Origin of the sequence: Peribacillus sp. NPDC097198, assembly GCF_044762055.1 — a bacterium.
GTDB lineage: Bacteria > Bacillota > Bacilli > Bacillales > DSM-1321 > Peribacillus.
Window position 1 is genome coordinate 57672 of the sequence record NZ_JBIWDO010000010.1, and the last position, 57671, is coordinate 115342.

General features: G+C 40.7%; 51 protein-coding genes and 1 riboswitch (1 of these 52 only partly in view). Of the genes, 34 read left to right on the forward strand and 17 right to left on the reverse strand.

What is annotated here, in order from left to right:
* Positions 1–391 precede the first annotated feature (391 nt).
* From ACIQXQ_RS16740 to ACIQXQ_RS16760, 5 genes are all read left to right on the forward strand, one after another.
* On the forward strand, positions 392–628 hold the full coding sequence (locus tag ACIQXQ_RS16740; protein WP_402958976.1) for a hypothetical protein: 237 nt from the start codon (positions 392–394) through the stop codon (positions 626–628).
* A gap of 38 nt (positions 629–666) precedes the next feature.
* Positions 667–1755 (forward strand): immunoglobulin-like domain-containing protein, encoded by a 1089-nt coding sequence (locus ACIQXQ_RS16745; RefSeq protein ID WP_402958978.1) that lies wholly within the window; start codon positions 667–669, stop codon positions 1753–1755.
* A gap of 406 nt (positions 1756–2161) precedes the next feature.
* Positions 2162–4102, forward strand: a complete 1941-nt coding sequence (locus ACIQXQ_RS16750) for a DNA/RNA helicase domain-containing protein (RefSeq protein ID WP_402958980.1) — start codon at positions 2162–2164, stop codon at positions 4100–4102.
* A 323-nt stretch (positions 4103–4425) separates the two neighbouring features.
* Positions 4426–5337, forward strand: a complete 912-nt coding sequence (locus tag ACIQXQ_RS16755) for a VanW family protein (RefSeq protein ID WP_402958982.1) — start codon at positions 4426–4428, stop codon at positions 5335–5337.
* 228 nt (positions 5338–5565) lie between these two features.
* A complete protein-coding gene (locus tag ACIQXQ_RS16760) occupies positions 5566–6012 on the forward strand; it encodes a hypothetical protein (RefSeq protein ID WP_402958985.1) in 447 nt (148 codons plus the stop codon).
* Positions 6013–6208: 196 nt separating this feature from the next.
* On the opposite strand, the gene ACIQXQ_RS16765 is transcribed toward ACIQXQ_RS16760, so the two are convergent.
* Complete coding sequence (locus ACIQXQ_RS16765) at positions 6209–8503, reverse strand: immunoglobulin-like domain-containing protein (protein WP_402958988.1); 2295 nt, start codon at positions 8501–8503, stop codon at positions 6209–6211.
* Between the two features lie 285 nt (positions 8504–8788).
* On the opposite strand from ACIQXQ_RS16765, the gene ACIQXQ_RS16770 reads away from it, so the two are divergent.
* The 6 genes from ACIQXQ_RS16770 to ACIQXQ_RS16795 all read left to right on the forward strand — a co-directional run bounded on the left by ACIQXQ_RS16770 (position 8789) and on the right by ACIQXQ_RS16795 (position 15935).
* Positions 8789–9997 carry a TcaA NTF2-like domain-containing protein gene (locus ACIQXQ_RS16770; RefSeq protein WP_402958990.1) on the forward strand — a complete coding sequence of 403 codons (1209 nt, stop codon included), beginning with the start codon at positions 8789–8791 and terminating at the stop codon, positions 9995–9997.
* 283 nt (positions 9998–10280) lie between these two features.
* Positions 10281–11180 (forward strand): PEP/pyruvate-binding domain-containing protein, encoded by a 900-nt coding sequence (locus ACIQXQ_RS16775; RefSeq protein WP_402958992.1) that lies wholly within the window; start codon positions 10281–10283, stop codon positions 11178–11180.
* Between the two features lie 22 nt (positions 11181–11202).
* Entirely contained in the window at positions 11203–12837 is a 1635-nt protein-coding gene (locus ACIQXQ_RS16780; protein ID WP_402958994.1) for a PEP-utilizing enzyme, read from the forward strand.
* Positions 12821–14158, forward strand: a complete 1338-nt coding sequence (locus tag ACIQXQ_RS16785) for an MFS transporter (RefSeq protein ID WP_402958996.1) — start codon at positions 12821–12823, stop codon at positions 14156–14158. Before ACIQXQ_RS16780 ends, ACIQXQ_RS16785 begins: the two co-directional genes overlap by 17 nt.
* A gap of 923 nt (positions 14159–15081) precedes the next feature.
* Complete coding sequence (locus tag ACIQXQ_RS16790; RefSeq protein ID WP_402871689.1) at positions 15082–15399, forward strand: PadR family transcriptional regulator; 318 nt, start codon at positions 15082–15084, stop codon at positions 15397–15399.
* Positions 15396–15935, forward strand: coding sequence for a DUF2812 domain-containing protein (locus ACIQXQ_RS16795; RefSeq protein WP_402958998.1), 540 nt, complete (start codon positions 15396–15398; stop codon positions 15933–15935). Before ACIQXQ_RS16790 ends, ACIQXQ_RS16795 begins: the two co-directional genes overlap by 4 nt.
* 111 nt (positions 15936–16046) lie before the next feature.
* Here the strand turns inward: ACIQXQ_RS16795 and ACIQXQ_RS16800 are convergent, their stop codons facing one another.
* Complete coding sequence (locus ACIQXQ_RS16800; protein WP_402959000.1) at positions 16047–17189, reverse strand: YhgE/Pip domain-containing protein; 1143 nt, start codon at positions 17187–17189, stop codon at positions 16047–16049.
* A 129-nt stretch (positions 17190–17318) separates the two neighbouring features.
* Here ACIQXQ_RS16800 and ACIQXQ_RS16805 point away from each other — a divergent pair, with 129 nt between their 5' ends.
* Complete coding sequence (locus ACIQXQ_RS16805; protein WP_402959002.1) at positions 17319–17906, forward strand: TetR/AcrR family transcriptional regulator; 588 nt, start codon at positions 17319–17321, stop codon at positions 17904–17906.
* Between the two features lie 213 nt (positions 17907–18119).
* Here the strand turns inward: ACIQXQ_RS16805 and ACIQXQ_RS16810 are convergent, their stop codons facing one another.
* Both ACIQXQ_RS16810 and ACIQXQ_RS16815 read right to left on the reverse strand, forming a co-directional pair.
* Positions 18120–19124: a DJ-1/PfpI family protein gene (locus tag ACIQXQ_RS16810; protein ID WP_402959004.1), complete on the reverse strand. Its 1005-nt coding sequence runs from the start codon at positions 19122–19124 to the stop codon at positions 18120–18122.
* 33 nt (positions 19125–19157) lie between these two features.
* Positions 19158–19364, reverse strand: coding sequence for a hypothetical protein (locus ACIQXQ_RS16815; protein WP_402959006.1), 207 nt, complete (start codon positions 19362–19364; stop codon positions 19158–19160).
* Positions 19365–19594: 230 nt separating this feature from the next.
* Between ACIQXQ_RS16815 and ACIQXQ_RS16820 the strand changes: the two genes are divergently transcribed.
* Positions 19595–20281 (forward strand): response regulator transcription factor, encoded by a 687-nt coding sequence (locus ACIQXQ_RS16820; RefSeq protein WP_402959008.1) that lies wholly within the window; start codon positions 19595–19597, stop codon positions 20279–20281.
* A gap of 1 nt (position 20282) precedes the next feature.
* Positions 20283–21602, forward strand: coding sequence for a sensor histidine kinase (locus ACIQXQ_RS16825; RefSeq protein ID WP_402959010.1), 1320 nt, complete (start codon positions 20283–20285; stop codon positions 21600–21602).
* A 102-nt stretch (positions 21603–21704) separates the two neighbouring features.
* On the opposite strand, the gene ACIQXQ_RS16830 is transcribed toward ACIQXQ_RS16825, so the two are convergent.
* The gene (locus ACIQXQ_RS16830; RefSeq protein WP_402959068.1) at positions 21705–22604 is read right to left on the reverse strand and encodes a 3-hydroxyacyl-CoA dehydrogenase; all 900 of its coding nucleotides are present in this window, start codon (positions 22602–22604) and stop codon (positions 21705–21707) included.
* A 315-nt stretch (positions 22605–22919) separates the two neighbouring features.
* Here ACIQXQ_RS16830 and ACIQXQ_RS16835 point away from each other — a divergent pair, with 315 nt between their 5' ends.
* From ACIQXQ_RS16835 to ACIQXQ_RS16855, 5 genes are all read left to right on the forward strand, one after another.
* Positions 22920–23705, forward strand: a complete 786-nt coding sequence (locus ACIQXQ_RS16835) for an SDR family oxidoreductase (RefSeq protein ID WP_402959012.1) — start codon at positions 22920–22922, stop codon at positions 23703–23705.
* Positions 23706–23957: 252 nt separating this feature from the next.
* A complete protein-coding gene (locus ACIQXQ_RS16840) occupies positions 23958–25190 on the forward strand; it encodes a cytochrome P450 (RefSeq protein ID WP_402959014.1) in 1233 nt (410 codons plus the stop codon).
* Positions 25191–25506: 316 nt separating this feature from the next.
* On the forward strand, positions 25507–26232 hold the full coding sequence (locus tag ACIQXQ_RS16845; protein ID WP_402871658.1) for a 3-ketoacyl-ACP reductase: 726 nt from the start codon (positions 25507–25509) through the stop codon (positions 26230–26232).
* Positions 26233–26682: 450 nt separating this feature from the next.
* A complete protein-coding gene (locus ACIQXQ_RS16850) occupies positions 26683–28344 on the forward strand; it encodes a catalase (RefSeq protein ID WP_402871656.1) in 1662 nt (553 codons plus the stop codon).
* 219 nt (positions 28345–28563) lie between these two features.
* Positions 28564–29073, forward strand: a complete 510-nt coding sequence (locus ACIQXQ_RS16855) for a YfiT family bacillithiol transferase (protein ID WP_402959016.1) — start codon at positions 28564–28566, stop codon at positions 29071–29073.
* Positions 29074–29149: 76 nt separating this feature from the next.
* On the opposite strand, the gene ACIQXQ_RS16860 is transcribed toward ACIQXQ_RS16855, so the two are convergent.
* Positions 29150–30571 carry a glycoside hydrolase family 18 protein gene (locus ACIQXQ_RS16860; RefSeq protein ID WP_402959018.1) on the reverse strand — a complete coding sequence of 474 codons (1422 nt, stop codon included), beginning with the start codon at positions 30569–30571 and terminating at the stop codon, positions 29150–29152.
* A 240-nt stretch (positions 30572–30811) separates the two neighbouring features.
* On the opposite strand from ACIQXQ_RS16860, the gene ACIQXQ_RS16865 reads away from it, so the two are divergent.
* Both ACIQXQ_RS16865 and ACIQXQ_RS16870 read left to right on the forward strand, forming a co-directional pair.
* Positions 30812–32275, forward strand: coding sequence for a protein adenylyltransferase SelO (locus ACIQXQ_RS16865; RefSeq protein ID WP_402959020.1), 1464 nt, complete (start codon positions 30812–30814; stop codon positions 32273–32275).
* A gap of 386 nt (positions 32276–32661) precedes the next feature.
* Positions 32662–34275: an Ig-like domain-containing protein gene (locus ACIQXQ_RS16870; protein WP_402959022.1), complete on the forward strand. Its 1614-nt coding sequence runs from the start codon at positions 32662–32664 to the stop codon at positions 34273–34275.
* A gap of 166 nt (positions 34276–34441) precedes the next feature.
* On the opposite strand, the gene ACIQXQ_RS16875 is transcribed toward ACIQXQ_RS16870, so the two are convergent.
* Positions 34442–34804, reverse strand: coding sequence for a DUF779 domain-containing protein (locus tag ACIQXQ_RS16875; protein WP_402871643.1), 363 nt, complete (start codon positions 34802–34804; stop codon positions 34442–34444).
* Between the two features lie 21 nt (positions 34805–34825).
* Positions 34826–36346 (reverse strand): acetaldehyde dehydrogenase ExaC, encoded by a 1521-nt coding sequence (gene exaC / locus ACIQXQ_RS16880; protein ID WP_402959024.1) that lies wholly within the window; start codon positions 36344–36346, stop codon positions 34826–34828.
* Positions 36347–37031: 685 nt separating this feature from the next.
* Between exaC and ACIQXQ_RS16885 the strand changes: the two genes are divergently transcribed.
* The 3 genes from ACIQXQ_RS16885 (at position 37032) to ACIQXQ_RS16895 (ending at position 39242) form a co-directional block, all read left to right on the forward strand.
* Positions 37032–37631 (forward strand): hypothetical protein, encoded by a 600-nt coding sequence (locus ACIQXQ_RS16885; RefSeq protein ID WP_402959026.1) that lies wholly within the window; start codon positions 37032–37034, stop codon positions 37629–37631.
* A 284-nt stretch (positions 37632–37915) separates the two neighbouring features.
* Positions 37916–38554, forward strand: coding sequence for an FMN-dependent NADH-azoreductase (locus ACIQXQ_RS16890; protein WP_402871634.1), 639 nt, complete (start codon positions 37916–37918; stop codon positions 38552–38554).
* A gap of 151 nt (positions 38555–38705) precedes the next feature.
* A complete protein-coding gene (locus ACIQXQ_RS16895; protein ID WP_402959028.1) occupies positions 38706–39242 on the forward strand; it encodes a TetR/AcrR family transcriptional regulator in 537 nt (178 codons plus the stop codon).
* A gap of 145 nt (positions 39243–39387) precedes the next feature.
* Here the strand turns inward: ACIQXQ_RS16895 and ACIQXQ_RS16900 are convergent, their stop codons facing one another.
* Positions 39388–40116, reverse strand: coding sequence for a GntR family transcriptional regulator (locus ACIQXQ_RS16900; RefSeq protein WP_402871628.1), 729 nt, complete (start codon positions 40114–40116; stop codon positions 39388–39390).
* Between the two features lie 262 nt (positions 40117–40378).
* Here ACIQXQ_RS16900 and ACIQXQ_RS16905 point away from each other — a divergent pair, with 262 nt between their 5' ends.
* The 5 genes from ACIQXQ_RS16905 to chbG are packed head-to-tail and all read left to right on the forward strand — an operon-like array spanning position 40379 to position 44454.
* Positions 40379–40687 carry a PTS sugar transporter subunit IIB gene (locus ACIQXQ_RS16905; protein WP_402871625.1) on the forward strand — a complete coding sequence of 103 codons (309 nt, stop codon included), beginning with the start codon at positions 40379–40381 and terminating at the stop codon, positions 40685–40687.
* 4 nt (positions 40688–40691) lie between these two features.
* A complete protein-coding gene (locus ACIQXQ_RS16910; RefSeq protein WP_402871622.1) occupies positions 40692–42047 on the forward strand; it encodes a PTS sugar transporter subunit IIC in 1356 nt (451 codons plus the stop codon).
* A 16-nt stretch (positions 42048–42063) separates the two neighbouring features.
* Positions 42064–42411 carry a PTS sugar transporter subunit IIA gene (locus ACIQXQ_RS16915; protein WP_402871619.1) on the forward strand — a complete coding sequence of 116 codons (348 nt, stop codon included), beginning with the start codon at positions 42064–42066 and terminating at the stop codon, positions 42409–42411.
* Positions 42408–43754 carry a 6-phospho-beta-glucosidase gene (locus tag ACIQXQ_RS16920; RefSeq protein ID WP_402959030.1) on the forward strand — a complete coding sequence of 449 codons (1347 nt, stop codon included), beginning with the start codon at positions 42408–42410 and terminating at the stop codon, positions 43752–43754. Before ACIQXQ_RS16915 ends, ACIQXQ_RS16920 begins: the two co-directional genes overlap by 4 nt.
* Positions 43747–44454, forward strand: a complete 708-nt coding sequence (chbG, locus tag ACIQXQ_RS16925; RefSeq protein ID WP_402871614.1) for a chitin disaccharide deacetylase — start codon at positions 43747–43749, stop codon at positions 44452–44454. The genes ACIQXQ_RS16920 and chbG overlap by 8 nt, the downstream gene beginning before the upstream one ends.
* A gap of 77 nt (positions 44455–44531) precedes the next feature.
* Here the strand turns inward: chbG and ACIQXQ_RS16930 are convergent, their stop codons facing one another.
* The 4 genes from ACIQXQ_RS16930 to ACIQXQ_RS16945 all read right to left on the reverse strand — a co-directional run bounded on the left by ACIQXQ_RS16930 (position 44532) and on the right by ACIQXQ_RS16945 (position 48797).
* Complete coding sequence (locus tag ACIQXQ_RS16930; RefSeq protein ID WP_402959032.1) at positions 44532–46013, reverse strand: sodium:solute symporter family protein; 1482 nt, start codon at positions 46011–46013, stop codon at positions 44532–44534.
* Entirely contained in the window at positions 46010–46210 is a 201-nt protein-coding gene (locus ACIQXQ_RS16935) for a DUF3311 domain-containing protein (protein WP_402871609.1), read from the reverse strand. Before ACIQXQ_RS16935 ends, ACIQXQ_RS16930 begins: the two co-directional genes overlap by 4 nt.
* Before the next feature lie 209 nt (positions 46211–46419).
* The gene (locus tag ACIQXQ_RS16940) at positions 46420–47757 is read right to left on the reverse strand and encodes an amino acid permease (RefSeq protein ID WP_402959034.1); all 1338 of its coding nucleotides are present in this window, start codon (positions 47755–47757) and stop codon (positions 46420–46422) included.
* A gap of 193 nt (positions 47758–47950) precedes the next feature.
* Positions 47951–48030: riboswitch (glycine riboswitch) on the reverse strand.
* A gap of 224 nt (positions 48031–48254) precedes the next feature.
* Positions 48255–48797, reverse strand: coding sequence for a GNAT family N-acetyltransferase (locus ACIQXQ_RS16945; RefSeq protein WP_402959036.1), 543 nt, complete (start codon positions 48795–48797; stop codon positions 48255–48257).
* A 297-nt stretch (positions 48798–49094) separates the two neighbouring features.
* Between ACIQXQ_RS16945 and ACIQXQ_RS16950 the strand changes: the two genes are divergently transcribed.
* The 4 genes from ACIQXQ_RS16950 to ACIQXQ_RS16965 all read left to right on the forward strand — a co-directional run bounded on the left by ACIQXQ_RS16950 (position 49095) and on the right by ACIQXQ_RS16965 (position 53336).
* Entirely contained in the window at positions 49095–50483 is a 1389-nt protein-coding gene (locus ACIQXQ_RS16950) for an amino acid permease (RefSeq protein ID WP_402959039.1), read from the forward strand.
* Positions 50484–50699: 216 nt separating this feature from the next.
* Positions 50700–51659 carry a hypothetical protein gene (locus ACIQXQ_RS16955; RefSeq protein WP_402959042.1) on the forward strand — a complete coding sequence of 320 codons (960 nt, stop codon included), beginning with the start codon at positions 50700–50702 and terminating at the stop codon, positions 51657–51659.
* A gap of 119 nt (positions 51660–51778) precedes the next feature.
* Positions 51779–52348, forward strand: coding sequence for a TetR/AcrR family transcriptional regulator (locus tag ACIQXQ_RS16960; protein WP_402959044.1), 570 nt, complete (start codon positions 51779–51781; stop codon positions 52346–52348).
* A gap of 52 nt (positions 52349–52400) precedes the next feature.
* On the forward strand, positions 52401–53336 hold the full coding sequence (locus ACIQXQ_RS16965) for an SDR family NAD(P)-dependent oxidoreductase (RefSeq protein ID WP_402959046.1): 936 nt from the start codon (positions 52401–52403) through the stop codon (positions 53334–53336).
* A gap of 42 nt (positions 53337–53378) precedes the next feature.
* Here ACIQXQ_RS16965 and ACIQXQ_RS16970 read toward each other — a convergent pair whose 3' ends face one another.
* A complete protein-coding gene (locus ACIQXQ_RS16970; RefSeq protein WP_402871574.1) occupies positions 53379–54164 on the reverse strand; it encodes a glucose-1-dehydrogenase in 786 nt (261 codons plus the stop codon).
* A gap of 19 nt (positions 54165–54183) precedes the next feature.
* The gene (locus tag ACIQXQ_RS16975) at positions 54184–55035 is read right to left on the reverse strand and encodes a GRP family sugar transporter (protein ID WP_402959048.1); all 852 of its coding nucleotides are present in this window, start codon (positions 55033–55035) and stop codon (positions 54184–54186) included.
* Between the two features lie 208 nt (positions 55036–55243).
* On the opposite strand from ACIQXQ_RS16975, the gene ACIQXQ_RS16980 reads away from it, so the two are divergent.
* Complete coding sequence (locus ACIQXQ_RS16980; RefSeq protein ID WP_402871568.1) at positions 55244–55804, forward strand: thioredoxin family protein; 561 nt, start codon at positions 55244–55246, stop codon at positions 55802–55804.
* Between the two features lie 45 nt (positions 55805–55849).
* On the opposite strand, the gene ACIQXQ_RS16985 is transcribed toward ACIQXQ_RS16980, so the two are convergent.
* Both ACIQXQ_RS16985 and ACIQXQ_RS16990 read right to left on the reverse strand, forming a co-directional pair.
* Complete coding sequence (locus ACIQXQ_RS16985) at positions 55850–57070, reverse strand: MFS transporter (RefSeq protein WP_402959050.1); 1221 nt, start codon at positions 57068–57070, stop codon at positions 55850–55852.
* A 138-nt stretch (positions 57071–57208) separates the two neighbouring features.
* Positions 57209–57671, reverse strand: the 3' portion of a protein-coding gene (locus tag ACIQXQ_RS16990) for a TetR/AcrR family transcriptional regulator (protein WP_402959052.1). 128 nt of this gene lie beyond the right edge of the window; only the last 463 of its 591 coding nucleotides appear in the window; the start codon falls outside the window, past its right edge — the gene reads right to left on this strand; it ends in the stop codon at positions 57209–57211.

A 57671-nucleotide genomic window follows, 5' to 3' on the forward strand; every position in this document is an offset into this window, starting at 1 on the left:
TCATTTAAGGATGGAATTAAACGAGTAAAAAGATTATAAAAAAGAAGAAGAACACTCAACTATAATCACATAAACGGAAAATAAAAAAGTAAAATTTTGTATTTTATGTTATAATTTATAAAATATATTAAAGGAATTGTAAAGTTTTCATTGAAGAATTGACGTCTTTAAATCAAGAGTAGGAACGAACCCACCCACCTTTCCACCAATTGTATGCAAGATACCTTAAGAACCTGACTGGTATTTAAGAAGCATCACCTATAAAAATAGGGGGGAGTATAGTAAACTTTCACATGTTTTACTTTGTCTTCGTCCTGTGCAAAAAGTCCTTTAAATAGAGTTGGAAAATTCAATATTCTATTTTATTTTTATAAAACGGAGGGATATTACTGTGAATTTAAGAAAATTTACAATCTATCTAAGTGCTGGCTTAATGACTTTTACTCTTGTATCTCAACCAGTACTTGCTAAATCTACTGATCACCAAAAACCTGTTATTACTGGTGCGAAGAACACAACAATTTATATTGGTCAAATTTTCAATCCCAAATCAAATGTAAAAGCTAAAGATAATAAAGATGGAAATATAACAAAGAAAATAAAAGAAAACCTGGTAAATATACACTGACGTATACTGTTAGTGATAAAGCGAAAAATATACGAATTGTGAAGCGTGTGCTAACTGTAAAAAAAGACAAAATTAAACCAACTATTTCTGGTGTAAGTAATAAAATTATTCAAGTCGGTACATCATTTGATGCTCTTAAAGGTATTAAAACAAATGATAATATCGATGGGAACTTAATAAAGTCAATTAAAGTATCAGGAAAAGTAAATACAAAATCTCCAGGAAAATATACGCTAACATACTCTGTTAAAGACTCATCGGGAAATAGTATAAATGTAAAAAGAATAATTACAGTCGTTGACTCAACAAAGCCAGTCATAAATGGCATTAACGATGTAGAAATTGAAGTAGGAAAAACGTTTGATAAACATACAGGTGTAATAGCTACAGACAATTTAGATGGTATTATTACGAATAATATCGAAGTTATAGGTGATGTAAATACTAATAACCTTGGAAAGTATACTCTAACGTATCGTATCGCTGATAAAGCAGGTAATATTACAATTAAGAAAAGGGTTGTAACAGTTATTGACAAGTCGGCTCCCATATTAAACGGAGTTGATGATGTATCGATTGACTATGGTACTATATTTGATCCAATGAATGGTGTTTTTGCTACTGATAATGTGGAAGGAGATGTCACAGCAATAGTTCAGATTCAAGGATCAGTAAATACATTGAAAGAGGGTACTCAATCGATAAAATATATTGTGTCTGACAAAAGCGGGAATACTACAACAAAGATAAGAAAGATCACGATAAATGAAGCTCCCCTAGTTCTTTTTAGTACTAACCAGGACTATGTCTCACCTGATAATAAATTAACAGTAAATATGGCTAGTACTAATCAAAAAGATGAAGTTGGTTATTATTTATACACCATTAACTACACAATTACAAACAATACAGAAGATGCTATAGATGAGGGATCTTTTAAACTTTACTATGAGGATGGTGGGTCTACTCCTCAATACGGTTTCTTTAACACGCTATATCCTGGAGAATCCACTACAAGATCCTATTCTTTTAAAATTTTAAAAACCCAAAAAGTGAAATGTGTTGAGTATGGCAGCGATCTTTTCTTCAGATCAAAACCTGCAGCAACTTCACTAAAGTGGAAATAATATAAAGGTAACTTACTTAGAGATATAGTATATTTTTGTTCTATATTATTTTTTAAGGTTCCTCAAAATTTCGTTATAAAGCCATTGAAGATATATCATGGTTTAAAGATAGAATGTTGGAACGAAGATTATTCATACAGTACTGAATTAAATGATTGGAAGTTGATGGGGTATATGTTGTGAATCAATTTAAGCGAGTAGGGAATCTTATTAAAAACTATTCTGCACAGACAGCATAATGTAGCCATGTTAAAACGAATAATGAAGGAATGAAGGTAGCCAGCCCGATAAATAAAGGGCTCTGCCTTTTTTTATTTCCATATAAGTTCTGCATTGGAACCTTAGTGTACAATGATATAAAGTAGATTAAAGATTGTGGAACTACAAGGGAAAAGGTGTGTCAGGGATGATTATATATGAGGCGATTAAAAGTGAATTCCTTCAAGATGTTTTTGAAGATAAATTAATAGATAATATCGTAAATAATTACGCGGATAAGGTGGGCCGGATAAATAAAAGTGAATTAAGATCTTGGGATAATTCGATGAAGTATATGCATCTTGTTCTGTTAGATAAGGAAATACCTGATGACGCTGGTGTCGCTATAGAGTTCAAGATTCCTTATACATCAAAGCGTGTCGATTTCTTGATATCTGGCAGTAATGATACGAATCAATCTATTGTAATCGTTGAGCTTAAGCAATGGCAGGATATTGAGAAAGTGGATGGAAAAGAAGCGATTGTTAAGACATTCCTTGGTGGTGGAGTGAGGGAAACCACTCACCCATCTTATCAGGCATGGTCGTACGCGGCGCTAATTGAGGACTACAATGAAAATGTCCAAGATAATCAGATGGAGTTGTATCCATGTGCTTATTTGCATAACTATATCAAAGTGGATGACGATCCTATTATTGATGAAGGCTATCAATATTATGTGGAGAAGGCTCCCGTTTTTCGAAAAGGTGATGCGGCTAAGCTTCGAGAATTCATCAAGACTCATATTAAATTCGGGGATAATAAGGAAAACCTATACAAAATCGAGAATGGCAGGATCCGTCCCTCTAAATCTTTGCAGGATTCCCTCCTTAATATGTTGAAGGGAAATCAAGAATTCGTCATGATTGATGACCAGAAGGTTGTGTACGAAGCAGCAAAGATGCTGGCCAAAGAAGCGCAGAGATCGAATAAAAAGCAAGTGTTGATTGTCAAAGGCGGACCGGGCACCGGAAAATCCGTGTTGGCCATCAACCTGTTAGTGGAGTTGACGGCTCAAAACATGGTTTGCCAGTATGTGACCAAGAATGCCGCACCACGGGCCATCTATGCTAAAAAGCTAAAGAAGGATTTCCGTAAGGGCCATATTGATAACCTCTTTAAAGGGTCTGGGAGTTATATTGATGTTCCGGAAAACACATTCGATGTCTTGATTGTGGACGAGGCGCATCGTTTAAATGAAAAGTCCGGGATGTTTAATCATCTTGGTGAGAACCAGATGAAGGAAATCATTGCTGCTTCTAATTTTTCCATCTTTTTCATTGACGAGCGCCAGCGTGTGACGTTAAAGGATGCTGGGAGCATTGAGACGATTCAACAATTTGCAGACCAATATAATGCCAGTGTATCGACTGCCTTATTGGATTCACAGTTCCGGTGCAACGGCTCGGATGGATATCTTGCATGGATTGATGATGTTCTTCAAATACGGAAAACAGCAAATGAAAGCTATATCGGCAGCAACTATGATTTTCGTGTATATAGTGATCCAGTCGAGATGAGGGATGAAATTTTCAGGCTGAATAAGGTGAATAACAAAGCCCGATTGTTAGCCGGTTATTGCTGGGATTGGAAGAAGGAAGGCAAGAACAACTCACAGATCCATGATATTGAACTGTCGGATCAATTCAGTATGAGCTGGAATCTCGGTAATTCAGACAGCTGGGCAATTGATGAAAACTCGGTTCAAGAAGTGGGCTGTATCCATACATCACAAGGGCTGGAATTCGATTATGTAGGCGTGATCATTGGAGATGACATGTACTTTAGTGAAGATAAAATACAAACGGATTTTACAAAAAGGGCCAAAACCGACAGTTCTTTAAAAGGCATCAAAAAGCTATCGAAAGAAGAACCGGAGAAAGCGATGCAGCTGGCTGATGAAATAATCCGGAATACGTATAGGACGCTTTTAACCAGAGGACAAAAAGGATGCTTTGTCTACTGCACAGATAAGGATTTGGAAAACTATTTACTAGAGCGGGTTAGAGAAATCCAAGTACAGTATCAACCTAATGAGTTTTTCGAAGGGAAGAAGAGTGTGGCTGAGGAACCGGAGTCGTATGAGTGATGGAGGTTTGGTATTTGATAAGGGGAACCGTATCATAAGTAAGTGCAGTATCTGAAAAGAATCACCTAGAACGTTAAAGTAAAGCGTTTCAGGTGGTTCTGTTATGTAATCCCCCAAATTATCCATTTTTTAAGATAAGGAAAACCCGACCATTGTGTAAAATTTGTACATAACGTGTGGATGAAGGCTTGAGTGGTAAGGAGAAATCCTTATGCTCGAGCCTTTTTGTGTATAACTTTTTACATACGTCAATAATATAAAAGGAAGAATTACATCAAAGGACAATCTCCCGTTCATACTAATGTTGGGAGGTATACCGACTTATGATACATATATGGATAACTGGTCTTTTATTATTTGCTCAACCTGTTGAGCTTTCTGACAACTTAACGGTGACCCAACAAGGGCAACCCATAGCTAGTGTTAACCGAGAAAATTTTACACTTCCCCTTCCTGGTACGCCAATGATTGATGATGAAAAATTTGGAGCATTCATCGATAAGCTTGATCAACGAATCTACAGGGCTCCTATAGATGCCAGAATCAACAGTCAAGGGAAAATCGTCCCAGGACAGGTAGGGTATAAACTATATCGACAGGCATTAAAGGAGCAGTTTTATGCCTATTTCTTTGGTAAAGGTTCTTCCAAGATAGAGGTACCAAAAATGGATGTTTATCCAAAAGTGGATAGTGAGTTACTTGCTAACATACGGATACAAAAGATTGGTCAGTACGTGACTTATTTTAATTCTAACAATAAAAGTCGTTCGCAAAATATCTCACTTGCCGCAAAAGCAATTGACAATCACGTTGTTTTTCCTAATGAGACGTTCTCCTTTAACCAAGTTGTAGGGAAGAGGTCTAAAGGCAAGGGGTACATGAGTGCTCCCATTATCGTTAGAGGTGAATTGTCTGAAGGGGTTGGTGGAGGGATTTGTCAGGTGTCATCAACCTTGTATAATGCTGTCGACCGTGCAGGGCTACGAATTGTCGAACGGTATTCCCATAGCAGGCATGTACCATATGTTCCTTCCGGTCGGGATGCTACGGTAAGCTGGTATGGACCTGACTTTCGCTTTCAAAACAAGTATAACCAACCGGTTTTAATTCGCGCTAAACGATATGGAGGAAGTATGATTGTTACACTTTACTCCTCTGACGTGATTAATAACGAACAAAAAGAAGTTCCTAAGGCTCCAGTTAAGTTACCGAAAGAAATCAAAATAAAACCATAAAAAAGTAAACAATGAGGGAGCGATTGCTGAACGAGAGCAGTCGCTTTTTTACTAGTCGGATCCGAGAGTTCTATAATGGTTTTATCAGTAAGTCCAGTGTATAAAAGAACCGCCTTAAACATTTGAAATAAAGTGTTTCAGGTGGTTTTTAATATTGTCTGAAAAGGAGTGGTATCATTAGCGACGAGTTATTAATAAGAAAAGAAAATGTATCGGAGGATAACAGAGATGAATTGGCTTGAATTGAAAGATGAATCGGATATCAAGGATTTACTAGAGCGATTCGGTTATTTTCATGATGGATGCTTGAGGGAAATGCATATGTGGACAGGAACTTGTGTAGATGAGGACCTTTCTATGTCAGTTACGGGAGAAATGGATACGAATGTTAAGATGTTATTTCAACGTCAATACAGCAATCCATCTGCAATTGAATTGCTTTTTGAAGGTGTAACGGGTATTCATATTATCCCGACGCCAGAAAATTATGATTCAATTATCAGAGATGCCATTATTTTAAAAAATAACGGTAATTTTTATTGGGCAGATGACTCTGATTTTCACCATGCAAAAGAAATGGATAATAGCGTGAATTGGATTGCAGCAAAAAAGCTTAAGTGGAGAGAAGCAAACGATTGGATGGGCAAGCAAAACCGATATGGGGATAATGAATAGAGAAAATCACATTTAAGTTAGTTACATAAGTATTTGAGGTTTAAGAACTGCCTAGGACAACATGGGTATTGTAAATAGGAAAACTCAAGGATATATGTCTACATCCTTGAGTTTAATCTAAATCTTTTAAATTAGAATAGCAAGCAAACTAGTTTCATTAGCCAAAGGGATGTAAAGAAAATATGGAACTTCAGTTTTAGATATCAATAGAGTATTGATAAGATTTATTATTTTCAGTTCTGATAGTAACTACAACTTTACTTTGATTTGACCAAATGCCTAACTTGAAACTCATATTTAGTCCCCAGTTTGATGACGGTTTAACTGTAGTGTTACCTAAGTTTTCGAGATCTTCTTTAGAAAAAGTTTTGTATAGAGATTCTTTTTCATATATTTGAACTTGCTCAATAGACACATTTTCCTTGGCTTCTAAATTAAGAAGGGTTATTGATAAACTCTTAATTACATTATTAATAGTAGAAGAGCTAGATTTATATAAATATAAATTTGGACGATCCGATATTGTTACTTCTCTTGAGGCACTAATTCCATCAATTGTTGCTGTTATTGTAATTGTACCTTCTGATAAACTATTTAATACACCATTTTTATCAATTGTAGCGACTGATTCATCAGAACTCTTCCAGACTACGTTTTGATTAGTGGCGTTCTCTGGATGTATATTAGCTGTTAGCTGTTGATTCTTTGCGGTTTTAATAGAAACAGGGGCAATAATTTCAATTTTTGAGACAGCAATTTTTTCTACAGTGACTGTTCGTCGTACTTCTATTGTGTTTCCGCTTGCGTCTACTACGTTATATGTTACTAAGTATTTTCCTTCAATGTTTGTATCTACTGAACCACTTGTTTTAATAGTTTCAGTAATGTCACCATCGTTATTATCTGAAGCAATAACTCCATTTAACAAATCAAATTGTGTATATAATCCAATAGTTATATCTTGTGCGCCAGAAATTACAGGATTGACATTATCAATAACTGTAACAGTACGTTTGACTTTTGCGATATTTCCGGATGAATCAGTGACTGAATAAGTTAATGGATAAGCACCTGTTTTGTTGACATTAACGGATCCATCAACCTGGATAGAAGAAGTTATGTCACCGTCATTATTGTCAGAAGCAGTAATACCTGTTAAGGCATTAAATTTATCGCCAAAATTAATCTGAAAATCTTGTACGCCAGAAATTACAGGATTGATGTTATCAATCACCGTCACCATACGTTTGACTTTTGTAACATTTCCGGATGAATCAGTGACTGAATAAGTTAATGAATAAGTACCTGTTTTATTGACATTCACAGATCCATCAACCTGAATAGAAGAAGTTATGTTACCGTCATTATTGTCAGAAGCACTAATACCTGCTAAGGGATTAAATTCGTCATCAAAATTGATTTGTGTGTTCTGAACACCAGAGATATTAGGCTTGATTATATCAATAACGGTAATTGTACGAGTAACTGTTACTTTATTCTTTGCTTTATCGGTAACGGAATAAGTGAGCTTATAGGTACCAGCCTTTTTGGTATTCACAATACCAGAAACTTTGATGTTTTTAGTAAGGATACCATCAGCATTATCTTTAGCCGAAACCCCGGTTATTGTGTTAAAAGAATCACCCATATTAATAGTTTTATTAGTCGCACCGGAAATAACAGGTTTTGTCGAATCCTTCTTTACGGTAATTGTACGAGTAACTGTTGCTTTATTTTTTGCCTTATCGGTAACGGAATAAGTGAGCTTATAGGTACCGGCCTTTTTGGTATTCACAATACCAGAAACTTTGATATTTTTAGTAAGGGTACCATCAGCATTATCTTTAGCCGAAACCCCGGATATTGTGTTAAAAGAAGATCCAAGATAAATGGTTTTATTAGTCGCACCGGAAATAACAGGTTTTGTCGAATCCTTCTTTACGGTAATTGTACGAGTAACTGTTGCTTTATTCTTTGCTTTATCGGTAACGGAATAAGTGAGCTTATAGGTACCAGCCTTTTTGGTATTCACAATACCAGAAACTTTGATGTTTTTAGTAAGGATACCATCAACATTATCTTTAGCCGAAACCCCGGATATTGTGTTAAAAGAAAATCCAAGATAAATGGTTTTATTAGTCGCACCGGAAATAACAGGTTTTGTCGTATCTTTTTTTACCGTAATTGTACGGGTAACTATCGCTTTATTTTTCGCTTTATCGGTAACGGAATAAGTGAGCTTATAGGTACCGGTCTTTTTGTTATTCACAATACCAGAAACTTTGATGTTTTTAGTAAGGATACCATCAGCATTATCTTTAGCTGAAACCCCGGTTATTGCATTAAAAGAAGACCCAAGATAAATCGTTTTATTACTAGCTCCCAAGATAGTAGGTTTAACAGTATCAGAGGCTGCAAAAGTTAAGCTTGGTACAGAAAAACAGATTAATAAGGATAGAGCTATAAAAATATTTTGTAGTATTGATTTCATTGTTATTTCTCCCCAAATTTATAAATTTTATAATAGTAGTATAACACCATTATTAATAGATTTATCTTAAGGGAACTGAGTAAAAAGAACTAAAAGTTAAATTATTTAGGAATATTAACCTACTGTTTATAATGAATATTTAGTTTTATTAATCTGCTTCTTTTGTATAAAGTTTCTTCCAAATAGAAAATTATTATATTACTATTTTCCTTCCCAAAAAAAATGAAATAGTATATATTAATGAAATAATTGGTAGTGGGGTAAGAGAAAGGAAGAAATCTTATAATGGAATATTGTACCCAATGCGGTCACAAACTAGAATTTGGTCAAGCTTTTTGTACAAATTGCGGAAAAAGGCCTGAAAATCAAGCAAATTCAATGCCTAATTCTTCAATAAAGCTAAAGGAAGAAAGGTCAATAGTATGGAAGAACAACATACTACTTGATAAGAAAACAAAAGTTATCACTTTTTCTATTATCGGTATGGTATTGCTTTGCGTTGTTGCATATTTTGTTGTGAATGCTTTAAAGGAGCCGGAAATGGCTGTTGAAAGTTCAAGTGAGAAGTCTAATGAGGAAGGTCCCAATCCCCATTTAGACGATGAAGAGGAAAATGGAGAAAAAATAGCGAATAATGATGAAGAGGTAATGTTAGAACGTTATACAAAGCAATTAGAAAGACTAAGAATCGTTAGTGAAGGACAGGACATCACGGTCGGTGACTGGGATATTAATCATAATAACAATACATTATACTTTGAAGCTAAAAATATCCCATCAGAAGACTTGGAAAGTATTTTTTCTCTTTATGATGATGGCGACATAGATCCTACAAACACATGGGCAAAAGAAGTAGTTAGCATAGTTGAAGAGCTTGCTGGTGAATTACATACAGATTGGAATATAGAAGTAGGGAATAATTGTGTAACTCAATACCCAAATAAGTTTTCTTCATCAGATTTAATGGATTACTCCGGATCATGTGGTTACTCTATTCCAGTATTAACAGGATCAGATAAAGCTAGCTTAGCATTAATTGTTAACGAAGAAGTATTTTCTTCTCCTGCAAGTGCTGATTCTGAATCGAATAACGAAACATCTTCAGGTACAGAAGCTGATAATGCAAGTAAGGTTGGCTCTTTTATTAAAAAATATATAGAGGCCAGTGTTACGGCAATTAATCGGAAAGATTTTTCGCTTGTAGAACCGTACATTGATCCGAGTGGAAAGACATATAAAGAACAAAAAGAGTATACAACCCATTTAAACAAAAAAAATATTACAGAAGAACTTATGAATCTTGAGGTGGAAAAGATATCAAAGGTAGATGAATCCACTTATGAAGTAGCGACATATGCAGCGTATAAAATAATAGGCAGCGATAGCTCAATACAGTATAAGAATTTTAATAGTGTTCATAAGGTAAAGTTTTTGGAGGATGGAGAGTTAGCTGTAAATGAGCTTCTTAGTTCAACCGAAGTCAAAAGAGACTAATATAGTTATGCAATACGACCTTTTTAAGTAAAACGACGGAAAAGTGAAGAGGCAGAAATGTTATTAAATCAACATTTCTGCCTCTTCACTTTTTGTATTTTTATTAAATCTACCCTCACTCTATTAATATCTTATCTGTAATAAATAGTAATTTATGAGTATTTATTCTTTTGTAGATTGCAAAGTATACTAAATTAGAGTTTAATAAATAAAGTGGTTAAATCCTACTGCGTATTTTGTACTATCATTATAGTGTTAATAAAGAAAAGGGGTTTGTTTTTCAGTGTTTACAGTATTCCTAAAAGAAGCTAACCAAGAATCACTACTAGAAGTTGGGTCTAAAGCATTGCACTTAGCAAACATCATAAACGAGGGTGTAAATATCCCCAACGGATTTGTTCTTAAAGCAAATGCTTTGAAACTTTTCATGAAAGAACATTCTTTACAAACCCAAGTACATAAAGAGGAATTTATTGACGTGTTCATGAAGGCTCCTCTTCCAAAAGAAATAGAGAAGGAAGTTCTATCTTCCTATGAAAAATTGAAGGAACTGACAGGATCCGTTGACTTATCGGTCGCCGTTAGGTCGTCGTCTTCTGCTGAAGATTTAAAAGACGCTTCCTTTGCCGGTCAATATGAGACAATCTTGAACGTTTGTGAGGAAGAACAATTGCTTTATGCAGTCAAACAATGCTGGGCATCCCTGTTCTCCGATCGTGTTCGTGAATATGCGACACAAAAAGATATTTCTTTAGATGCATTTCCGATGGGGATTTTAATTCAGCAAATGGTGTTCCCGGATGTAGCCGGAGTGATCTTTAGTTTGAATCCCATTACTCAAGATCCTAATGAAATCATCATTAATGCGAGTTACGGCTTGGGTGAATCGATAGTTTCAGGAATAGTGACCCCCGATACTTTCATAGTGAATAAAGAAACAAAGTCAATTATGAAAGACTTAGGTTTAAAAGAAGTGAAGATATTGCCTCTTAATAATCAAATCATTGAAGTGGAAACGACACCAGAAGAAAGTGACTCCTTCTGTCTTAATGAAAAAGGCATTTTAGCTTTGGAGTCTGTAACAAGTAAATTAGAGGAATTTTACGAATTTCCCGTTGATATAGAGTTTGCCATTAAAGATGACATGATTTTCGTTCTTCAATCTAGACCCATTACATCTTAGAATCAAGGAGAGTGCGAAAAATATGTTGAATATTGAAAATTTCCGAAAAGAATTAATGCTGAACGAAGAAGATAAACAAAATGGATTTTGGTTTCTAGATGAATTGCATTTACCCGGTTCTTTAACTCCCCTGTTTGCGTCTTATATGGCACCAGCCGTTACAGAAGGGACAAAAAAGGCTTATGAAACATTGAAACTTCCCATCCATCAATTCCAAATTAAAATTTCTGATTCTCACTATTATCAGAATACCGTTTCCTATCAAGGGGATATTGGAAAACGGTTGGAAGAAAATGCAACGGCTATAGAAGCATTGTTGCCAAACTTAAGTGATATATTCTGGAATTATATGAATCAAGAGTTAATCCCGTACTTTAACACACTGGACCAATATCGTAAAAATAGCTTTACTTTGGCAGAGGCAAGGGGAATCCTTATAGAATTATTTGAATTTTTTAAACGCGCCTGGGAGATTCATTTTGAGGTTGTTATGCCTAGAGGTTCTGTTGGGTTACTTTTAGAAGATGCCTATAAGAATTTAACGGGTGACACGAATACGACTTATGTGTATGACCTTCTTGAAGGTGTGATGAACAAATCATTAGAGACGGATCGAGTTTTATGGAAGCTTGCGAAGGTGGCTATGGCGTCACCTGAAGTGTCGAACTGTTTTACTTCCATTCCTAATGAAGATTTAGTGACGGAGCTTACAGCATCTCCTGCAGGCCAAACTTTCCTGGACCAAGTTCAAGATACGTTAGAAATTTATGGGTGGCGCATCGCGAATTCCCATGAGTTTTCTGATGAAACATGGGTGGAGAATCCTGAATATGCCTTAGCTGTCATTTCGGAATATATGAAGAAAGACTTCGATTTTGATGAAGAATTTGCACGTGTTGTAGCGGAACGCGAACATAAAGTATCCGCTTTGTTAGAGAAGTACCCGGAGAGTGAAGTAAAAGCAAGGTTCAAGCAGATCCATGACTGGGCGTTAGCCTATTGGGGTGTTGATGAAGATCATCACTTCTACATTGATGCCATGCTTCCGGCTAAAGCTCGAATGGTATTACTGGAAGTAGGAGCACTCTTAGTTGAAGCAAAAGCAATCGAAGAGAAACAGGATATTTTCTTTTTATACCTGGATGAGTTAGTGGAGTTAGTAAATAGCCCAATGGATATAACCACCAAAATTGTTGAGCGCAAGGCTGTACATGAACAAAATTCAAAGAAAGAGATTCCTCAGACATACGGTGTGCCCCCACAAGAGGAAGCGGCGCCTGTCATCGAAAGAATCTTTGGAACAAGAGCGGCGGAAGTGGATGAACAAGAACAAAGCTTTAAAGGATATGCAGCCTCAAAAGGAGTCCATACGGGTACGGTGAAAATCGTTCGGGATCAGAATGATTTTTCTAAAGTTCAGAAGGGGGATGTACTCGTTTGTAAAACAACACTCCCACCATGGACCGTGCTATTTTCTATATCCGGAGCTGTTGTCACGGATGCAGGTGGGATCCTGTCCCACGCCGGAACGGTTGCCCGTGAATACAAGCTTCCAGCTGTTTTAGGTACAAAAGTGGCAACGCAGATGTTACAAGATGGTGATATCGTACGTGTGGATGGAACAAATGGAGTCGTGTACATTGTTAAAGAAAAGTAACAATATTCCTTTGCTTGCGATATTAACGGGGGCTTTTCTAGTCCCGTTGAATTCTACAATGATAACGATAGGTTTATCTACGATCATGGACGCCTTTCAGACGAATGTAGCAAATGTCTCCTGGATTGTGACGGTGTATCTCATTATCATGATCGTAGCCCAACCAATAGCAGGAAAACTCGGGGATATGTATGGAACACGCAAATTGTTCTTACTCGGCTTGCTTTTATTTCTAGTGGCTTCGTTAGTATGTGTCTATGCACCTAATTTACTGGTATTGATCATTGGTAGAGGCATTCAAGCATTGGGTGGGGCCTTGATTACGCCTAATGGAACGGCGATCATTCGCTTTATCACACCTAAGTCAAAGTTAACCAAGGCATTCGGTGTGTTTGGGTTTGCGATGTCCATTGGGGCGGCACTCGGCCCACTTCTTGGTGCTTTCCTGATTGGAGCTTGGGGATGGCAGTCCACCTTTTGGATAAACATTCCCTTTACGGTTTTGTCCTTCCTTATTGCCTATAAATACCTACCGAATATCGAACCGAAAAGCCATACCCGATTAGATATTCAAGGGTCCATTCTATTAGGTACATTCTTAACGGTCCTTGTCCTGATTGTGACAAATGAATGGTACACCAATGTTTGGCTTTGGTTGATTTTCTTCCTATCTTTCGTTCTATTCGTATATAGAGAGAAGCGATATGGCCATCCAATCATTGATTTTTCACTGTTTAAAGACGCTAGTTTTACAAGTGCAAATCTATCGATCCTACTGAACAATGCCATCATGTATTGCACCATTTTAATAATGCCGATGATGCTAGAAAGAGATGTCGGATACTCTATCGGTTCGATAGGACTTCTTTTGTTTGTATTCTCGTTAGCTATCTCGATCGCATCATGGCTAGGTGGATATGTAGAAGGCAAGATTGGAAAGGGTAGGACCGTTGGAATATCTTTTGGCCTATTAATTCTGGCATTAGGATTATATGTTATCCTTCCAACGATTGATACATTAGTCTTTGCTGGTTTGATTTTATTTCTAGGTGGAATTGGCTCGGGATTGGGCGTTCCTTCCATGCAAGCGGCGTCTCTTGAATCCGTTGCGAAGGAATTAACAGGGGTAGCTTCCGGTATTTATTCCATGTTTCGCTACTTCGGTTCAATAGCCGCATCGGTCATTATCAGCCTACAAATTCATTACTCAGTGACTATGTATATTTTGATTGCATTTTCGATATTAGGCTTGATTGTATCGAAAGGCATGTTCATCCGTGTGAAAAAAGAAGAAAAGAATGCAAACACACACATCTCATAGCTTTTTGCTGTGTTCAGAAAGTAGACAAACCTGAAAATCGGTTTGTCTACTTTTTTTATGGTTTGTACCATATGGACGTTGATTCCCACTCCAGGGACTCGCTTTCCGCGGGCGGTCCGCGAGCCTCCTCGGCTTACGTCTGCGGGTTCTCTTGTAGATGTGCGTTTCCCGCAGGAGTCTCGTACCTTTCGTTCCAATCACCTATGTTTTACCTCAAAGATTAAACCCTATTTTCCTAAAGTGATGAATGTTGAATATGAGGACGTAGATTTCCACTCCAGGCACTCGCTTTCCGCGGGCGGTCCGCGAGCCTCCTCGGCTAACGCCTGCGGGGTCTCTCGCAGACACGCGTTTCCCGCAGGAGTCTCGTGTCTTCTGCTCAATCAACTATGTTTTACCTCATAAATCGAACCCTGTTTTCCTAAAGTCATGAATGAATAGGAGGACGTAGATTTCCACTCCAGGCACTCGCTTTCCGCGGGCGGTCCGTGAGCCTCCTCGGCTAACGCCTGCGGGGTCTCTCGTAGACGCGCGTTTCCCGCAGGAGTCTCGTGCCTTCCGTTCCAATCAACTATTTGTCACCTCATAGATCGACCCCTGTTTACCTAAGTCGTGAATGAATAGGAGGACGTAGATTTCCACTCCAGGCACTCGCTTTCCGCGGGCGGTCCGCGAGCCTCCTTGGCTTACTCCTGCGGTGTCTCCCGTAGACGCGCGTTTCCCGCAGGAGTCTCGTGCCTTCCGTTCCACTCAACTATTTGTTACCTCATAGATATAATCCTTATCCCTGACCTGAATCTTAAACGCACGCTCCTTATCCAGAAACAAAAACTAAATATGTATATCATTGACAGTTATATCGGCCGCTGATACAATAAGTGTATCAACAGTCGATATAACGTTAGACGATAGGTGGGGGAATGATGGAAGATAAGGCTCCTTTGACAGAGGGTGTTTATTACATCCTTTTATCTTTATATGAACCAAGGCATGGCTATGGGATTATGCAATTTGTTTCCGAACTTAGCGATGGTCGTGTTGAGCTTGGTCCTGGAACGATTTATGGTGCGATTAAGACATTGGTTAAGCGAAAGTGGATTGTTGCTTTAGATGAGGATGGACGAAAAAAGGAATATGTTATTACGGATGCTGGGAAGCTGATGGTGGAAAATGAAATGAAACGTCTCCATGAGTTGTATCATAACGGTTTGCTCATTACGAAAGGGGAGAACCAGCTGTGAAGAAAGTAAGGTATCGCTTTTACTTGGATTACGAAAAAGAAGAAAAGTGGATTAATGAGATGGCTGCGCACGGTTGGCACCTAAAGAAGTTTTCGTTGGGGCGGTTCACCTTTAAAAAGGGAGAGCCTGGTGCATTCCTTTACCGCAATGAGTTTATCATGGGAAAGTCAAAAAGTGAGATGAAGGATTATTTTGACTTGCTTAAAGACAGTGGGATTACCATTATTCATGAATTTGGTGGCTGGGTGTACATGAAAAAGGTAGCATCTGAAGGTCCGTTTGAACTATATACAGATACACAATCAAGGATCGATTATTATAAGCGCATGTTGAATATTTTTCTTTTACTCTTTTTTATAAATGTCTGGTCGGGTATTGTGAACGTAGGTATTTTAGGGGAACAATCACTGCCGGAATTTCTTAACTCAGCTGTTGGTATTCTTAACATTGCCGTAGCGTTGCTGATCGCCATTCCCATTATAAAAATCATTCAGCGGAAAAGGGCATTGAAGAAAAGCCAGCAGTTTTTTGAATGAGCTAACACATCCATTGAATTCAAGGAGAAAGTAAAAAAGGTCTGAGTCCGATGAAATATCGAACTCAGACCTAACCATTTAAATAAAGGGATTGCTTCACAAGTTCTTGGTTTAGTCGTTTTGTTTAGGTGCTGGTTTGAAAATAGACAGCAGGTAAATCACTAAACCGACAATACCGATTCCTGCAATCGTGATGAACGAACCACCAGTGTAGAAGCCACTACCGAAGTAGAAGATTTCACGTAATCCTTCAGACGCAAAGCGGATTGGAACCCAAGGGCGTATGAAGTTCACGAAGAAATCGGGTAGCATTTCTAGTGGTGTCATTAATACACCCATACCTAGAAGCATGACAACCATGAATAACGTGATGGCTGGTTTACCGATCCATGCCGTAATGGCTGATACTAATAGGAAGAAACAGAATGCTGCAAACGATACGAAGAATGCAACTAGTAAGTAACTTGGCATGTTAATACCGGCGATGGACGCTAATGTCGAAACTGTAAAGCCAGAGAATAGGGCGATGATCACGCCGAATAATACTTGACCACCCATTAAGCGTAATGTTTGTTTGCGTGTTAAGTTTTCTTTCTTAGTGATGTTTGATATGGCTAAGAATAGGATGAAACCGCCGATTAAGGCACCTACCCAAGCAGGTACGGCCATTAATGTTGGTGCACTACCATTCGCCGTTGAGGCTGTGATTTCATTAAACACTTTTTCTTCGGAAACGATTGGGTTTACTAATACAGCTGCTTGGGCTGCATCAATTTGTTGACCATCCATTTGCTTGATAAAGTTCGTAGAATATTGATTATTTAATTGCGTAACTAAGCCGCTTAATGCAGTTTTCGCAAAGTTAGCACCCGTCATGTTATACCCTTGGTTAATATAAATTTTCAACTGTGCTGATTTGTTATTCTTCACGGCATTTTGTAAGCTATCGTTATAGCCTTCAGGAATGACCAATGCGGCATAGTACTGTTTATCATCGAATAGATCTTCAATATTTTCTTCTTTTTCCTTTGTAAAAGCTAACATCGGCTCTTCGCCATCCGTGCCTTTACTCATTTGTTCAACGGCTGATTGGACAGCGTCTACATGTGTTCCTTCATCATTGACAATAAGGGCAACCGGTAAATTTCTTACTTTCGGATTTCCTTGGGCGAATAAGTTTACTGAAAATAGTGCGATAATTAATATAACCGCGATGGGAGCAGCCCATGCTAATTTATTTTTAAATAGTCTCAATCTATATCATCCTTTCTCAATTTTCAACATGTTGTTCAGTGGTATGTATATATCTTATAGTTTTTAGGACCATATAAGCAATGAACAAAAGTGAACATATTGTTCAATTTTAGGGCGGAGGTGATGATGATGAGCATGTATGCAGAGAAAAATCGAAAAACTAAACAGCTCATTCAAACGTCGTTTATACATATCTTAGAAGAAAAGTCCTTTGATTCCATTACGGTAGGGGACATTACGAAAACGGCACAAATTAACCGTGGAACATTTTATTTGCACTATCAAGATAAGTTCGATTTGCTAGATCGAATCGAACAGCAGTTGTTTGAGGACTTAGGCAATCATATTGATGAATTGCAATCGCGCTATTCATCGACTCATACGTTTGAAAAAGGGCAGGAGCAATTAGCGGCTGCCTTATTTAGCTCCATTAAAATGCATGCGCCCTTATTAAAGATATTTTTAAGCGATCATGGGAGAACAGGTTTCCACCTTCGATTTCGAGATGCCTTTTCCGAAAAAGTGCGTGTTAATTTAGAGAAAAGTGAAAGCTTCCATGCATCCAATTTAAACGTGCCCATGGACTACTTTCTATCTTTCATTACGTCTGCTTTTTTAGGATTGATCGAGCAATGGGTACAAAATGACTTAGATAAAACCCCTCAAGAAATGACCGAATTATATATTGATATCATTTCCTATATTCAAAAGAAATAACCAGATACGAAAGGACAGTTAATTAATAGTAGAAAAAATAAAAAAAAGACATGAGCTCTGAAATTTCATAGAGCTCAAGCCGTTTAGTCATTATCTGAATCCCGCTGTGGATTAATTATGGGAGGGTCCAGTAATAAGAGAAGTAATAGCAAGTACGATATGAAGGAAGCGTTATTCAGGGATATGAACGGTTAGGCTACCTATCACCCCATGTTATCCAACTCGATGTCCAACTAACTTTGATGTAGGGAGCATCCCTGCTTTTGCTTCACCAATCATTTTATTTCCATCTACGTAAACGCTGAAATTCAAATTAAGGCGCATGGGCTTAGACACTTTCATGGACCACTTTAATTGATTCGATTCTAGTACGGGATCGTCCATTGTGACAATATCATCTCCTTGCTTTGCTGTACCTACTAGTTTCCCATTTTGATAGGTTACATGTAATAAAATCGGGATTTTTCCAATAGGAGTGGAGATTGTGGTATCCCAATTGCCTTGGAAGTCATCTCTTGAATCAGTTGGGATAACGGACTCATCACGTGTCACTCCAATATCATTTTCCTGTCGGATTTCTTTCGGTACATTTCCTTCATTTCTCCAAACCGTACCTCTACGTTCGTACTCAAACAGCTGTTCCACCGCGTGGGCTATAAGTGGGCCTAATTCTCGCTCAACCAGGTAGAGGGCAACATCTAGTCCAGAAGTAACGCCACCGCCAGTAACAATATCCCCATCATCTACAATTCGAGCATGAACAGGAATTGCATTCGTAGCACTTAAAAGCCCCATTCCCATGTGATGGGTAACGGCATGCCGACCTTCTAATAAGCCGCTCATGGCCAATATAAGGGAACCACCGCAAACTGTGGATAGCAATATATCTGGATTTCCGATGGCTTGTTTTAATAATTGTCTCAAGTTAGTTTCAGATGCTTGCTGGAGCCTAACTGGTATCGATTCGGCTCCAGTATCATGAACAGAACCAGAGCTACCCGGAATAAGAATGATTCCTTTACGAGTTACGTCAAGTTTCCCACTTGCTTCAATCTGTAAACCATTCACTCCACTTGTCACCATTCGTTCCCCTTCTGCAGAAACGAGTGTTACGGTTAAGTCATCTTTAAAGTACATCCCAGCAGCTGTAAACACTTCATAAGGTGCAATAGCGTCTAATAAATCAAATCCATCAAACAATACAATTTGGATATGCATAATTTTTCCTCCATAACTGAATTTCCTATGTTCCTATTTAGTAAGAAGTTCTTTAAATCTTTGGTATTCGGCCTCTGTCATTTCCCCTTTGCTTACCAGCTTTTTTAGATGGGTAAGTTGATTGGAATCCTTATAACGAGATCGTATGGCGAATATGCGAACGGCTACAAAACAAAATAGTGTAAGACAGAACAATGCACCAAATGGAAAAAATGAATAACTTTGATCTTCAACACCCATTATTAAATCCCCCTCGAAGTTATTAGAATTGTGGAACGAAACATTACAATAGTTGAAGTTTGTTTCACAGTTAAAGAATAACCGTTAAATATCTCAAAAAATGGTATGAAACAATCACAAAATAATCACAATCCATCCTAAAACGTTTCCTTTTTCAAAAAAGTGATAAAATTGAATCAAATTGTAAGGATGGTATATAGGGGAGCCAATTAGAGAGGGGAATTAGATTTGTGAAGGATGTACATACCGTTTTAGTTGTGGACGATGACCATAGCATTGTTGAATTATTGAGGGATTTCTTAATAAATGAGGGATTTCAGGTGAAACTTGCTTATGATACTACTCAGGCGCTTGATGTGGTAAAGCAATGTAGAATTGATTGCCTTGTCCTTGATATCATGATGCCGGGACAAAATGGTTTTGAGTTATGTCGGCAGATTCGTATGAAAAGCAACGTCCCGATTCTTTTTTTGAGTGCGCTTAGTGATGATGTAGACAAGATACGAGGCCTTGCAATTGGAGGAGATGATTATATAGTCAAAACCGCTTCGCCTGGTGAGATTGTTGCAAGAGTGAAGGCGGTATTACGTCGCTCCAGTTCTCAGCAAGAGTTAAAGGGGAAGGTCTTGGATTATGGACGCCTCTCGTTGGATTTATCCACAAGAGAGGTATCTATAGAAGGGCAGCCCATCTCGCTTACACCGAAAGAGTATGATTTACTGCAATTATTCGCGGAACATCCGAAATATGTTTTTACATACGAGCAATTACTCGAAAAGTTTTGGGAAGGGATTGGGGACAAACATACTATTCGTGTCCATCTAAGTCGACTTCGGGAGAAAATTGAAGCGGACCCTAACGAACCGAAATTTATAGTCAATGTATGGGGTATAGGCTATCGTTTCAAAGGAGAATAAAATGAAAACCATTCGAATTCGTCATTTCACTATCCTCTGCCTACTCATTATCCTTACTTTCCCGTGGGTGTTTTATGTAGGTGGGCATATTCTTGAAACAAAGTCATTCAATTTCGGAATGGATGAACCACAACAGGAGAATATGGAAGCGATAACTCACTTGATTGAAACAAATACTGATAAATGGAAAATTCCTGCTTGGCAAGACCAATTAAGCGGGCTTTTAGAGAAAGCAGATATGGGCGTGTCGATACTATCCGGATCTAATCAGGCGATTTTTCAATCGGACTCTGACCGAGGGCCGTCCTCTGCGAGCGTGGAACAGTTTTCAATCATACAGGATGGGCAGGTGCTTGGAAGGGTTGTCATCTATCAAGATCATTCAAAAATGACTCAAATAATTGCAGTCATTTCTGGCCTAATCGTGGCGATTTTGGTCATTACCTATGCAATGCGAAGATATATTCTCATTCCTTTGGAGAAAACGGGTCTATGTGCTCGACAGATTGGAGAGGGAGACCTGGATATCCAGTTACCTTCATCAAGGATTTCAGAAATTGATGAGGTACATGACGGGTTTACTATTATGGTAGATAGTCTAAAAAAATCTTTTCAGAAACAGGATGAATTGGAAGCTGAAAGGAGATTTGTCATTACTGCTGTTGCACATGATTTACGAACGCCTTTGTTTGCTTTGCGTGGTTACCTAGATGGTTTAGAGCAAGGCATTGCTGATACACCTGAAAAGAAAGCAAAGTATTTGGCGGTATGTAAGGAGAAGTCGGCGCAGTTGGATCGATTAGTAGAGGATCTTTTCACGTTTGCTAAGACGGAATACCAAGAAGTGAATCTGCCTGAAAACAGGATTGATCTGTGTCTTGTTCTCAAGAACTCCATAGAAAGTCTGCGCCTGCAGGCTCAGCAAAAGGGGATTTCTATCATGACAAATCATTTAAAAACGGGTTGCTACATCAAGGGTGATTCGCACTTATTGGAACGAGCCCTGAATAACTTGCTAGATAATGCGGTAAGGCATACACCTAGGAATGGAGAAATATTCATTACCTGCAATAGAGAGGATAACCAAGTGATCTTTACGGTACAAGATACAGGGGAGGGGTTCTCTATGGAAGACCTTCCGCGAGTATTTGAACCACTATATCGTGGGGAAGCATCGAGAAATCGCTCAACCGGAGGAGCAGGATTAGGTTTAACGATTTCTCAGCGAATCATTAGACAGCATGGTGGTGAGTTGGTAGTAGGAAATAACCCAGAAGGTGGTGCGATCTTAAATGGTTGGTTACCTTTGGGAAATTCTTAGTGTAGCATGCTTTCCGCAAACAGCTGGAAGGTATATCGAAACAAATCATCCATGAAAAAGCAGAAGGTGCCTAAGCGCCTTCTGCTTTTTCCTTCATGTTCATTAACCTTTTAAGAAATCAGCTTTAGCGAAAGCAGGGTTCGGGTACTTGTAGAAGCCTTCTCCTGCTGCTCTGCCTGTTTTCCCTTTGTCGATGTATTCCGTTTTCAAGAGGTTAGCCAATTTTACGAAATGTGGATCACCTGCTTGAGCCTTGGCATTGGCAATGTTATAGGCGGTGGTGATTCCTACTACGTCCAAGATGGCGAAAGGTCCGAGTGGAGCGCCTGTTGCAATCATCCATGTCTTGTCGATGGTTGCAGGGTCCGCGACTTCATTCAATAGGAGTCCTTGGCCTGCTTCCAAGAACGGAACCAATAAAGAGTTCAAGATATAGCCGGGTTGCTCTTTATGTAATGGGAGGGCAACCATTCCGATCGCTTTTGCGAAATCAATCACTTCATCAAAGAACCGGTCATTTGTCCCAGGGTGCTTCATGACTTCAGCGGTATTGTTTTTCCAGATTTCATTCGCAAAGTGTAAGGCGAGGAACTTCTCGGGACGGCCTGTCGCTTCTGCAAATTGACTTGGCAATAATGTCGAAGAGTTCGTTGCGAAAACGGTTTTTTCGGGCGCCACTCTTCCTAATTCCGTATAAAAATCGGTTTTAATCTGAACGACTTCCGGAATCGCTTCAATCACAAGATCCGCATCCGCTACAGCCTTTGCAAGATCGGAGTGGAAGTTAAGACGGTCAAAAGCCGCATTCAAATCTTCGTCCGATGCCCCTAAATCTGCTTTATAATAAGGCTTCAAGTTCGTGATTCTTTCTTTGGCACGTTCTAAAGCTTCGTCGTTAATGTCATATATCGTTACATTGAATTTTCCTACATAAGCAGTTTGGAAGGCTATCTGACTTCCTAAAACGCCGCTTCCGGCAACTGTGATGTTTTTGTAATTCATCATCGTAAAAACCCCTTTTTCGTTAGTTATCCTCGTTTGTTTAAGCTTTCATGAATGAAATGCAGGGATAGACTTGATGTTTTTAAGTATTCCCGTAAACGACCTTAATAAACGCAAAGACAAATCCGGAAGCATGTCTAAAGTTCTATTTAATTTTAACAAAAAAGGGGAATAAAGTCCTTTTGGAAACCTTGTTATCCCTTTTTTAGACCCTGACTTATTTGTCTTTTGCCCTTGGGAAAAGCGTTATTTTGTTTAGGTCTATAGCAACGGGGAAGAAGAAATAATAGAGAATATCGATAGGAGGAATAGTAGATGACTAAAACGATTTTCATCACGGGAGCAGGCAGTGGGCTTGGAAGAGGAACAGCATTAGGATTAGCGAAGAGAGGGCACCACGTGATTGCGACGACCGAAATCACGTCCCAGAAAACGGATCTAATGCGAGAAGCACAGGAGCAAGGCCTGAATATGGACGTGCTCAAATTGGATATCACGAATGAACGGGACAGGGCTCTGATTGATGTGTATGATTTTGACGTGTTTGTGGCCAATGCTGCTATCAACGAAGGCGGTGCACTAGGGGAAGTGCCGATGGATCGGTTCCGGGCGATTTTCGAAGTGAATGTATTTGCGACACTTGAATCCGTCCAACATGCAGCAAGGAAGCTGGTCAAAAAAGGAAGCGGGAAAATCGTGTTCTTGAGTTCGATGGCCGGAATTATCACGACCCCATTCGGAGGTCCATATGCGACAACCAAAAATGCCATCGAGGGTATGGCGTTAACCTTGAAGGATGAGCTTGAGCCATTTGGGGTGCAGGTGGCGACCATAAATCCGGGTGCCTATAATACGGGCTTCAACGACAGGGCTGCAGAGGAGAAATGGAAGTGGTTCGATGAGGAACGCAACTTTACACGGAAGGAAGATATGGAGAAACAGGATGCGGGATTAAAGAACCAACTTGATCCGGAAGACATGATCGAGAAGATGATTGAAATCATCCCGGCCGACCACCATAAATTCCGTACAGCCTATCCGGAAAAAACGGAAAAACAGATGAAGCAAACCGAGCAGGATCGTTGGGACATGGAGATTTGATGAAACGACTAAAAAGCACTCATTTTGAGCCATTCAAAATGAGTGCTTTTTTTATGTGGTCTTTAGGCACGCATGTACCGCCACATAGAAGAGACCTACTACCTACAAAAAAACCAAAGGTATTCAAATGTGGGTTTCATGCCCTATTACTTATTGCTTTTTTCAAAATACTCTGTTTAGAGTAAGCTGAACATACGTGCAAATGTAGAAGGCAGAGAATCTTTAGATGTTTTGAAGGAGGAATATGACTTAATGAACAAAGAAGTGATTCCTATTAAAGAAATTACGAATTTTCAGTCACGTGCTGATGAGTTTTTCCCGATTGAATGGTACAAAGAAATGCTTCACGATCATCCTGTCTATTTCCATGAGGGAACGAATACGTGGAATGTGTTTAAATATGAACATGTTAAACAGGTGTTAAGTAACTATAAGGTTTTTTCAAGTGAAGGGCCTAGAAGTGCTATTTTCGTTGGAGCGGGTAAGAAGGCAGAAAAACCTTCTTCCATAACGAATCTTACATTGGTGGATCCACCTGCACATCGGAAGAGCCGCTCCTTGTTAGCAGCCGCTTTCACCCCGCGCAGTTTGAAAGAATGGGAACCTCGTATTCACCAAATTATTAGCGACCTTGTAGATGACATTCCAGCTGACTCAACGGTCGATATTATAAAAACATTCTCTGGCCCTTTACCTGCTTTGGTTATCGCGGATTTATTCGGGGTGCCGATTCAAGATCAACACCAGTTCAAAGAATGGGTGGATATCCTGTTCCAACCTTATGACGAAGCAAGGTTGGAAGATATCATGCGTAAAAAGGAACAGGCGGCAAAGGAATATTTCCAATACCTATATCCGATTGTCGTTCAGAAACGTTCGAATCTGTCAGATGATATTATCTGTGACTTAATCCGGGCAGAAGTGGATGGGGAAAGGTTTACGGATGAAGAGATCGTGCAGGCGACGATGCTCCTATTAGGCGCGGGTGTCGAAACGACTAGCCATGCGATCGCGAATTCTTTCTATTCATTACTTTATGATGATCCGTCAATCTATGGAGAACTCCGGAATGAGCCTGAATTGATTCCGAATGCAGTCGAGGAAATGCTACGGTATCGGTTCCACAGCTCCAGACGAGATCGTACGGTTAAAGAAGATAATGATTTATTAGGGGTTCCGTTAAAAAAAGGGGATACCGTCATCGCTTGGATGAGCGGCTGCAATCTGGATGGAGATATGTTTGAAGATCCTTTCAAAATAGACATCCGCCGTCCAAATAATAAGAAGCATTTGACCTTCGGAAGCGGGCCACATTTCTGTTTAGGTGCACCGCTTGCACGATTGGAAATGAAATTGGCTTTGGAGCTTTTCACAAAGAAATTCTCTCGTATCGAACCTGTCGAAGGGTTTGATTTAGAACAAAACTTAACCGAATCCGCTACGGGACAGTCCTTAACATATTTACCGGTCAAGGTCTATAAGTAAGAGAGGAAAGTACAATACTTTAGGAGCATCAGAATACTTCTGATGTTCTTTTTTTCATGATTTTTAGCTGGAGAATCAACTATCAGAAAACTTCTTTAATGCTGTTCATGTGCTAAAAATAGTCATGAATAATTCCTTTAAATTATTTGCATAGCAAGAGAGCATTAAGAATATAAAACAAAGTTTACGAAAACCTAATCAAGAAAATACTTATAGATAGATTCTGCAAAAGACCAAGCAGGCTTTTAGGAATATCCAATCCAAAATAGTATAATAGAACGTATATGAAAGTTGATTTAGAAAGGGGCTAACTATTATGGCACAATCATTAAAAAATAAAGTAGCAATTGTTACCGGTGGGGCAAGAGGAATCGGGAAGGCAACGGCTATCGCACTAGCTAAAGAAGGAGTAAACGTCGGTTTACTTGCAAGAACAGAGGCAACTCTAAAAGAGGCGGCTACCGAAATTGAAGGGTTAGGCGTTAAAGTGGCCTATGCAGCGGCTGATGTTTCATCAAAGGAACAAGTGGAAGCAGCGATTGAATCTTTAACAAAAGAGTTGGGGAATGCTGATATTCTAATTAATAGCGCGGGTATCGGAACATTCGGTACGGTTATGGAAATGGATCCAGAAGAATGGAAACAAATCATTGATACAAACTTAATGGGCACCTATTATGTAACACATGCTGTACTGCCTCAATTAATCGAGAAAAATGGTGGGGACATCATCAATGTGTCTTCCACAAATGGATTGAGTGGAGCCGCTACATCAAGTGCATACAGTGCATCCAAGTTTGCCGTGATTGGTTTTACAGAATCCTTGGCACAAGAAGTTCGCCGCAACAATATTCGCGTGTCTGCTTTGACACCAAGTACGGTGGCAACAGATCTTGCGCTTGACCTAAGCTTAATTAAGGAAAATAACGATACAAAATTCATCCAACCTGAAGATATTGCAGAATTCATCGTGGACCAATTAAAGATCAATCCACGTATGTATGTCAAAACAGCAAGCTTCATCGCAACGAACCCATTTTAATGCCGTTTATTTTCAATAAATAAAGAACTAAAAGAGTTAGTTATCCAAAAGGATAATTGACTCTTTTTTTGTTATGAAGGCATCTAAGTTAATGAGAATAATTTCTGGTTTTCTGGAGAAATTTATCCATTATAGGTTTTCTTTTTTCAAAACGAAGGTATAGAAGAAGTATTGTCTAATTAGTTAGTAAACGACTTTTAAGAAATTAAGGGACGGCCCCTAATAGATAGATGAGCGGTTATCTAGTAATCCTCACTACTGATAATATATGATATTTATTGAGAAAGAAAAATGTAATTCATTTTACGTGCATTCTTTACGTGCATACCCTATAATGGTTTTGTATTGATTATAATAATTATCATTTAATATTTAATATAAATGATAACTCCCCTTATAAACTGGAATACTAGTGAAGTAAGGGCCACTATTTTTAAGGAGGTTTTCATTTTGGCAGAGAACAAAGATATGAATGCTCCAAAAGGACAGGATCAAGAAAAAGATGTGAAACGCGATACGTTGACCACGCGTCAAGGTCACCCTGTGACGGATAACCAGAATATCCGAACAGTAGGTAATCGCGGTCCCGCTACACTTGAGAATTATCATTTCATCGAAAAGATTTCCCACTTTGACCGGGAGGAAGTGCCGGAGCGTGTGGTTCACGCACGTGGTGCTGGAGCATTTGGCTATTTTGAAGCATATGGAAAAGTCGGAGATGAACCTCCAGAAAAATATACACGGGCGAAAGTATTTTCGGGTGCTGGGAAGCGAACACCACTCATGGTCCGTTTCTCTACCGTGGCAGGATCGAAGGATTCGCCAGAAACAGCACGGGATCCACGCGGTTTTGCCGTGAAAATGTATACGGAAGATGGTAACTGGGATCTTGTCGGTAACAACCTGAAAATTTTCTTTATCCGTGATGCGATGAAGTTCCCTGATATGATTCATGCTTTCAAGGTGGATCCAGCATCGAACGTGGCGAATCCTGAGCAGATGTTCGACTTTGTTTCCCGTTCACCTGAAGCTACGCATATGATTACATTCCTATTTTCTCCATGGGGCATTCCAGCTACATACCGCCATATGCAGGGTTCTGGAGTGAATACTTATAAATGGGTGAATGACAAAGGCGAAGCTGTGCTTGTAAAGTATCATTGGGAGCCTAAGCAAGGCATCCGCAACTTAACCCAAGAAGAAGCAGACGCTATTCAAGCGAAGACCGTCGCCCATGCGACACAGGATTTATATGAATCCATCGAGCGTGGAGAATATCCGGAATGGGAACTCTATGTACAAATCATGGAGGATGACTACCATCCAGAACTTGATTTCGATCCACTTGATGATACAAAACTTTGGCCGGAAGATAAATTCCCATGGTTGCCAGTCGGTCGTATGGTTCTTGATCGCAATCCGGTGGACTACCATGCGGAAATCGAGCAGGCAGCTTTCGGTACAGGGGTCCTTGTCGACGGAATGGATTTCTCCGATGATAAAATGCTCCAGGGCCGTACGTTCTCCTACTCTGATACACAACGCTATCGTGTAGGTCCGAACTATCTGAAATTGCCTGTGAATGCTCCGAAAGTGCCTGTCCGCACGAATCAGCATCGCGGCCAAATGGATATTCGTGATCCGAAAGAGAATGGTGAAAATCCATCTATTAACTATGAACCATCGATGATCGGCGGGTACAAGGAAGCTAGCAAAGAAGAGCGTCCACAACACCGTCCGAGCTATAATGCGGCGGTAATGAGCGAGCCGATTGACCGTCCTAATAACTATGGTCAAGCGGGCGAAACATATCGCAGCTTTGAGGACTGGGAACGTGATGAATTAATCAACAACCTATCCAATGCACTTGCAATATGTGACAAACGTATTCAAGATGCCATGGTTGAGCACTTTACACAAGCCGATGAAGAATATGGCCGCCGTGTGAAGGAAGGCATCGAAATGAAAATGAAAGAAATCAAGGAAAAACAGGAAGAAGGCAAGATTCCAGGCCGTGAATCAGGTAAGTCAAAATATGGCCAAGGTACATTAGCGGCAAATGAAGCGACTAAAGATGCCGTGAAGAAAAGCCACGAAGCCGATCCTTATTAAGAGGCAATAAAACAAAGCAGCTGTCCCAAAGTCGGTGAAAACTGACGGGCGGGCAGCTTTTTTTTAGTCTTTGGTTAAAGAGTTCTTGTTATTTCGGTGTCCCCTTTATTGGTACCAATAAATGTCGGAAATTGGATAAAATATGTTAAAATATAAGGGGATTATAATCTCCTGATCAATATGTAAAAGAAATAACGAATAGGGAAATGGGGAATGAAAATGGATGTGAGATTTCCAATTGGGGAATTACAAGTACCTGAACAAGTAACACTAGAAAACATTCAAGAATGGTTAAAGAATATCGAAACATACACCATTCAATTAAGAGAAACTGTTGACTCATTAAGTGATGAGGAATTAAAGAAAACATATCGTGAGGGTAGCTGGAATGTTCGTCAGCTTGTTCATCACATTGCAGATTCCCAGTTGAACATGTATCAACGTTTGAAGCTGGCTTTGACAGATGAGAACCCAACGGTACCAGGTTTTGACCAGGAAAAATGGGCCATTCAACCGGACACTGAACTTCCAATAGAAAGTTCCATTAAAATGCTAGAAGGGATAAATGAGCGTATCGTTGCTTTAGGGCATAGTTTAACCGAAGAGCAAGTACGTCGGACTTTCACTCACCAGGAAAATGGTGAAATAACAGTGGCAAAAAAAATCGCAAAATTAGCTTGGCACGAAAAGCACCACTTAGCCCATATAAAAATCGCCTTATCGAAATAACAATTGGATGGGATCGGCTTATCGAAAGTCGATAAGCCATTTTTTTAAACGGGTATCCTCGAAAGGTTGTAGCAAATCAGCTAAATGTCTTCAATTTCTTGATTGAAAAATTGTCCTCTAATAAAGCCCAGTTTTGGGGGTAAGGGAAACCTAGTGCCCAGTAGCTGATACCGCGGAGCTTATATTGCTTTGCGAGTTCAAACTTGGCTTGCGCGCTCCGTGCATCTTCAAACCATACTTCATGCGTTTTCCCTTTTTCGTCTGTATAGCGGAAAAAGGGTGATTGGGCGACCGGATCATATTGAATGGGTGCTCCGTGCTTAACGGCCCTCCTTACGGCTTCTTGTGGGCTGAATGTCTCCGCTTCCTGGCCTTTAACATGTGGGAGGAGCCAATCCCGTGCATATATTTGGAACCCTAAAAAGATCTTTTCTGCAGGAATCACCGTCAAGGCATACTCCACGACTTTCCTCATTTGGTCGAGGGGAGAGATGGCTTGAGGGGGACCCATCCGATATCCCCATTCATACGTCATGAGCACGACGAAATCGACAATCCGTCCATGCGCTTCATAATCATGTGCTTCATATAATACACCAGCTTGCTCTTCGCTCGTCTTGGGCGCAAGGGCAGTGGAAACCAAATAGCCTCTAGCATGAAGACGCTCAACGGCCAGTTGCAGGAATCGGTTGTAATCCTCGCGATTCTCGGGCAATACATTTTCAAAATCGATGTTTAGTGCGGCATAGCCTTTGTCATCCATCACTTCAAGCACATTCCGAATGACCTTTTCCCTTAATGAAGAGTTGGACAAAATGACTTGGGCTAGGTTGGATCCGGCTTCCGTTGAAGTGAAGTTCGTAATCGACATCATGGGGACGATGCCTTTTGAAATCGCGGCGTCGACCATATCTTCATCATTCAGTCCTTCTAATGTGCCATCTTCCTTGATTTTATACGCAAAAGGGCTAAGGTAAGTAAGTAGTTGGCCGATATCTTGGATGGATTGGACGGCTGCATCACTTGATTGATAGGTATAAGCATTCACTTCTATCGCTCGTTTCGACCTTGGGATGATGAGGTTCATTCCTACATAAATCGTGTTTGGGTCTTCGATTTGATTGACACTCAAGATGGCCTGAACGGTCGTGCCATACCAAACGGAAATGTCCCATAACGTTTGTCCCGACTGAACGACGTGTGTAATGGGCGGGATATATAGAACACTGCCTTGGTAAAGTACGTTTGGATCGGTAAGTTGATTGGCTTGCATGAGTGCTTGAATGGTCAGTCCGTATTGCTGGGCAATCGACCATAAGGTTTCTCCGGCTTCAACGATGTGAGAGGTCCCGATGTGAGGAATAACCAATGACTGGCCAAGCGTTAATTGGCTTGGGTCGGATAATGCATTTAATTTAACAATTGAATCGATTGTTACTCCATAGCGGTTTGCAATTTTCCATAACGAATCGCCACTGCTTACTACATAGATAATCAACAGAACTCCCCCTTAAGTCATTTCATTCATGCATTCTATGTAATAGCAGTTTAAATGTGTATTTACCTATGGAGTTTTTCAAACGCGATTGCTTAAAAAGGGTCATCTTGATGTGGAAGCGGTATAATAAATGGGCATATGCAGACATTAAAAACGTGCATAAGGACCATGCAAATGACTATTTTTGTTTTAAATATGAGGAAAAACCAGTACAGACATGACTAAAGAAAAGGGGATTCTATGACAAAAAATAATGAATCAGGATGGAACTTCGAAAATAGCTATGCTGGACTTCCAAAAGCTCTTTTCACCCTTACCGACCCGACTCCAGTAAGTGCACCTGAATTGATCATTCTCAATGAAAAGCTGGCTGCTACTTTAGGGTTGTCCGCGAAAGAATTAGAAAGCGATGAGGGTGTGGAAGTACTTGCTGGAAACGAGATTCCTGAAGGAGCCTTGCCTCTTTCCCAAGCATACGCGGGTCACCAATTCGGTCATTTCACGATGCTAGGTGACGGGCGAGCGGTGCTCTTGGGTGAGCAGATTACGCCAGAGGGGGAAAGGATGGACATCCAGCTTAAAGGTCCAGGAAGAACACCCTATTCACGCGGGGGGGATGGACGCGCGGCACTGGGTCCGATGTTACGTGAATACATCATCAGTGAAGCCATGCATGCGCTGGGAATTTCCACATCTCGTAGTTTGGCTGTAGTGAAGACAGGCGACCCGGTCTATCGGGAAACTGTGCTACCAGGTGCGGTTTTAACGCGAGTGGCTGCCAGCCATCTTCGTGTCGGAACTTTTCAATATGTTGCTAAGTGGAGGACAATCGAGGAAATGCAGGCCCTTGTCGACTATACCATCAAGCGTCATTTTCCAGAGGTGGAAGCTACTGAAAACCGAGCTCAATCGATGCTAAGGGAGGTCATCAAACGACAGGCCAAGCTTATTTCAAAATGGCAGTTGGTTGGCTTCATACATGGGGTGATGAACACCGACAATATGACCATCAGCGGAGAAAGCATCGATTACGGCCCATGTGCCTTCATGGATGCCTATGATCCGGAAACGGTATTCAGCTCCATTGACGTTCAAGGCCGCTATGCCTATGGAAATCAGCCGTACATTGCTGCTTGGAACCTAGCCCGATTGGCGGAAAGCCTACTGCCACTGTTGCATGATGATCAGGAACAGGCCATTCAACTGGCGCAGGATGAGATCTCGGAATTCAATAAGTTATATCATTCATATTGGTTCAAGGGCATGAGGGCGAAGTTGGGCATCTTTGATGAAGAGGCAGAGGATGAAGCGCTGATCGAAGGACTCCTCGACATGATGAAGAAGCATCGGGCAGACTATACGAACACCTTCCGTGCCTTAACGTTTGAAACAAAAGGGGACGCAGCCCTTTTCGATTCTCCGGAGTTTGACGAGTGGAAAAGACTGTGGCAGGAGCGAGTAGGGCGTCAACAGGAATCGAAAGACTCTTCGAAGAAACTGATGCAAGAAAGTAATCCTGCGGTGATTCCACGAAACCATCGGGTGGAAGAAGCATTGGATGCTGCGGTTAAAAAAGGCGATTACAGTGTGATGGAACGACTTCTGGAAGTACTCTCACACCCATACGCGCATACGAGAGATCAGGAAGCATACGCAACAGTACCTGAATCATGCGGCCCGTACCAGACTTTTTGTGGTACTTAATGAAAAAAATAACTCGAAAAGATGATTCCTATTGGAGTCATCTTTTTTTCTATAGGTATTCGGGTTGAAGAAGAATCGACCTCTGTTAAAAACTTTTTGGATACATTATCCTATCATTTTAGAATAAAATATCTTGAATTGTTACTTTTGGTATATGGGTGACGTATAAAACTTTAGAAAATTAATAGATTTATAAGGCAAAGTATTTATTAAAGTGATAGATTTAACTTTGGATATAATTTATCGAATAATCTAATCAAGGTAATTTCGTAGTGTGAAAGTCTTTTCGATGAAATAGAGCACTTTTATATTATAATTTTGTGTTAAGAAAGTTGTTTGATGATGATTAGTCGTGAATAATGAAAAATTGAAAGAAGGTTTTGTATTTGAAAAGAAATATTTGGGTAAAAGTTATTTTCATGCTGATGTTAGCGTTATCGGTATCATTAGGCAGTACAGCTCAAGCGGAAAACACAGATTCATTAGTTGAGGAGATTGTGGCTCCTCAAAGCATTACACTAAACAAATCAACTGTATCAATCAAGTTAAATAAAACGGCTCAGTTAACAGCGACTGTAAACCCCGCTGATGCTACTGATCAAAGCATAAACTGGACTAGTGCAAACCCTAAAATTGCAGTAGTAGATGTAAATGGAAAAATTAAAGCGGTTAATGCAGGTACTACAACTATTACTGCTACTGCAAATGGCAATCCATCTATTAAGAAAAGTATTACAGTAACTGTAATAAAAGTGCCAACAAGTTTGAAGTTGAGCAAAGCATCTTTAAATATCACAAAGAAACAAACAGTAAAAGTAACGGCGACCGTTGCTCCATCGGATGCTACAAATAAAACAGTTGTATGGAAAAGCTCCAACACTAAGGTGGCAAAAGTAGATTCAAAAGGTACTATCAAAGGAATCGCGAACGGTTCTGCTACCATTACGGCGACCGCAAAAGATAATAGTGACGTTGTGAAACAAGTAAAGGTGAAGGTCTCTACAAAAACTGTAAAAGTAAATAAAACAAGCTTAACTGTAACAGCAGGTAAAGCAGGACAGCTTACCGCAACGGTTTCCCCATCCGATAGTATGGATAAAACAGTGAAATGGACAACCTCGAATAAAAAAATCGCAACGGTTAGCAGCAAAGGTAAGGTTACGGGCAAAGCGAAAGGAACCGCAACCATTACAGCAAATGTTAAAGATGCTAAAGCGGTTAAGGTGAAAGTAACGGTTAAATCACCAATTGTGGCAAAGTCTGTAAAGGTAAATAAGACTTCAGCTACCATCGTTCAAGGAAAGACATTAACCTTATCTGCAACAGTGAGCCCAAGTAATGCGGTAAACAAAACAGTGAAATGGTCGACTTCCAATAAAAAAGTTGCAACTGTCAGTAGTAAAGGGAAAGTCAAAGGCGTTGGTGTAGGGACAGTAAAAATTACCGCTACCACTACAAACGGCAAAAAGACTTCGGCAACGATCAAAGTGAAAGCGAAACCCTACGTGAAAAACTTAAGTGCCGGTACTTGGAAAGCAGGCAAGGATATTAAAGCAGGGCGATACAAGATCACGACAAATTCAGGAAGTGGAAACTTAGTTATTGGTATGGGCACAGATCGCTTTATAAATGAGGTCTTAACTAGTGAATATGATGATTTTGGAGTAAGAGTAGTTACAACGGATATAAAAGCTGGAGATAAAATTAAAATAAGTGGTTTGGACAGTGTAAAGTTTACACGTGTATCGAACGTTAAATCCAATACACTACATGCGGGATATTGGACAGTAGGTAAGGATATAAATGCCGGAAAATATAAAATGGTTACATCAGACGGAACAGGGAATTTAATCATTAAAAGAGGTAATAGCCTACTTGTAAACGAAATTCTCACAAGTGAATCTGATGGTTTTGGAGTTAAAAGTGTAACCAATACACTTAAATCTGGAGATCGTATTTATATTTCTGGTTTGAAAAAGGTTGTTTTTAAGAAAAAATAAATAAAATTGAACGAGATTTTCTAAGAAATAATCCAGTTGTTGATTGCAACTGGATTATTTTATACATGTATATCACTTTCAAACCTGTCAAAGAAACGAAGTAAATAATAATGAAAAGAGCATTCCCAATAGCCAAATTAGACTTTTGGGAATGCTCTTTAACATGCTATAAAACTTTTTTCACTTCTTGGTATTCTTCCTCTGAAAAAACCCGCGAGCGTGTGATGAAATGTTGGTCTTCCACGCTATCAAGTGAGAAATCCGGGCCTCGTCCTTCAGTTGCATCGATGATCAGTTGCGTGTGCTTCCAATAATCGTATTGGCTTTTATGCATGTAGAAGGGTACATCGCCAATCGCACCGAGATGGATGTCTGCATCCCCCAGTTGAAAATCTCCTTCTCTATAGCACATCGGAGAAGATCCATCACAACAGCCGCCGGATTGATAAAACATGATAGAGCCATGTATTTTTTTAATAGAGTCTATTAATGTAAGTGCTTCGTTCGTTGCAATAACACGTTCTACCATGTTTGATCGTATCCTTTCGATTTAGAAGAATCCTTGAGCGTCTTTAGCGTAGCTTACTAATAGACATTTTGTTTGTTGATAGTGATCAAGCATCATTAGGTGATTTTCACGGCCGATACCTGATAATTTGTATCCACCGAATGCTGCGCCAGCAGGATATTGGTGGTATGTGTTTGTCCAAACACGACCAGCTTCGATACCACGACCAGCACGGTAAGCGATATCTCCACTACGAGACCATACTCCAGCTCCTAAGCCGTAAAGAGTATCGTTTGCGATTTCCATTGCTTCATCGAAGTCTTTGAAAGTAGTAACAGCAAGTACTGGTCCAAAGATTTCTTCTTGGAAGATACGCATTTTATTGTTTCCTTTGAAAACAGTCGGTTTGATGTAGTTACCAGTTTCAAGTTCTCCATCAAATTTGTTTTCTTCTCCACCGATAAGTAATTCAGCGCCTTCTTCTTGTCCAAGCTTGATGTAAGAAAGGATTTTTTCTTTTTGTTGATTAGAAGCTTGAGCACCCATCATTACCTCAGTATCAAGTGGGTTACCAACTTTAATTTGTTTAACGCGTTCTAGTGCACGTTCCATGAATTTGTCATAGATTGATTCTTGGATAAGAGCACGTGAAGGACATGTACAGATTTCGCCTGAGTTCAATGCGAACATAACCATGCCTTCGATTGCTTTATCTAGGTAAGCATCGTCTTTATCCATTACATCTTCAAAGAATACGTTAGGTGATTTACCACCAAGTTCAAGTGTTACAGGGATGATGTTTTCAGTTGCATATTGCATGATTTGGCGACCAACTGCAGTTGAACCAGTGAAAGCAATTTTAGCAATACGTGGGTTTGTAGCAAGTGGTTTACCAACTTCGATACCGAAACCATTAACGATGTTAAGAACACCAGCAGGGATGATATCTTGAATTAATTCAACCAACACCATGATAGAAGCTGGAGTTTGTTCAGCTGGTTTCATGACGATACAGTTACCTGCAGCTAGAGCTGGAGCGATTTTCCAAACAGCCATTAGAATTGGGAAATTCCAAGGGATGATTTGTCCAACAACACCAAGTGGCTCTTGGAAGTGGTATGCTACTGTATCATTATCTATTTGAGTTGTGCGGCCTTCTTGAGAACGAATGGCACTTGCAAAGTAACGGAAGTGATCGATTGCCAATGGAATATCGGCATTCAATGTTTCACGTACTGCTTTACCGTTGTCCCAAGTTTCAGCAACAGCAATCATTTCTAAGTTTTCTTCTATACGGTCAGCGATTTTGTTTAAAATGCGAGCGCGTTCAGCAGGAGTAGTTTTTCCCCAAGCAGCTTTTGCAGCATGTGCAGCGTCTAATGCCAATTCGATATCTTCAACAGTAGAACGAGCAGCTTTTGTGAATACTTTACCAGTTACTGGTGATTTATTTTCGAAATATTGGCCTTTAACGGGTGCAACCCATTCTCCACCAATAAAGTTATCGTATTTTTCTTTGAATTGTACGACAGAACCTTCTGTATTAGGATTAGCATAAATCATAGTTGTATTTCTCCCCTTTAATTGGTTTAGAAAACTAACCCTGATGAACACGATTGTTTGAACAATGATAGAGGAATCATCCAGGTCTGCTTTCTATCTCTATAATCGTCTTTTTTCGACAAAAACACAAGCAATAAGAACTAGAAAAATAGATTACTAATAGCATTTTTGTAAAAATGTGGATAATTTTGAAAGGGAATCACCCTAATTATTCCATAATTTTCTCGATATTTCCTGTTCTTAGAAACGCTAAAAAAAGAAAGTTATTTCGGAATATTTCCTATTATTCTTTTAAATGATAGTGGCCGATCAATTCTCCCGAAGGGGCTGTCCATTGACGATTAAATCAGAGCCATCTAACTAGGAAAGCAAGGGGATTTCGGAAATAGTATCAGGAGCGTTAGTGATTTCATTGAATAACAAATCGATTGAGTAGTAACCAACCGTCCTTTCCCTTAGCATTTCTTATCTGGAAGAAACCATACGACAATAAGAAAACTTGAATGTAATCGAACTACCCATAAAGAATAACCAGTAAGTATCATGTGAATTTCTGCTTAATTAAAGGAAACAAAAAATACTTATACTGGATCAATACTTTTCTTATATAATGTTAAAGTGATTTGAAATGATTTTTTTACTTGAAGAATTATGATCGATCATACATATATAGGAGGGATACGGTATGAAGAAATTTGGGTTTATCTTTTTAATGGTAATGATGGCGATGCTTGCAGCCTGCTCATCTGATGATGATAATGCATCAAAAAAAGATGAAGAGGGGGCATTGAAGGTCGATAAAGGCCTCCTAAACGTAGAAGTGACATTGCCTGCTTCATTCTTTGAAGGTGAGGACATCGATAGCGTCATTGCTGAAGCCAAAAAAGATGGTGTAAGTAAAGTGACGAAAAACGAGGACGGATCATTAACGTATAAAATGCCGAAGTCTAAGCATAAGGAAATGATGAAAGACTTAGAAAAGAATGCGGAAGAGACAATGGAAGAGATGAAGAATGGCAAAGATTATCCATCCATTAAAGAGGTCTCCCATAACAAGGCGTTTTCAAAGTTTACTTTAGAAGTGGATAAAGAAACATATGAGAATGGTTTCGACGGTTTTGCCGCCATGGGACTAGGGATAACTGGCATGTACTATCAAGTTTTTAATGGAGCAAGCCCGGATGAGTATAAAGTTACGATATCGGTTAAAGATGCGGCGACGCAAAAAGTCTTTGACGAAGTCGTCTACCCGGATGATTTAGAGGGTGAGGAAGAGGTAGAGTAAACTTCCTGCGTGTTAAAAGTATGATATGAAGATAAGAGGCATGAGAGTACAGGAGAAATCCATACATCTCATGCCTTTTTACATGTACAAAGGCTAATATCCGTATTTTTATATGAGGTCACCTAATTGATGATTATTTTGATTATTCACTTTTTAGTCAATATCAGCTAAATGTTGGATTTGCAACAAGCCGATAAAATTGATGGTTTGTTTAGTTAATCAATCATTTTACACTAAGTTTCACAACAGTTGTTGTAAATTTAAAAGAATTAGAGGTAATTATTATGACTAAGGTGTTATTCATTACAGCAAATCCAAATGATGAAAATCGTTCGGCTAGTATGGCAGCAGGAAAAGCATTTATTGAAACATATAAAGATACAAACCCAACGGATGAAATCGTGACCGTGGATTTATTTAAGGAAGAAATTCCAAATTTGGACGCAGATGTTTTCAGTGGTTGGGGAAAACTTCGTGCAGGACAGCCAATGGACGCTCTTTCAACTGAGGAATTAGCGAAAGTTAGTCGCTTAAACGAAATTCTCGATCAATTTGTTTCAGCAGATAAAATGATATTCGTAACGCCGTTATGGAATTACTTATTCCCAGCAGTTCTGAAAGCATACATTGATGCCGTAGCTGTACCTGGTAAAACGTTTAAATATACAGAAAAAGGTTCTGAAGGCTTACTTCAAGGTAAGAAAGTGCTTCACATTCAAGCCCGTGGTGATTTTTATTCAGAAGGTTATCCTTTAGCACATTTAGAGCTAGGCAATCGCTATTTAAAACAATTGATGGCGATCATGGGCATTACTGAATTTGAAGGTTTATTTATTGAAGGACATGATGCCATGCGAACTAAAGCTGAGGAAATTAAAGCAGCAGGCATCGAGCGTGCGAAGCAATTAGCCCAAACCTTCTAATCGTTTATAATCTTTATATTGCAATTCGTGGTCCATTTGAATGGACCACGAATTGCTTATTTTTTTTCTGGAAATTCTTCTGTTATAATCGGGTCATTCAATTCATCCAACAAGTGTTAGAAATTATAGTGTTTTGAGAAGGTGGGTACGAATGAAAAAACAAGATCCACGAATCCAACGGACAAGGCAAAGTATCATGAATGGTTTTATGAGACTGATTAAACAAAAGGAATTTAGTGATATTACCATTGCTGATATTACACAAGAAGCAGAGATTAACCGTTCAACGTTTTACTATCATTTTATGGATAAATACGATTTAATCGATGAGATTCAAAGAGAAGTTCTTACGAAAGAAATTTTTAAAGAAGTAGCATTACAAGAAGTCATCGATGAACAAACGATTATTATGTCGCTACAGGCTATTATGAGTTCTCAAATAGATTTATCCCTACAATGTCAACATGCTCTTGAAGAATTTAAATCGAAAATGGACCATGAAATTAAACAACGATTGACGGAAACTTTACAAGCCTTATTAGATAAAGAGTATGGTGTGAAGGAAGAACATTATTTACTTGCTACATTTTGGAGTTGGGGCATTTATGGTGTTGCAATGGCATGTGTAGAGGGGAAAGAAACTTTGCATACGGCGGTAAACCGTTTGACAACTATGATTTTAGGCTAGTGTGAAGGTCACCCATATAGAACGGGTTAAGAAAAGACAGAGGCAATCAAAAGATTCTTCAAGCCATCATTCACCGGATTTTCTCTTATGATGTTTTCTGATACAAAAAGAACTGTCCATGTCATGATGGGCAGTTCTTTTTGCATCATTCATAATTCCTTTCAATTACGAAATGGGAACGGTCTCCCCTGAAGTAGGTTTTGGAGTATTCGATGACGCTCTGGTCGGCCTCGTACGTATGGGTTTCAAGCGAGAAACAGGGAGATCCATTGGGAATTTCCAGTTTTTCTGCAATGGACTCGTCGGCGAGGGCCAGTTCCAGATGTTCGATGGTTTTCAGGACTTTGAGATTAAACTGGTTTTTAAGCAGTCGGAAAAGGGATGTTTCACAGGCCTTCATATCAAGACCAGGTGTTTTATGCCACGGTAGGTAGGCGACTTCGTATTGAAGTGGGACGGAATCTACATAACGCACCCGAACGAGTTTATTGATGGGATCACCAATATCAAGGTCGAATCGTTTGGCAAGGGATGCGTTTGCTTCAATGACCGTTAAACCCAAGACCTTGGTGGAGGGGTTTTTGCCCTGCATCATCACCTGATCGGAAAAGTTTTCAACCGTGCTGGTAAGTGTTTGGCGTACTTTATTTTCTGAAACGAAGGTTCCCTTACCTTGAATCCGGTACACATACCCTTCCACGGTAAGTTGTTGAAGGGCTGTTCGGACGGTCGTCCTGCTCACTTCGAATGATTTACAGAATTCTGCTTCGGTCGGTAATTTAGTGTTTGGCTGATAATCCCCATTCTTTATCATTTGAACGATGGATTCCTTTACGGCAGAATGAAGGGCTGTCACTTTATTCGTGGTTTTCAACATGCTTCCTCCTAGACATTTTTCGCTACTTCTAGAGTATATCTTGTTACAACAAGAATCAACTATAAAGTTATTTGTAGTAACAAATTTAAAATTTGTATTGAAATTAGATATAAATGACTATACAATGGAATATATAGGTAATGACCAATGTTCCATTCAAAAAGGAGGAGATACATTCGTAAAAGGTGAACATAAGAAAAGGAAACACCTATTTACATCAAAAATACAGAATATTTAGAAATGAAAAGGGGAGAAATCTATGAATATCTTATTATGTTGTTCTGCGGGAATGTCTACGAGTTTACTAGTGACGAAAATGGAGAAAAGTGCGAAGGAACAAGGCATAGATTGCCGCATATGGGCAGTGTCTTCTACTGAGGTGGACAGAGAAATGGATAAGGCAGATGTCGTTTTACTAGGGCCACAGGTTAGGTTCCTGCTTTCTAAGATGAAGCAAGCAGGCACAGCAAAAGGCATTCCAGTCGATACAATCAATCCGATGTTCTATGGTTTGTGCAACGGGGAAGAAGTGCTCAAACAAGCTGTTACTTTGATAAAAGGAGAATAAGGATATGATGACTTTCATTGATAAGTACATTATGCCGGCTGCAGTCAAGTTGGGGAATAACCGACATCTGTTGGCCATTCGTGACACGTTGATTGGAATGATAGCGATTACAATTATCGGATCGTTCGCGGTTTTATTGAATAATCTAGGGCAAATCATCAAGCCATACGGAAGAATGATGGAAGCCATTTTCGGTCCTACCTGGACGACGCTTGGCAATGACATTTCATTCGGTACCTTTGCATTCATGACCATTTTTGCCGTTTTCGGTATATCTTATAAACTTGCTAAATCTTATGGAGACGATGGATTCGAGGCGATGCTCATTTCGGCGGCCTGTTTCTTCTTATTGCTTCCACAGATGGGATTGGTCTCGCTGACGGTTGATAACAAAGTCGTATCAGGCGAGGCAGCTGGCTTCATCAGTACCAATTACTTTAATGCAACCGCTCTCTTTACGGGGATTGCCGTTTCCCTTATTGCGACGGAGATTTTTGTAAGGCTTTCCAAACTCAAATTCTTGGTGATCAACATGCCGGAGGGTGTACCTCCTGCAGTAGGGCGCTCGTTTGCCAAATTGATTCCAGGCATGGCAACCATTTTCATCATCGGGGTGTTCGGATTGCTTTTCCGTATCGCAACGAATGGCCAGATCGTGAATGACTGGTTAAGTAAAGTGATCGTATCTCCGATGCAAGGGGCCGTGGATTCACTTCCATTTGCCATCCTTCTTGTCTTTTTCGTCCATATTTTATGGATGGTGGGATTGCACGGACCGAACATTCTTGGTGGAATCACGACACCGCTTTTTGAAAGTTCTGGCGTAAAGAATATTGATCTGTATGCAAAAGGCATTACAGATATGGACCAATATGGCGTCTTGGCCGGCTCGTTTCTTGATGCTTTTGTTTATCTAGGTGGATCGGGCGGAACGATGGGCTTGATCATTGCGATGATCATAGCCGGTAGAAGGCGGTATAAACAGATGATTGGGCTTGGTGGGGCCCCGGGACTTTTCCAAATCAACGAACCGATTCTTTTTGGGCTTCCCATCGTATTGAATCCAATCTGGTTGGTTCCATTCGTTCTAGGACCTATCATTACTACAGTCATTTCGTACTTAGCGGTGAGCAGCGGTCTGGTCTTCCCGATTGTAGCCAAAATCCCATGGGTGACCCCGCCGATTGTCGGAGGATTTTTGGCAACAGGTGGCCATGTTTCGGGGGCTGTCCTGGCAGGAATCAATCTCGTCATTTCAACCGTAATCTACTTGCCATTCGTGTATGCCCAAGTGAAAATTGATTCGAAAAATAAAACGGAGCTTACTAAGGATTCGGAATCAGAATCAGTAAGTCTTTAAGAAAGAAGTGGGGAACATGGAAAAAGAAGAATTATATCAGTTATCCTTCCAACTTGTTTTACACAGTGGAAATGCACGGAGCTTTGCGATGGAAGCCTTGCAAGAAGCCAAGAAAAAAGATTTCGAAGCAGCCAGGCAGAAGATAGCGGAGGCGGAGACGGAATTATTGCAGGCGCATAAATTTCAGACCCAGTTGATTCATGCGGAAGCGGGTGGCGAGAAATTAGACATCCCGATTATCCTGATACACGCACAGGATCATTTGATGACGGCGATGACTTTGAAGGATTTGGCGGTTGAAATGATTGAGATGAGAGAAGAGTTTCTTGGAGCCAACAAGATCAAGGAGGGGACAGCGGAATGAGTAAGGGGTTGAAAATCGTTACGATAGGCGGAGGTTCAAGCTATACGCCGGAACTGATTGAAGGATTCATTAAATATTATAAGGAGCTTCCTGTAAGTGAAATCTGGCTCGTGGATATAGAAGCTGGCAAGGAAAAGCTTGAAGTCGTCGGCGGGCTGGCAAGACGGATGGTGGAAAAAGCGGGAGTGCCGATTGATATTCACTTAACGCTTGACCGTAAGAAAGCTCTAGAGGGTGCCGACTATGTCACGACCCAATTACGGGTCGGGCAGCTGGCTGCCAGGGCACTTGATGAGAAAATTCCGCTGAAGCATGGGGTCATCGGTCAGGAAACGAATGGACCAGGCGGGTTGTTCAAAGCATTTCGGACGATTCCTGTCATTCTTGACATCGCCCGGGAGATGGAAGAGATTTGCCCGAAAGCCTGGTTGATCAATTTCACAAACCCTGCCGGCATGGTCACGGAAGCGGTTCTGCGTCATAGCAACATCACTAAAATCGTCGGTCTATGCAATGTGCCAATCGGGATGGAACGTGGTGTCGCCGAGTTGATGAAGGTGGAACCGGACCGGGTGCGAATTGATTTCGCCGGATTGAACCATATGGTATACGGGTTGGATGTATTCGTGGATGGAAAGAGCGTGAAAGAGGAAATTATCGATATGATTTCAGACCCGGATAAAGCGGTGACGATGAAGAATATCCATGCGATGGGATGGGAGCCAGAATTCCTTCGTGCATTGAATTTATTTCCTTGCCCATATCACAATTATTACTACAAAACGGGAGATATCCTGGCTCAAGAGCTGAAGGATGCAGAAAATGGGGAAACAAGGGCTGAGGTCGTACAAAAGCTGGAAACAGAACTATTTGAACTATATAAAGACGTCGATCTAGACATCAAGCCACCACAGCTTGAAGAACGGGGCGGCGCTTACTACAGTGATGCCGCGGTTCGGTTGATCCATTCCATGTATACGGATAAACGTGATATACAGGCGGTCAATACGATGAATTATGGTGCGATTGAAGGCATCCCGTACGATTCAGCCGTTGAAGTGAGCTGTGTGATTACGAAGGATGGTCCAAAACCGATTACGGTAGGTGAATTACCGGTAGCCGTTCGCGGACTCGTCCAGCAAATTAAGTCCTTTGAAAGGGTGGCTATCGAGGCTGCCGTAACAGGCAACTATGATACGGCCCTGCTTGCGATGACCATCAACCCACTAGTTCCAAGTGACCGGGTGGGGAAATTGATTCTGGATGAAATGCTCTTGGCGCATAAGGAATTTTTGCCGCAGTTCTTCGAGAATAAGGAATTACAAGGAAGTTTTCATGATTGAAGTGCTGGTCAATGCTGATGATTTCGGGTTTTCGCGGGCTGTGAATTACGGCATATTGAATAGCCACAAAAATGGAATAGTCAATTCGGCGACCATGATGATGAATGCAAAAGCGACCGATCATGCCATCAGAATTGCCAAAGATCATCGCACGCTTAAGGTGGGCATCCATCTTGTCCTGACATGGGGACGGCCGCTGCTACATGATGTGCCTAGCCTTGTAGACAGAGAGGGAAACTTCAAAAAGCAAGATGAGGTATATGGGAACCCGGGTAGTATTTCCTTGGAAGAGTTGGAGAGGGAATGGTCTGCCCAGATTGATAAATTCATCGATTTGGGGATGATGCCGACCCACTTTGACAGTCATCATCATGTCCATGCGATCCCGGCCTTTTGGCCGGTCGTGAAAAAGCTTTCCGCCCATTATGGGCTACCAGTCCGAAAAGCGGGACCCCATTTTCAGGACATTGAAACAGTGACCGATACATTCCTTGACGATTTTTATGGGGAAAAGGCGGCCGTCGATTACTTTCAAACCCTTAACGAGCGGATTAGTGAGGGCAAAAGCGTGGAGGTAATGACCCACCCAGCCTACCTGGATGATGATTTGCTCCAGCATTCCTCCTACAATCAAGAAAGGCTCAAGGAAACGGCCATCTTGATGAAAGCCACATTGCCGGAAGGATTCATTCTCCGGTAATGATCGGTTCAGGAAGGCCCATTAAGACAAAAAAAGCAATCGGATCTCAGTTTTCACTGAGGTCCGATTGCTTTTTTTTATACTTCTTTAACCACTACGGATTTAACTTCGCCAACTACCAGCTTCTTGAATGCGAGGCTGACAACCATCATCACGATAAAGTTCACAGCCAAGGCGATGATTCCGACATTCAGATCCTTCGCCGCTTGTGGCAAGGATGGGAACAGCGTGCCGATTGTCGATTGGCTGATGGTGATGTAGGTGACGATGGCCAATCCACAGATGATACCCGCTATTGCCCCATATTTATTGATAAAGTTCTTCTTTTTCAGGCTGAATAACAGGGACGGGAATAGTTGTGTAATGAAGCTATATCCCATCAAGATCAAAGCAGACATCGTTTCTCCGCCATTTAAGGTGAAGTAAACGGATATGAGTGCAATCACGGGAACGAGTAACTTGGCCAAACGTACCACATGCCGGTCTGATGCTCCAGGATGGAGTTCCTTATAGACATTTTTCGCAAGGAGCGTAGAGACGCTCATCAACAGCATCGATCCTGGTACTAATGCCGTCAACATGCCAGCCGCACCGATGACTCCTATAAACCATGGATCAAAGGTCTGTATCGCAAGGCGCAATAAGGAAAGGTCGGCATCGGCGCCTTCCAGTCCAGGCACTTTCAAAATCGCTGCAAATCCTACAAAAAAGACAAATAGTAACATGAGCGTATACAGTGGACTGATGATGGCATTTTTACGAAATGTTTTTCCGCTCCGGGCCGTATAGACGGCACTGAATACTTGGGGCCACATGTAAAAACCAAATACGAGCAAGATGACGGTCGAGATGAACCACGAAACGCTAAGACCTTGTTCGGGCAGCGTCAGGAAACCTGGTTTGGCGGCATTTATGGTCTCAAACATCGGTTGAAGACCTCCAAAGTAATGAATCGGAAGATAAATGCCCAGGAATGCGATGATGACGATCATCATGATGTCCTTGATGACGGCGGTCCAGGCTGATCCGTGAATGCCGGAAATCATGACATAAATGGTCAGGCTGATAGCTCCAAGCCACACAGCGGTGGACATGGAAATGGCGCCATATGATGCTTCGGAAACAATGATCCCTAAGCCTTTGAGCTGTACGACGACGACCGGAATCATCGATACCACGCCGACAAGGGCAGCAAGAATCCCTAGAGTTGGGCTCTTGTACTTGCTTACGAAGAAATCGGATTGTGACATAAGCCGATTTTCTTTTGCGTATTTCCAAATGGCCGGAAGTAGCCAATAGGATAATACATAAGACAAGGTAATATAAATGAGGACGTATAAAGCGGGCGCACCCTTTCCATAAGCCCAGCCGCTTCCTCCAAGGAAGGAGAAGGTTGTGTAAATTTCCCCTGCCATCAATAGAAAGACGAATATGGCACCAAAACCGCGGCCGCCCACCGTCCATTGTTCCAGGTTCATGTCTTTTCCTTTTGTCGAACGGATCCCAAGAAAAATCGATAAAAGTAAAAATGCTAAAATAATGATAAGAGCAATATTCATTCTTCTTCACCTTCTCGGTTCCTAGGATCCAACTTATACATGACGGCTAGAGTGACGGAAGTGAGCACGACCCACATCGCCATCCAAAACATATAAAAAGGCATCCCCAATACATAAGGTTCTACTTTATTAACAAAAGGAAGAAACCCTAATATGCCGATAAAAGGAACGAGTGTAAGAATATATAATACTTTCATGAAGCAACCCCTCCATTCTAAATATGTTTCACAGATTATGATGTTTTTCTAAAAAAATGTTTCCGTAATACCTAGTACCTTACACTAATTCGATAAAAAAATTAATAGTGTGGCAGAAAAAAATATTCGTCACGCTTCATTTTACTCTCTCATTTAATCACAGGAAAATGGGATAGGAAGGTAGACTTCCGTATCCCAAAATTCCTCGTTCATTTTTTTCGATAGTTATATATGACAACTAAAAGAATGAACCAAAGCGGTGTCAGCAATAATGACGGCCTGGTCGCCTCAGCAAACAGCATGACGATCAAGATGAAGATAAACAGCCCTAAGATTACATAGTTGATGAAAGGTGTTAAGGGAGCCCTGAAAGTGGACGTAGCCCTTAAGTCCGGACGTTTTTTCGTATACCGGATATGGGAAATCAAGATGATGCTCCAGACCCATAGGAAGCAGATTGCACTAATCGTTGTCACGATGGTGAAAGCTTGCTCCGGTATGATTTTACTTAATAATGCCCCAATGGAGACAACGATGGTAGACGTAACCAATGCATTGCTCGGAACAGCACGTTTATTTAATTTCTTAAGTTTTGCAGGTGCTTCGTTATTGTTGCTCAAGGTATAAAGCATGCGGCTTGTTGAAAACAATCCACTGTTTCCGGCAGAAGCGGCTGATGTCAACACGACGAAATTGATAATCCCTGCAGCAACCGGAATCCCGATCAAGGCGAAGACCTCCACGAATGGGCTGCTCGCGGCATCGAGCTGTGTCCATGGATTGACGCAAAGGATGACGGTGATGGCACCGATATAGAAAAGCAATATCCGGACAGGGATCTTATTGATCGCTGACGGGATGTTTTTTTTCGGATTGGCGGTTTCGGCCGCTGTCACTCCAATGATTTCGACACCAACAAAGGAGAAGACGACTAGCTGTAGGGAAAGCAAAAAGCCGGATGCGCCGTTCGGGAACATGCCCCCATGACTCCAAAGGTTGTTGAGGGAAACGGTTCCTGTATCGGTTTGGAAGCCAATGATGAGTAAGACAATTCCCACAACGATCAAGGCGACGATCGTGATGACTTTAATGAGGGAGAACCAGAACTCCAATTCTCCGAATAGCTTCACGGTCAACAAATTCAATCCTAGTAGAATCACCAAGCAGGCAAGTGCAGGGATCCATTGCGGAATGTCGAACCAATATTGCATATAGACCCCGACAGCGATGATATCGGCCATGGCCGTCATGATCCAACAGAACCAGTAGGTCCAGCCAGTCACGAAACCAGCCCACGGTCCGATGTATTCCGTGGCGAATTCGGTGAATGAGGAATATCCCGCGTTGGACAACAGCAATTCCCCTAAAGCCCTCATGACGAAAAACAAGGCAATCCCGATAATCAGATACGAAAAGATAATGGAGGGTCCCGCCAACTGTATGGCTTTTCCGGATCCCAAAAATAACCCGGTCCCGATGGTTCCTCCTATGGCGATGAGTTGTACATGTCGATTTTTCAAATCCCTTTTCAATTCTTGTTTAGCCAATTTGTGCGCCCCCGTTGTTATAATTCTTGAATGTGAAGTACATGGTCCGTTGATTCCAATCGATCACCAGGGCAATGAATCTGTCCAGTTTAGTAGCGATTTCACTTCGTTTTTTTAGTGATGATTGAAAAAAGACAATAAAAAAAGAGATTGGAAGCTACCAATCTCGAAAGGTTAAAGAATAACAAATATTCGTTACTCTTCTGTCCTTTTGCCTGAGATTGTGAATCCTTCGGCGCTGCACGTGTGTACAGTCTCTCCAGAAGCTGCTCCTGCTATAGTGTGATCCATAGCATTCATCGCTTGCTTAGTATGTGGTTGTCAATAAATGATCGCTGTGAAAGATGAAATTCTTTTTGGCAACTCATTTATTCTTTTAAAATAATAATGGAATTCTATCACTATTTTGATTTTGGGTCAAAGGGATATATTGTAAATGTGGTGGGGGGTGAATCTATATGACCAGTTTGATGCCCAAAAACGATGCGAACCCCGAATCAGTTTGATAAGAACATTTTTTCATAGTCCCTTTTAAGAATGGCCATGATGATCTCGTCCGAATATTTTCCGTTGAAATATAAAGACTCTCGTAAAATCCCCTCTTTGATAAAGCCAACTTTTTCATAGGCTCTAATTCCACGTAAATTATGGCTGAATACTTCCAGTTGCAGACGATTTAAAGCCAATTCTTCAAAAACAAATGCTAAAACAAGTCGGATAGCTTCTGTACCATACCCTTTGCCCGTTAATTCAATGGCATTCATCGAAATTCTAAATCCTGCCTTTTTGTCCTCTTCGTCCATATCAGAGATGGATAATTCCCCGATCATCCGATCGCTTTCGTTTAAGCAAATGGCTAGATCATGGCGTGATGGATCTTCACGTACATTCTTTATATGACATTGAAGCTGCTCTAAAGTGAATATAGATTTTGTTCCTGTCATATACCGTATCTCCTCATCCTTTGTATTTTCTAAAAGGATAGGTGCATCCGATTCTTTTAAATAGCGGAGATAGATTCTTTCTCCTATTAATTTCATTGTCTTTCCTCCTCTCATTAACGTCGATACTTACTTTCAATAGTACATAGGATTTCTTCACACGTATAGGGAGAGAACCATTACCAATCATGTCCTCCTATCCATTGCTTCTAGACGGCCAAAAGTGTTTTTCCTAAAAGTACATTTGTATTTCTACGGAATATTTATTATTATAAGATAAGGAAATGCTTTTGTGAGTAGAGTTCTTTAGGAAGCATTGTAAATCTATTAAATTACTTATCTTAAATAAGGATTAGAGAATCGTCATTTTATGCTTGTACATCTGGGGGAGTTATCATGTCAAATAAAGAATTAACTAGAGGGCTAGAGGCACGTCATATTCAGATGATTGCCTTGGGCGGTACGATCGGTGTTGGGTTATTTATGGGATCTGCCAGCACAATTAAGTGGACCGGCCCCTCTGTCATGCTGGCGTATGCCATCGCGGGACTTTTTATCTTTTTTATCATGCGTTCGATGGGGGAAATGCTGTACCTGGAGCCTACTACGGGCTCATTCGCAACGTTTGCGAGTGATTATATCCATCCATTGGCAGGATTTGTAACTGCTTGGAGCAACTGGTTCCTATGGGTGTTGGTCGGCATGTCTGAAATCATTGCCGTAGGATTATATATGAACTTTTGGTTCCCTGAACTGCCAGCTTGGATTCCGGGAGTGGTGGCCATGGTCATCCTTGGCGCCGCTAACCTCATTTCCGTCAAATCCTTCGGTGAATTCGAATTCTGGTTTGCACTGATCAAGATCGTTACCATCATCTTGATGATCATTGCCGGTCTAGGTCTTATCTTTTTCGGGATAGGGAATGGTGGGGAGGCAATCGGCCTTTCCAATCTATGGGCTAACGGCGGTTTCTTTACGGGGGGATGGAAAGGTTTCTTCTTTGCCCTTTCTCTTGTTGTGGCATCTTATCAAGGCGTTGAACTTATCGGGATCACTGCTGGTGAAGCAAAGGATCCGAAGAGTACCATTACTAAAGCAATCCAAACGATCATTTGGCGTATATTAATCTTCTATATCGGCGCGATTTTTGTCATCGTCACGGTATTTCCTTGGAATCAATTAGATGAACTTGGAAGCCCGTTTGTATCGACCTTTGCAAAAATAGGCATTACCGCAGCCGCGGGCATCATCAACTTTGTCGTGATCACGGCGGCGATGTCAGGATGCAATAGTGGGATTTTCAGTGCAGGGCGCATGCTTTATACCCTTGCCTTGAACGGGCAAGCGCCAAAGATCTTTGCAAAAATATCGAAAAGCGGAGTGCCGGCCTATTGTACAATCGCTGTCATGTTGGGCTTGGCCATTGGTGTTGTCCTGAACTACCTGGCTCCACCGGAAATATTCCTGTATGTGTACAGTGCAAGTGTGCTGCCCGGGATGATTCCATGGTTCGTGATTCTTATTAGTGAGCTTAGGTTCAGGAAGGTACGAGCTGAGGAAATGAAAAACCATCCATTCAAAATGCCTTTTGCCCCGTATACCAACTATGCAACGATTGCCTTCTTACTATTGGTATTGGTCGGCATGTGGTTTAACCCGAGTACGCGACTCTCCTTGATTGTGGGCATCATTTTCCTAGCAATCGTTGTAGCCTGTTACTACCTACTGAAAATGGATAAGCGGGTTCCCTTAGACGTGAAGGCGAAAGAGGATGTATCTGCGTAATCTAGAGTGTCGGAAAAAGTTATGCTTCGTGCATAGCTTTTTTTGTTTGACCGATATAGTGAGGGAGTTGACCGATAAAAGCGGCCATTTGACCGATAAACCTTCCAACTTGACCGATAAAATGAGAAATTGACTGATATATGTAATTTATTGTAATGTTGGACGCTTGAATATAAGATGAAGAGAAGAAATATACATACAAAGAAGGTGATTCGATTGAGAAAAGTGGAGAGGATTTTTAGCATTAATTCTCTGGTTAAGGAATTATGGGAAAGTCAGCCGGATATGAGATTCCTTCAATTGTTGGATTGGATAGAATCGGAGTACTCGAAACAGAATGGGGGCTTTGGGCAAGGAAATTTGTTCAAACGGGATTCTTATCAAGCCGAGGAGCCTTTTTCTTATATCGATTTGTTTTATCTTGAGGACGAGCTGTTAGAGCAGTTTTTACTGCAGTTGGTAAAGGATACTGAGACTAGGCTTAGGCTTGAGAAGGTTCAGGCTGAAAAAGGGAGTAAACATTGGATTCAGCAATTCGTAAATAACAGGCAAGGGGAATTGAACCATCTTATTTTGATGAGTTCGCCTTCCTTGCTGACTTTCCTTGATAAAGAGCGGTCCATCCAGTGGAAGTCCCCATTGCGGGAAACGGGTTACCAAGAATACAGAAATGAATTTTTGGAGCTTGAAAGTGTGAGGCGGGGCAGACGAATCGAGCTGGAGAAATATTGGCCAAGGATGGGTCCGCAATGGGATGGATATGCCACGGTGGCAGGGAAAGATGGTCAAAAAGGGTTTTTGCTAGTGGAAGCGAAGGCCCATTTGAAAGAAATGGCTTCATCGATACGGGCAAAGGATCTGGACAGTAGATTCCTGATAGAGAGTACCATGAAGGAAACAATGGAGGCCATGGGTTCCCGGGCCCCTATGGAAGTCTGGCTGAACCGTTATTATCAGTTGGCGAATCGTTTGGCTTTTTTATATATATTGAATGAGAAAATGGGGATTCCAACGTGGCTGGTCCTTGTGAATTTTCTTAAAGATGATACCCATATACCTACCGGTTCTGTGGAATGGGTAGAACATTACCAAGAAGTTTTTAGCGAAATGGACATTACATCCGAATCGAATCCATTATTTGATAAGATCGTCACGGTCTATCCAAGTTGTAATTGATATGTGGAAAACTTAGGGAGAGCTTAATCCTCGGCTCTCTCTTTTAATTGGTACTTATTGACAATGGTAAAAATATGAATTATACTTTTAATTAACCAGTGGTCAACAAGGAGGATATCATGTCACCAAGAAAATCCGTTACACAGGAATTAACACGGGAAATGATAATGGACGCAGCACGGAATCTCTTTGTGGCGAAAGGGTATCAGCATGTTTCCATGAGGCAGATTGCGAAAGAACTAGGGTACAGCCATGGCGCTCTTTACTATCATTTCAAGAATAAAGCGGAGTTGTTTTACGCGTTAGTGGAAGAACATTTCGCCATGCTCGATCAAAAACTGGATGATGTGATGCACCAAGCCATCCCAAATGGGGAAAAGCTAGAGAACATTCTTTTGGGCTTCATTGAATTCGGGCTGACCCATCAAAGCCATTATGAAATCATGTTTTTGATCAAGGACGAAGAAGTACAGAACTTCATCAATCAAGGGCCACACAAAACCTATGAAAAATTCGCCCAGATTATTTTCACTTTATGTGAGAACAAAGTTTCCATCCAGCATATTTACAGCATCTTTTTATCCTTGCATGGTTTTGTCACGCATTATTGCCGTCATGTCACGACGTATGAGGAAGTAAAGAATCTAGCTGTGTTGCACGTGAAATTTTTAACAAAATCAATTAGCTGATTTTTTTTACCACGTATTGACCAGTGGTTAAATAAAAGGGAGGGCGTCCATTATGAAAAAAGCATTGGTAGTAGGAGCTTCAGGAGGAATGGGGTATTCAATCGTCAAGGAATTATCAAACAGGGGGATCTCGGTGACGGCCTTTGCACGCACCCGCAGTAAGCTGGAAAAACTTTTCGGAAATGATTCGAATGTGACGATCCATACGGGAGATCTATTTCAAGTGGAGGATTTAGAAAGAGCAGCCCAAGGTGTTGACGTCATATTCCAATCAGCGAACATTCCCTATTCAGAATGGGATGAGAAGTTAGTGGTCATGATGTCCAATATTATGGAAGTGGCAAAAAAGAATGAAGCGAAACTTGCCTTTGTCGACAATATTTATGCCTATGGACGCAGTTCAGGGAAAAGCGTGACTGAAATGAAGGTTAAACATCCCCACACGAAAAAAGGAAGCATCCGCCTGAATGTCGAAAACCTGATTAAGGAATCAAACATTCCTGCAATCATTGTTCACTTTCCTGATTTCTATGGTCCCAATGCGGAAAGTTCTTTACTGCATTATACGCTTAATAATGTCATTAAAAATAAGAAGGCCAGTTATGTGGGCGACCAAAGCATTGCCAGGGAATTCATATACACCCCGGACGGAGCAAAAGCCATCGTTGAATTGTCCCTTAACGAAGAAGCGTACGGTCAGAACTGGAATATACCCGGTCATGATGTGATTACTGGAAAAGAACTAATCAAGATCATTCGCGACATAACGGATTATCAAAAAGGAGTATCCACCATTTCAAAGAAGATGATTCAATTCTTGGGGATCTTCAACTCCCAGATGCGTGAAGCGGTCGAGATGTATTATTTGAATGAAGAACCGGTTGTGTTGAACGGGGAAAAATACGAAAAGCTGATTGGACCGGTGCCTCGGACTTCTTATCGTGAAGGGGTGATCGAGACGGTGGAGTATATGAAAAGCCATGCATGAAAAAAACACGGCGTAAGAACGCCGTGTCGGTAATCCCTATAATCAACCTTTCCCAGCTTCGAATCCAGGGTATTTGGTCATGCCGCCATCCGCATATAGTGTCAAGCCGGTGACGTAGCTGGATTCCTCGGATGCGAGCCAAACCGCACATGCAGCGATTTGTTCCGGTTTTCCGATATAGCCCATCGGAATCAGGTCGATGACTTCTTGTGTCGCCTTTGGATCATTGAATTTCTCGGCGTTAATCGGTGTATCGATCGCTCCAGGGGAAATGTTATTCACGCGGATTCCTTTTGGCGCATATTCAAGGGCAAGTGTTTCGGTCATCATTTTGACGCCACCTTTACTTGCTGCATAGTGAACAAAATGTGGCCATGGAATTCTGTCATGAACCGAAGACATATTGATGATGTTTCCTTTAATATCATGTTCTAACATATAACTGATTGCATCCCGACTTGCTAAAAACATGCCGGTAAGGTTGACGTCGATGACCTTTTGCCAATCTTCTAGCGTCAGTTTTTCGCTTGGCACTTCATTTTCAATGCCGGCATTGTTGACCATGATGTCGATGGTACCGAATGTATCCACTGCAAACTGAATTAATTTCTTCACATCTTCTTCTTTTGTAACATCGCCTTGAATGGCTGCGGCCTTCCCGCCTGAAGCTTCAATCGTTTGAATGATTTCTTTATAGTCGTTCTCTTCCGAATGATAATTTAAGACAACTCGTGCTTTTTCCTTTCCGAAGCGTTCCGCCATTGCTTTACCTAATCCTGTTGCGGCCCCTGTGATTACGACTACCTTGTTCTCTAAATCTGTATACATACTATATCCTCTCCCTTATTTATTCTTTTGTGAATCCAATCATGACGCCACCGGCGATGACTAAGATACAACCGATGATGACATAGGTCATTTGTTTCTTTGATTTTTTCTCTCCTAATAGGAAGATGCCGCCTAAAGTGGAAATGACGATACCCATTTGCGAGAATGAAAAGGCAATGGCAACGCCCACTTTTGGATTAGCGAGAAGGAGACCGATATTCCCGGTCGCCCACATGATCCCAGTTAAGATGTTGCGTCCGGCATATTTGTTGAATGGTTTATGTTTAATGGATAGAAGGAAAGCTGCAATAAACATTCCGATCGCTTGTGGCAAGATAGTCGACCACCCGTCAATGTCAAACCATCTGACGACGATGACATAGGTGACAAAACCAAGAGTGGAGACGATCAAGTAAAGGATTCCTTTTTTCATGCTGCCTTCATTTTTCCCTTTACTACCTTCATAGCTTGTCAGCAATACACCCGCAATCAAGAAAATGATAGCAATCACGCCAAGGATGATCGTCGAAGTGGTGTTCCACTCCTTAAAGACGATAACCGCAAAAAATGTATTTCCTAGTATTTGCAATCCGGTTGAAATGGGAACGGTTTTGGAAACGCCCATTTCCTTGACACTGTTGAACTGAAAAAGTTGACCGAACGCCCAGCCAATCCCTGAAATGATTCCGACAATCCAGATGAGGCTCGTCCATTCGGGGGGATTGATGACCGACATCACGATGGCAAACAATAAAGAGCCGATGGTGATACCGAGTGTTTGGTTATATGAGTTGCCCCCGAGTTTTTCGGAAACAAGTACCAAGCTTCCCCACGTTAATGCGGGGATAAGTGCATAGAGAAAACCTTCCACAAAATCCATCTCCTAAGTTACAAACATTTGTATTAATGAAAAGTACTGGTTATTTAGTTAGCTAATAATAAATTTCCCTTGTTTTCTAAAATGAAAACATTTTTTTAATATATTAATTTAGATATATGATTCGTTTCTCCCGAATCAATGGGCTGAAAAATAAACCGGTTTATGGTATTTTTAATTAAAATTAGTTAGGAGTGGGAACATGACGACATTACATGAATGGTTTGAAAAGGGGATACCTGCAAAGGAATTTGTGGAGTCGATGAAAGTGAATAAGGAAGGCTTGCAATCCGTATACGAGCGTTTTTCCATTTCGGAAGAAGACCGTGCATTTTTCGAAGAAGTAAAAGGGAAAGAGCTGAGAGCGATTGTCATTACAGAAGATTGGTGTGGCGACGCGATGATGAATATCCCGATCCTTTTGAACATCGCACAGGCAGCGAATATCGATACGCGGATGATTCTGCGGGATCAAAACCTTGAGCTGATGGATCAGTATTTAACGAATGGAACGGCACGATCGATTCCCATCTTTATTTTCATCGATAATCAAGGGAAGGAAAAAGCTGTTTGGGGCCCTCGAGCACCTAAAGTACAGGAGTTCGTAATGGAATTGCGCAAGGATTTGCCAGCTAAGGAAGACGAACATTTTGAAGCGGCACAAAAGGAGCTTTTTAAGAAAATCGGGGAATCTTATGCCCAAAACGAACAGCTTTGGCAAGAAGTGTACAGTAGCATTAAAGAAACATTGACGAAGGCGTAAACCACTTGCATCCCCGTTTTTAGCGGGGATGTTTTTTTCTTAACCTTACAAAGTTTTGATTCTTTCCTCTTTATTTTCAGTATGTGATGCGACCGACATGCCCAAAGCCGGGATAGCTGCCAGAGCAACGGTGATAGCGGATAAACTAAAAACCGTGAATAGCGAAGTTATTTTCAGCAATGGACCGGACGAAGCCGTTCCAATTAAGAGAAATAGAATGAAGATGGGCGTGATGATGCCATTTGTTCTACCGATGAATTTTTCTTCCACAAGTTTAATCATCATGGTGCTTAAGAGTATTTGCATGAACGCCATCATGAAGGCGGTGATGAATCTCATCGATGCCGTTAAAATAAAGGAAGTGGACAGTACTTCGATAACGGTGGAAAGGGCTAACAATAAAAACGTACCAACAAACGTCACCCTCACATGAAGACGATTAACTAAAGTGGCCGCGATGATTCCCCCAATCAGTAAACCAGCCCCTGCTGCAGCGGATAACCATTGAAGGGCTTCTTTTGGCAATTGTAGCCTATCCGTGATCAGAAAAACCTCGAGCGGTTGTACCAGGCCTGCTCCAAGACCCAAGAAACAAAAGGTCAGGGCGATTCTTTTCAAATTGTGATTATGGAGTACATAGTGAAAGCCTTGTTTAATTTCTGTAACGATCGTCGAGTCAGCCTGTTTTTCCTTTTTGGCATCCTTCGGTAAAAAGAGCGTGATGACCGTGGATAATCCAAATGTAAGAATTAACAAGGAAAGGGAAACCGAAATGCCAAAATTCGAATAGACGGCCGTACCGATGATGGGTCCCAGAATCAAGAACAGGGAACCAAGGCTTTGCACGATGCCTATCGCCGAACCGACTTGATCTTCAGGGATGTGCCGTTTGAAAATTTTCGCGGAAGAAGGTTGTGAAAATTGAGAGACGATTGCTGAGACGAATGTGGCAAAGAAAACGGCTTCCCACATCCCGAATGAGATGAAACCTAAAATGATCAGAATCGAAACGATGCTGAGCAGCCCGCCGCTAATGATCGTCTTCTTTGGATTCCAACGGTCGGCAAAGGTTCCGCCTATAAAGGAAAATAAGAAGATGGGGGCGTACTCGATGACAGTGATAAGGGATATCGCGACCGGATCCTGATTCGTTTTTTCGATAATGTAAAACAAAACGGCCATATTTCGAATCCATATGCTGATTTGATCAAGCATATCCGAACTCAACATGATCCAGAAAACCTTATTTTTCAATAATTGGTTCATCCACAGGCAGCTCCTTCTTAATTAATCTGACCGTTCGGTTTAATAAATTCCTAAAAAAAATCGTTCTACAGGACTATCGTTAAATAATCGAGGAACATCCTTTCTTGGGAAAAGGATAAGAAAGGGATGTTTGTTCCTCTAGTGTTTCGAAATGCCTTTTAAAAAGACGTCCACGCTTTTGTGATATAGTCTCCTGATTTCAGGAAATTCCATCTCGTAATAGGTGGCATGTAATCCGGCATGCATGCCAAAGAGAATGTACATAAGGTCTTTGGGATTATCTTCGATGAACGCCCCTTCTTTAATTCCCTGGTCAATGACGGCTTCATACGTGTCATAATACTGACTGCGATAAATTTCTAAAATATGCGCAAAAATCTCAGGGTCAGCCGTTTCACTTCCGCCAAATTCCTCAGCGGCTTTAATTAATGGACTTTGCAGATCTTCAAGATAATGGTCTGCCAATGCATATAATTTCTCTACACTCGTGCGGTAGTTCTTTTGCTTGATGTTCCAGGCGCGCTTCCACTCGTCGGCGTTATTCTCGACGATGTACAAGAAAAGTTTTTCCTTGCTTTTGAAATGATAATAAATGCTCCCT

What these genes read in the sequence shown, in the direction of transcription:
- ACIQXQ_RS16835 (WP_402959012.1), top strand. Translation starts at nt 22,920, where the DNA reads ATGACTAAAACGATTTTCATCACGGGAGCAGGCAGTGGGCTTGGAAGA.
- ACIQXQ_RS16960 (WP_402959044.1), top strand. Translation starts at nt 51,779, where the DNA reads ATGTCACCAAGAAAATCCGTTACACAGGAATTAACACGGGAAATGATA.
- ACIQXQ_RS16915 (WP_402871619.1), top strand. Translation starts at nt 42,064, where the DNA reads ATGGAAAAAGAAGAATTATATCAGTTATCCTTCCAACTTGTTTTACAC.
- ACIQXQ_RS16985 (WP_402959050.1), bottom strand. Translation starts at nt 57,070, where the DNA reads ATGAACCAATTATTGAAAAATAAGGTTTTCTGGATCATGTTGAGTTCG.
- chbG (WP_402871614.1), top strand. Translation starts at nt 43,747, where the DNA reads ATGATTGAAGTGCTGGTCAATGCTGATGATTTCGGGTTTTCGCGGGCT.
- ACIQXQ_RS16765 (WP_402958988.1), bottom strand. Translation starts at nt 8,503, where the DNA reads ATGAAATCAATACTACAAAATATTTTTATAGCTCTATCCTTATTAATC.
- ACIQXQ_RS16970 (WP_402871574.1), bottom strand. Translation starts at nt 54,164, where the DNA reads ATGTATACAGATTTAGAGAACAAGGTAGTCGTAATCACAGGGGCCGCA.
- ACIQXQ_RS16750 (WP_402958980.1), top strand. Translation starts at nt 2,162, where the DNA reads ATGATTATATATGAGGCGATTAAAAGTGAATTCCTTCAAGATGTTTTT.
- ACIQXQ_RS16810 (WP_402959004.1), bottom strand. Translation starts at nt 19,124, where the DNA reads ATGCATATCCAAATTGTATTGTTTGATGGATTTGATTTATTAGACGCT.
- ACIQXQ_RS16815 (WP_402959006.1), bottom strand. Translation starts at nt 19,364, where the DNA reads ATGGGTGTTGAAGATCAAAGTTATTCATTTTTTCCATTTGGTGCATTG.
- ACIQXQ_RS16910 (WP_402871622.1), top strand. Translation starts at nt 40,692, where the DNA reads ATGATGACTTTCATTGATAAGTACATTATGCCGGCTGCAGTCAAGTTG.
- ACIQXQ_RS16770 (WP_402958990.1), top strand. Translation starts at nt 8,789, where the DNA reads ATGGAATATTGTACCCAATGCGGTCACAAACTAGAATTTGGTCAAGCT.
- ACIQXQ_RS16790 (WP_402871689.1), top strand. Translation starts at nt 15,082, where the DNA reads ATGGAAGATAAGGCTCCTTTGACAGAGGGTGTTTATTACATCCTTTTA.
- ACIQXQ_RS16890 (WP_402871634.1), top strand. Translation starts at nt 37,916, where the DNA reads ATGACTAAGGTGTTATTCATTACAGCAAATCCAAATGATGAAAATCGT.
- ACIQXQ_RS16830 (WP_402959068.1), bottom strand. Translation starts at nt 22,604, where the DNA reads ATGAATTACAAAAACATCACAGTTGCCGGAAGCGGCGTTTTAGGAAGT.
- ACIQXQ_RS16920 (WP_402959030.1), top strand. Translation starts at nt 42,408, where the DNA reads ATGAGTAAGGGGTTGAAAATCGTTACGATAGGCGGAGGTTCAAGCTAT.
- ACIQXQ_RS16805 (WP_402959002.1), top strand. Translation starts at nt 17,319, where the DNA reads ATGAGCATGTATGCAGAGAAAAATCGAAAAACTAAACAGCTCATTCAA.
- ACIQXQ_RS16930 (WP_402959032.1), bottom strand. Translation starts at nt 46,013, where the DNA reads ATGAATATTGCTCTTATCATTATTTTAGCATTTTTACTTTTATCGATT.
- ACIQXQ_RS16855 (WP_402959016.1), top strand. Translation starts at nt 28,564, where the DNA reads ATGGATGTGAGATTTCCAATTGGGGAATTACAAGTACCTGAACAAGTA.
- ACIQXQ_RS16885 (WP_402959026.1), top strand. Translation starts at nt 37,032, where the DNA reads ATGAAGAAATTTGGGTTTATCTTTTTAATGGTAATGATGGCGATGCTT.
- ACIQXQ_RS16875 (WP_402871643.1), bottom strand. Translation starts at nt 34,804, where the DNA reads ATGGTAGAACGTGTTATTGCAACGAACGAAGCACTTACATTAATAGAC.
- ACIQXQ_RS16865 (WP_402959020.1), top strand. Translation starts at nt 30,812, where the DNA reads ATGACAAAAAATAATGAATCAGGATGGAACTTCGAAAATAGCTATGCT.
- ACIQXQ_RS16780 (WP_402958994.1), top strand. Translation starts at nt 11,203, where the DNA reads ATGTTGAATATTGAAAATTTCCGAAAAGAATTAATGCTGAACGAAGAA.
- ACIQXQ_RS16825 (WP_402959010.1), top strand. Translation starts at nt 20,283, where the DNA reads ATGAAAACCATTCGAATTCGTCATTTCACTATCCTCTGCCTACTCATT.
- ACIQXQ_RS16980 (WP_402871568.1), top strand. Translation starts at nt 55,244, where the DNA reads ATGACGACATTACATGAATGGTTTGAAAAGGGGATACCTGCAAAGGAA.
- ACIQXQ_RS16935 (WP_402871609.1), bottom strand. Translation starts at nt 46,210, where the DNA reads ATGAAAGTATTATATATTCTTACACTCGTTCCTTTTATCGGCATATTA.
- exaC (WP_402959024.1), bottom strand. Translation starts at nt 36,346, where the DNA reads ATGATTTATGCTAATCCTAATACAGAAGGTTCTGTCGTACAATTCAAA.
- ACIQXQ_RS16945 (WP_402959036.1), bottom strand. Translation starts at nt 48,797, where the DNA reads ATGAAATTAATAGGAGAAAGAATCTATCTCCGCTATTTAAAAGAATCG.
- ACIQXQ_RS16840 (WP_402959014.1), top strand. Translation starts at nt 23,958, where the DNA reads ATGAACAAAGAAGTGATTCCTATTAAAGAAATTACGAATTTTCAGTCA.
- ACIQXQ_RS16755 (WP_402958982.1), top strand. Translation starts at nt 4,426, where the DNA reads ATGATACATATATGGATAACTGGTCTTTTATTATTTGCTCAACCTGTT.
- ACIQXQ_RS16965 (WP_402959046.1), top strand. Translation starts at nt 52,401, where the DNA reads ATGAAAAAAGCATTGGTAGTAGGAGCTTCAGGAGGAATGGGGTATTCA.
- ACIQXQ_RS16895 (WP_402959028.1), top strand. Translation starts at nt 38,706, where the DNA reads ATGAAAAAACAAGATCCACGAATCCAACGGACAAGGCAAAGTATCATG.
- ACIQXQ_RS16845 (WP_402871658.1), top strand. Translation starts at nt 25,507, where the DNA reads ATGGCACAATCATTAAAAAATAAAGTAGCAATTGTTACCGGTGGGGCA.
- ACIQXQ_RS16950 (WP_402959039.1), top strand. Translation starts at nt 49,095, where the DNA reads ATGTCAAATAAAGAATTAACTAGAGGGCTAGAGGCACGTCATATTCAG.
- ACIQXQ_RS16905 (WP_402871625.1), top strand. Translation starts at nt 40,379, where the DNA reads ATGAATATCTTATTATGTTGTTCTGCGGGAATGTCTACGAGTTTACTA.
- ACIQXQ_RS16760 (WP_402958985.1), top strand. Translation starts at nt 5,566, where the DNA reads ATGAATTGGCTTGAATTGAAAGATGAATCGGATATCAAGGATTTACTA.